Below are 48,081 nucleotides of genomic sequence, written 5' to 3'. Positions count from 1 at the left end.
GAAATAGTTGATAAAGTTATTTCTGTTGCTCTCGATTTGATGAATCCTCAACATTTAAAAAATTGGTTCACTAATTGTTGTTACTGTACCTCATAACACCGGGAAGTGCTGTAATTGTTTATTTATTTTCAAATAAAAGGCGGGTAAATTCCGCCTATATAAATCTATTTGATTCTTTTTTCAATTGGTGTATTATTGATTTTGAACTTGTCAAAATATCAATAACTACCAGCCCAAGTTACCCATTTATGAGATAAACCTATATGCAGAATTTCTCCTGTTATCTCCAATTCTGTCATAATTGTTGTTGTTAAATCAACTCCCATAAATTCTGCTTCATTGATATTACTATCAATTAAATTTGTGTTATGGAGATTTGCGCCACTAAAGTCAGCACCACTGATTTCCGCTTGACTCAGGTTTGCATTTACTAAGTTTGCTAAGGTTAAATTTGCAGTTCGTAAATCAGCAGCACTCAGGTTAGTTTTCTCGAGGTTGGCTTTAACTAAATCAGCACCAATTAAGTTAACTTCGCTTAAGTTCGCACTTTGCAAATTTGCTCTACTTAAATCAGCATTAGTTAAATTCGCTCTACTGAGGTTACAACCACTCAAATTTGTTTGACTAAGATCCGCACCACTTAAATCCGCCGCTTCTAAATTTATTCCCCTCAAATCAACATGACTTAACTTAGCTTGGTGCAGATTTATCCCCGGGAAATTCCTCTCTCCTGATTTATATGACTTCAGGAGTTTTTTAGTATCCATTATTCCACCTCATTGCGTCTCTAGGTGAGTTATTACACTTCCCAAACCACAGACAATTATTTGAGTTTCCAGTTACTAGAATTTTAGCTAAAATCCTGTATTCATTGTACTCTGATCAAGAAGATAATTCAATAAACGTTACAATTTAGTTACTTTATGAAAAAATATAGCAATACTTACATCAACAATACTTGTATGACAACTAATTTAATATCTAACTCCACCTCTGATTTCATGAATACCTTATCCCGTGCCGCTGCTGCTTATCGAGAAGGAAATCAAGTTCCCCCAGCTGAAATAGTCGTAAATGCGCTGCTAGAAGCGGAAAAAACCGCCAAGGTGCAAAAGTTAAATTATCCCTTTGAATCTCTCAACGGTAAATGGCGACTTTGTTTTGCTACTGGTACTAAAAAAGTCAGAAACCGAGGCGGAATTATTTTAGGTAAGGGCTGGTATATGCCGAAATTTATAAAAATTCTGCTGTGCTTTAATCCTAGCAAAGATGGGGCTTTAGGAACAGGGGAAATTACTAATCAAATACAATTGGGAGCGATTTTATTGAAATTAACAGGACTAACAAAATACTTAGGAAAAAAGAACTTATTGGCTTTTGATTTTATCCAACTACAAATTAGTTCATTTAATTGGATATTTATCAATAAACAAATTCGTTTTGGTCAGGTTGAACGTGAAGATTTTTATGATCAACCTATAGCTAAATTACCCTTTTTTGCTTTCTTTTTAGTGACTGAAGATATAATCGCTGCCCGTGGACGTGGAGGTGGTTTAGCACTTTGGATTAGAGAAAATTAATCTAAAAAAATATAATATTTAATTCTGCGATAATCGGCCTTTCTAAAAAGTCGGTTATCTATCCCCTTTATGAACTTTTTTACTTGGCTTTGACAAAATAACTCAGATGCTAACGAGTTTTGATCTCATGTCATGGGAACTGATAAAGCCAATTTCTCGTCTCAGAGCAGTTATCACCATTATCAGTCGCTATTTTAGTTCTCAGCTTGGTTGAGGGTTTCACTCTTACTCCTTTTCCCTGTTCTTTTTTCACTGTTGTCAACCTCAAGGAAAATATAAGAAGAATTTAACATCATTGGCCAACAGAAAGACTAAAATCATAACGGACAGACTAGCCATACAGTCAAGGAGGCTTAAAAACAATGTCCGATTTAAATCGCGGAATCATGAAATTTGAAGGTGCAGATTCACCTAAACTGATTACAATCTCCACCGTGGTACTTTTAGGATCAATTGCTGGACTGATCCTTTGGGCGCTTAATTTCGCTTATGCAATAGGTTAGATTCTTTGCATAACATTTAGGAGACAAGAGGGCAAAACTTCTATTTGCTCTTTTGTTTCCTATATCATATAAATATTCATTTTTGTTAATAACAAACTTGGAGTGTGTCATCAAATTTTAAATTTTAAATCAGAAAATAATGATTAATTTTTTGGGGATCTTAATTATTTTAATTGTTTGTCCACTGTTAGGGGCAATACCGCTAATTCCTTGGATTACTTATGCCGTGAGTAGAAAGTGGTTAGCTAATGTCGGTACAGGAAATATTAGCGTTGCAGCCGCCTTTTATCATGGTGGAAAATTAGCGGGAATTTTGTCCGTAATTTCAGAAGCAACTAAGGGCATTGCTGTTGTCACAATTGCCCAATACTTTTTTCCTTCACAACCAGTCTGGGAAATTATTGCTTTAATCGGCTTAGTTGTCGGTAGATACGTCACAACTAAAGGCGCGGGAATCACAAACGTCTCCTGGGGATTAGTGGTACATGATCCGTTAGTAACTGCATTGGTCGGCTTACTTGCAGCTATTGGTTTTTTGATCACTCGTTCTCAAGAAACAATTAAACTAGGGGTATTGGTAATGTTTCCCCTAGTTGTGGGTATCCTCCATTCAGAGGATTTATCCAGAATCATTGCCGCCTTTGCCTTATCGGGGTTAATCTACTGGATTTATAGCCAAATTCCCGACGATCTTCACCTCCCCGTCGAGGGAGCATCTCCACAATCTCTGGGAATGATGCAATATTTAAGCAATAATGAGGATAGGATTATCACCCTAGAGGAAGAATTAGATGGGGAAGTGGTGGGAGCTAAATCCGCTACATTATCGCAAATTAAACGTTGGGGTTATTCAGTTCCTAAAGGTTGGGTATTAGCTCCTGATGATGATCCTACCCAGTTAATTGAATTTCTGCAACCGTCCCCACTTTCACCCTTGGTAGTCCGTTCTTCCGCTATTGGCGAAGACTCCCAACAAGCCTCCGCTGCGGGACAGTATGAAACTATCTTAAACGTTACCAACAAAGCAGAACTTCGACAAGCCATAGCCCAAGTCCAAGCTTCTTATAATCACCCCAGTGCCGTCGAATACCGTCGTCATCGTAATTTAAAAGAAGCCGCCATGGGGGTACTCATTCAACAACAAGTTCAAAGCGTATTTTCTGGCGTGGCCTTCAGTCGAGATCCTATTTCTCAACAAGGTGAAGCCGTAGTTATCGAAGCTGTATCGGGTAGTCCTACTCAAATTGTATCAGGAAAAATCACACCAGAACAATATCAAGTAGTAATTGCTAGTGATGAAAAGTTATCTTTTCTAGAATTTCACGGCCATGGTAAAATACCCCAAGCATTAATTAAACAAGTTGCATATTTAGCCCGTCGTTTAGAAAGACGTTATTTAGGTATTCCCCAAGATATAGAATGGAGTTATGATGGTCAAAACCTGTGGGTATTACAGTCAAGACCTATCACTACACTCTTACCAATTTGGACTAGAAAAATTGCCGCAGAAGTGATTCCTGGAGTTATTCATCCTTTAACCTGGTCTATTAATTACCCTTTAACCTGTGGTGTGTGGGGAGAAATTTTTACTATCGTTTTAGGTGAACGTGCTAAAAACTTAGATTTCGCTAAAACAGCCACACTACACTACTCTAGAGCTTATTTTAATGCTTCTTTGTTAGGAGAAATCTTTTTAGCCATGGGATTACCCCCAGAAAGTCTGGACTTTTTAACTAGAGGTGCAACCATGACTAAACCTCCTCTAAATTCTACTTTGGCTAATTTACCTGGACTAACAAGGTTGCTGAAACGAGAAATTGACTTAGAAAAAGACTTTAAATCGGATTATCGTCAAGTTTTTATTCCGGCATTAACAGAATTATCCAACATTGTCATTGCCGAATTGTCAATAGATCAGTTATTAACTAGAATAGACTTAATTCTTGATTTACTCCGCCAAGGTACTTACTACAGTATTTTAGCCCCTTTGAGTGCAGCTATCCGTCAATCGCTTTTGGGCATCAAATCCGAAAAAATTGATAACAGTGTCACCCCAGAGGTAGCATCATTAAGAGCCATGAGTTTTCTAGCCGCCGATGCTAAACAAATCTTAGATGATGATCATATTGACTACAATTGTGAACCAGAAAAAATATTTGAGCAATTAGCAAAAACGACGGCTGGAGAAAGGATTTTATCTGAATTTGACGAATTAATTCAGGATTATGGTTATTTAAGCGAAGTAGGTACAGATATTTCCGTTCCCACTTGGCTAGAAAATCCCCAACCAGTTAGACAATTGTTTGTGCAATTAATCAAAGCAGGGGAAATCCCAAATTTAGATGATTCTCGTCGCCAACAGAAAAATTTAAATTTAGCCCAAAAACGAGTGAATCTTAAAGGTAGGGTGACGGAAGTTTATTCCCGCTTGTTGGCTGAATTACGTTGGACATTTTTGGGCTTAGAACAGATTTGGCTTCAGTCTGGGCTGTTATTACAGCCAGGAGACATCTTCTTTTTGGAGTTAGATGAAATTCGCCATTTAGTGATCTATTCAGATGAAGCGATCAGAAATCGCCTATTGGAATTAATAGCACACAGGCGATCGCAATTTCTCCAAGATAGTCAAATTCCCCAAATTCCCCCCGTTGTTTACGGTTATAACCCGCCTCAACCTATCACTCCTGTCATTAATCCCGCTGATAATATATTGTTAGGTATTCCAGCAAGTATTGGACAAATTCAAGGACAGGTAAAAGTGTTACGAACTTTACAAACAGTCCATGATATTGATAAAAACACTATCCTTGTTGTCCCTTATACAGATTCCGGTTGGGTCCCTGTTCTAGTTCAAGCTGGGGGGTTAATTGCCGAAGCAGGTGGTAAACTTTCCCACGGGGCAATTATCGCCCGTGAATACGGTATTCCTGCTGTCATGGACGTACATAATGCTACATATATACTCCAGGATGGTCAACAAGTCCGAATTGATGGATACAAGGGTACTGTAGAGATATTAAAAGGGTAACAGTTTTAACTTAACACGCCTGATGTATCGGTGCGTTACGGCTAATAATTAATCTCTCAAACTCCCCAATATTGTCTAGCCGTAACACATCCTACTTAATATATAGGAAATATAAGAATAATATTTGATTTTTCCACATTGAGAGGTTCAGATCCCCGACTTATCTAAGAAGTCAGGGATATTGATATTATTATCATAGAGAATAATCTATATATTAGAGTCATTTCGTAGGTTTCAGGTTAATAGATAAGTTTTTACTTATGTATCCAATTAAATATTTGTTTAATAATTCCAGTTGAGAAATGATCACTTTGATCACGAACACTGTAAACTAGTTTTTACTAGCCAAGTGATACTTGATCACCCCAGGCTCAGAAATTAAACCACGTTTATTACTAAGTATATAAACTAACCCCTTTTACTCTCAAAAGGGTCTATTTTTAATACCTAGATATAACTGGAAATTTGAATAATAAAGCAAAGAAATGATTTATTTTCTTTGTCCATATTTTCATGGTTAGAAAAATAAATTGTGATGTAAGGAGATATAATGACAGAATTTTTTAACCAAGTTTCTCGGCGTAAATTTATTGTCACTGCTGGAATTTCAGCCAGTGCAGTTTTACTCAAAGGCTGTTTAGGAAATCCACCAGAAACAGGCAATACTGGTACAAAATCCTCCACTCAAACAGTAGCTAATATTAAACCAGAACAAAAACCAGAAACTACAAAAGCCAAACTGGGATATATTCCCATAGTTGAATCAGCACCATTAATTATTGCCCAAGAAAAAGGCTTTTTTGCTAAATATGGGATGACAGAAGTAGAACTTTCTAAACAAGCTTCTTGGGGTTCAGCCAGGGATAACCTCGAAATTGGTTCTCAAGGGGGTGGTATTGATGGTGGTCAATGGCAAATGCCCATGCCGCACTTGATTACAGAAGGTTTAATTACTAAAGGAAATAAACCTATACCCATGTATGTTTTAGCGCAGTTAATTACTCATGGTAACGGAATTGCGATCGCTAACAAACATCTAGGGAAAGGAATTAGCTTAAAACTGGATACTGCTAAACCCCTATTATCCCAACTCAAATCAGCCAACACACCCTTTACAGCAGCCTTTACCTTCCCTCATGTTAACCAAGACCTATGGCTTCGGTACTGGTTAGCAGCCAGTGGAATTGACCCAGACACAGATGTCAAATTATTAACAGTACCTGCGGCGCAAACCGTCGCCAACATGAAAACCGGGACAATGGATGCTTTTAGCACTGGTGATCCTTGGCCATTCCGCTTAGTTAATGACAAAATCGGTTTTATGGCCGCATTAACCGCCGAAATTTGGAAAAATCACCCCGAAGAATATTTTGCCATGAGAGGTGATTGGGTTGATCAAAATCCCAAAGCCACAAAAGCCTTATTAAAAGGAATAATGGAAGCCCAGCAATGGCTAGATAAATTTGAAAATCGCCAAGAAGCAGCGCAAATTCTCGCCGCCAAAAAATACTTTGGTTTATCTTCACCAGCAGTTTTAGCTAATCCCTACCAAGGTAAATATGACATGGGGGATGGTCGAAAAATTGATGATAAATCAATGGCTGCTTATTACTGGAAAGACGAAAAAGGTAGTGTTTCCTATCCTTACCAAAGTCACGATTTATGGTTTATCACAGAAAATGTACGTTGGGGATTTTTGCCCAAAGATTACATTACTAATGGTGCAGCCAAAGCCAAAGAATTAATCAAAAAAGTCAACCGGGAAGATATTTGGCAAGAGGCAGCCAAAGAATTAGGAATAGCTGCGGCCGATATTCCCAGTAGTACATCTCGTGGAGTAGAAACATTTTTTGATGGGATTAAATTTGATCCTGAAAACCCCGAAGAATATCTCAAGAGTTTGAAAATCAAAAAAGCTGGTATTTAGTCATTAGTCATTAGTCATTAGTAAATTCGAGGAAAAATTCATGACATTAGCCCAAAAACGCGCCAACAGTTCTAAATTTGAAAATAGCTTTTTATCAAGTTTGCAAAAACAATTTCCCGAACTTGCACCTCCTGCTATTGCAATTGCTATATTTCTGACTATTTGGCAAATATTTTCTTGGACACCAGGGGCAACATTACCAGGACCAATTCAAGTTATTCAAGATACTTGGATTTTGATTTTGTACCCATTTTATGATAAAGGTGGAACAGACAAAGGGCTATTTTGGCAAATCTTTGCTAGTCTGCAACGGGTGGCTATTAGCTATACATTAGCAGCAATTGTTGGCATTGGCATAGGAGTTTTAATTGGTGTCAATAAAACCATATCTAAAGCATTAGATCCTCTATTTCAGTTATTAAGAACAGTACCGCCCTTAGCTTGGGTGCCTATTTCCTTAGCAGCTTTAAGACAAAACGAACCAGCGGCATTATTCGTAATTTTCATCACCGCAATTTGGCCGATTTTAATTAACACTGCGGTGGGTGTAACTCAAATTCCCCAAGATTACAACAACGTCGCTAAAGTTCTGCAACTTTCTAAAAAAGAGTATTTCTTTAACATCTTAATTCCTTCAGCACTACCATACATTTTCACAGGTTTAAGAATTGCCATTGGTTTAGCTTGGTTAGCAATTATTGCCGCAGAAATCGTTATGTCTGGTATTGTGGGAATTGGCTTTTTTATCTGGGATGCTTATCAAAATAACAACGTGAGTGAAGTCATTTTAGCACTAGTTTATATCGGTGTTGTTGGCTTAATTCTAGATAAACTCATGGCTTGGTTACAAAACTGGATTTTACCAGAACAAAAATAGTCATTAGTTATTGGTCGTTAGTAAATAAATTACCCATTACCCATTACCCATTACCCATTACCCATTACCCATTACCAATCATTAAAACTATGTCAGTATTTGTTGCCGTTGATCAAATTAATAAAGTCTTTGAATTAACTGGTGGTGGACAATATATCGCCCTTAAAGGTATTGATTTGCAAATTAAAAAAGGCGAATTTATTTCCCTAATTGGTCACTCCGGTTGTGGTAAATCAACCCTTTTAAATATGATTGCCGGGTTAGATTTACCCACAGAAGGTTTAGTAACCTTAGAAGGACAAAGGATTAAAAAACCAGGTCCTGATAGAATGGTAGTATTTCAAAACTATTCCCTTTTACCTTGGCGCACAGTCAGAGAAAATATTGCCTTAGCAGTAGATTCAGTATTAAATGGAATGCCAGAAGCAGAACGTAAAGCCATTATCGAAAAACATATAGATATGGTAGGTTTGCGTCCCCATGCTGATAAACAACCAGGAATGTTATCAGGGGGACAAAAACAACGGGTAGCTATAGCCCGCGCTTTGGCAATTCGGCCTAAACTATTATTATTAGACGAACCATTCGGGGCATTAGACGCATTAACTCGCGGTAATTTGCAAGAACAATTAATGCAAATTTGTGAAGAAAATCAAGTTACCGCCGTTATGGTGACCCATGATGTAGATGAAGCCGTTTTGTTATCCGATAGAATTGTCATGTTAACTAACGGACCCGAATCGAAAATTGGGGATATTTTAGAAGTTGATATTCCCCGACCTCGTAAACGAATGGAAGTCGTAGAACATCCTAGTTACTACAGTTTGCGAAGTGAAATGATTTACTTCCTTAACCAACAAAAACGTGTTAAGAAAATCCGCGCCAGAAAAACCGCAGCAGTTGTCCGTCATGGCTTAGAAAAAGTTAATTTAGAAATTGGTTTTCTACCCCTTACCGCTTGCGCCCCCCTGGCTATAGCCAAAGAAAAAGGCTTCTTTATTAAACATGGTTTAGACGAAGTTAATTTAGTCAGAGAAAGCAGTTGGCGGGGAATTGTGGATGGGATGACTGGTGGTTATTTAGATGCAGCCCAAATGCCCTCTGGAATGCCAATGTGGTTATCTTTAGGCGGGCATAAAAACGAACCTTTGCCAGTTGTTACCTCCTTAACAATGACTCGCAATGGTAACGCCATTACCTTAGCAAAAAGATTTTATGATGCCGGAGTCCACAGTTTATCAGACTTCAAAAACTACCTACTAAAAACCCGTGACCAACAACATAGAATGGGTGTAGTTCATCCCGCATCAATGCACAATTTACTTCTCCGTTATTGGTTAGCAGCAGGAGGAATTGATCCCGACATTGACGTAGATATGAAAAATATTCCTCCTGCCCAAATGGTAGTAGATTTAAAAGGTGCAACCATTGACGGTTATTGTGTAGGTGAACCATGGAATTATCGGGCTGCGGTAGAAGGTTCAGGCTTTACCATTGCTACAGATTTAGAAGTTTGGTTAGGACACCCTGGCAAAGTTTTAGGAGTAAGAGAAGACTGGGCAGAAACTTATCCTAACACCCATATTGCTTTAACCAAAGCCTTGTTAGAAGCCTGCCAATATTGTGCAAATCCTGATAACGCCCAAGAAGTGCGGCAAATTTTAGCAAGTCGGGAATATGTCAGTACAGACATTGATTATATCCAAATTGAAGATCCAAATAACGCTACCTGTGACTTAGATCATCCCATGCGAGAATATGCCCATCATCAATTTTATTCCGACTCTGCTATTAATCGCCCTAGTCGCACCGAACAAATTTGGATTATGACTCAATTAGCGCGGTGGGGTGATACTCCCTTCCCTAGAAATTGGGTAGAAATAGTTGAAAGAGTGTGTCGAGTGCGTGTTTTTAGTACAGCAGCCAGAGAACTAGGTTTAGATATCAGTTATACCCGTCAACCCATTCAACTATTTGATCATAAACCCTTTAACGCCGATGATCCCATTAGCTATCTTAACGACCTAGAAATTAAACGGGATTTCTCCATAGCTGAAGTCGTTTTAGAAGCCCCCAGAAAAACCGCAGCTTAAATCACAATAAATCTTGTGGGGTGGACATCCTGTCCGCCCAAAAATCCAGGAAAATCAAAATCTTGTGGGGTGGACATCCTGTCCGCCCAAAAATCCAGGCAAATCAAAATCTTGTGGGGTGGACATCCTGTCCGCCCAAAAATCCAGGCAAATCAAAATCTTGTGGGGTGGACATCCTGTCCGCCCAAAAATCCAGGCAAATCAAAATCTTGTGGGGTGGACATCCTGTCCGCCCAAAAATCCAGGCAAATCAAAATCTTGTGGGGTGGACATCCTGTCCGCCCAAAAATCCAGGCAAATCAAAATCTTGTGGGGTGGACATCCTGTCCGCCCAAAAATCCAGGAAAATCAAAATCTTGTGGGGTGGACATCCTGTCCGCCCAAAAATCCAGGAAAATCAAAATCTTGTGGGGTGGACATCCTGTCCGCCCAAAAATCCAGGAAAATCAAAATCTTGTGGGGTGGACAGGACGGGCAAGATGCCCATCCCACAAAACTAACAAAATCATCTTTTCTCGCCCATCCCACAAAACTAACAAAATCATCTTTTCTCGTTCCCATATTCTGTATGGAAATTAATTACGGAAGGATCTGCCTTCGATTATACTTCAATTACACCAGAGGCAGAGCCTCTTGACAGCATTCCCAGCCTGAGACTGGGAACGAGATATCCCACAAAACTCATAAAATCATCTTTTTTCGTTTGCACGAAACCTTCTACCAATTACTAAACAATGCAAAACCTCAAAACCACCAAGACAATTAACCGTCAACCCTTCCTACAAATTAAAGAAGTTTGTAAAGTTTATCCCACTAAAAAAGGACCATTTACCGTTCTTGATGGTGTTAATCTCAACGTTGAACAAGGTGAATTTATTTGCGTTATTGGCCATTCTGGTTGCGGTAAATCAACGTTATTAAACATGGTTTCTGGTTTTAATTTTCCCACCACTGGACAAGTTTTATTAGAAGGACAACCAATTACTAAACCAGGTCCAGATAGAATGGTGGTATTTCAAAACTATGCGTTATTACCTTGGAGAACAGCTTTTGAAAATATTTATTTAGCTGTAAATGCAGTTTATCCTACTAAGCCAGAAGCTGAAAAAAGGGCTATTGTCAGAGAACATTTAGCTATGGTGGGTTTAGGGGACGCAATGGAAAAAAAACCCATGCAAATGTCTGGAGGAATGAGACAAAGGGTATCTATTGCCAGGGCTTTAGCTATTCGTCCCAAAGTCCTAATTTTAGATGAACCTTTTGGGGCGTTAGATGCAATTACCAAGGAAGAATTACAAGAGGAATTGTTGAAAATTTGGGGTGATAATCGTTGTACAGTTTTGATGATTACCCATGATATTGATGAAGCTTTATTTTTGGCGGATAAGTTAGTCATGATGACCAATGGACCCCATGCAAAAATTGGGGAAGTGATGGAAATTCCTTTTTCTCGGCCTAGAGATAGAGCCAGAATTATGGAAGATCCGCAATATTATCAATTGCGAAATTATGCCTTAGATTTCTTGTTTAACCGTTTCGCTCATGATGATGTCGGTTAGTTACGTAGTCATGTAGGTTGGTTTGAGAAAACCCAACCTACGGAAATAAAGTATATAGGGTGCGTTAACATCGCTAAAAAATGATAAAATGGGGCTATTAAATTAAATACGCGATATAACGCACCAAGTTTATGAGAAATAATCCCATAGATTCAGGAGCGTTTTTATTGTAACCTGATGAATTGTGATTAAAGGAAATTACTAATGAGTACCCGCGCCCTATTGTTAGTAAATCGTAATTCTCGTCAAGGACAAGAACGGTACCAAGAAGTAATAAATTGTTTAAATCGCCTGGGTTTAACAATAATTGCAGAATCTACCGAAGATGCTACACAATTAGGTAAATTTATTCGCCACTATCAAGAGGAAATAGATTTAGTAATTATCGGTGGTGGTGATGGTACACTTAATGCTGCCATAGAGGCAATAATTGAGACTCAATTACCTTTGGGAATTTTACCTTTAGGAACTGCTAACGATTTAGCAAGAACTTTGGCTATTCCCAATTCTCTACCGGAAGCTTGTAAAATTATCGCAGCCGGAAAGTTACGACGAATTGATTTAGGTTGGGTGAATAATAAGTATTTCTTTAATGTTGCTAGTTTAGGGTTGAGTGTGAATATTACTCAACAATTGACTAAAGAAATTAAACGCCGTTGGGGTATATTTGCCTATGCTGTTATTGCGTTGCAAGTAATTTGGAAATCTCGTCCTTTTAGTGCAGAAATTCGCATCAATGACCAATCATTTTTAGTGAAAACTGTACAGATTGCTGTGGGTAATGGCCGTTATTATGGTGGTGGTATGGCTGTAGTTCATGATGCTGCTATAGATGACCAAAGACTGGATCTTTATAGTTTGGAAATGGATCATTGGTGGCAAATTCTCCCCCTACTTCCAGCCATGCGTCGAGGGCGACATATTCAATGGCCAAATGTCCGCGCCCTTTATGGTCAGGAAATTACAGTATATACCCGCAAACCCCATTCTATTAATACTGATGGAGAAATCACAACCTATACTCCCGCTATTTTTCGGGTGATTCCTCAAGCGATCGCTATTTTCGTTCCTGATGTATAATCTTGACTATGATTTATCTGATTGACATGATTTACTTGATCATATTTTAACAGGCAGTTAGGGATTTTCACTCCTGAATTTTGCTGGATATTGATAACATTACAATCATCATCACAAAAATTATCTCAATCATAGTTATGATTTATTCGATGATACCTGAAATCATCATCACAAAAATCATCTCAACCTTGAATCATAGCTATGAATCTACGGTTTTCTCAAGAAATTAAATCTCTACTGCAACGCTTAAGCGAACAACCTCTGACTTTAGGTGATATTCTCTTAGAAACGTCAGAACGGGGTTTTAGCTTAGTGATCGCATTATTGGTATTACCCTTTTTGTTTCCCATGCCACCAGGATTAAGCGGTCCTTTCGGGGGTGCTTGCTTGTTATTATCCCTGCAAATGGTTTTAGGCAGAAGAACACCTTGGCTACCGAAAAAAATCGCTAACTATCAATTTCCTAACGCTTTCGCCCAAATTATTTTACAAAATTTGCGCCGGGTTACTAGAATTTTGGAAAAAATTGCCCGTCCCCGATTCCAGAAATTGGCTAATCATCCTTGGATTTGGCGATTTAACGGGCTGTGTATCTCTTGGTTGACAATATTGTTGATTTCTCCCGTTCCCTTCACTAATCCTATCCCAACCGTGGGGATTTTACTTCTGGCAGTTGCTACCATTGAATCGGATGGGTTACTAATGTGTATTAGCTATGTTGTCACTCTTTTAATTACGCTACTGTTTGGTTTTATTGGTTATGCTGCATGGTTAGCGCCCAATTTGTTGCCTTCTATTTTCAAATGAAATATTTGATCTTTCTGGTGAAAAGTTGTTAAAATAACCACCAAAAATTAAAAAAATCCCCTCAACTAACTAAAAGCTGAGGGTCATGGTTTAATTAAGGTGCATCTACTGTTACAGTATCCACTAGTTCTTCTCATCTACCCGGATAATTATAGTGGGAATTTTATCTAATTTTATCTAATTTTATCTGATATAGTTTGATAAGCTGTTACGCACCTAAATTGTATAATCCTAAAATGGTTAAATCTTGTAGAGTGGGTATACTTTGACCCTTCAACTAGCTCAGGGCATTGCCAGATCAGTACAACTCTTGCCCGCCAAATTTATACAAATTAAATACACAACAGCTGAGTCGGGAATATTCCCTATTCTCTATTTCCTGAAATAATATAAAATTATAAAATATACTATTATAATAATATGGCGATCGCTATTGATTTTGGGACAAGTAATACAGTCATCACTCGTTGGAACCCAGTCACCCAACAACCAGAAACCCTCAAGTTACCTGGTTTGTCAACAAAACAGCATCTTAACCCCCCATTAATTCCCAGTTTAGTGTACATAGAAAATGCCAGCTTAGGTAAAATTATAGCAGGTCAGCAGGTACGCGATCGCGGTTTGGACATGAAAACTGATACCAGATTTTTCCGAAACTTTAAACGGGGAATTGGTGCAGATATCCAAGGGTTTTTACCCGAACTTGATGATGAAAATATTACTTTTGAACTAGTGGGAAAATGGTTTTTAACTCAAGTAATTACCGAATTAGCCATCATCGAAGGAAGTATAGATTCCTTGGTTTTGACCGCACCAGTAGACAGTTTTGAAGCTTATCGTCACTGGTTAGGCAAAGTTTGTCAATCACTACCAGTAGAACAGATACGGATGTTAGATGAACCCACCGCAGCGGCTTTAGGGTACGGTTTAACAGATAAAGGAACTTTATTAGTTGTTGACTTTGGTGGTGGAACATTAGACTTGTCTTTAGTCAGCTTAGATAAAGGAACACCAGCCAAAAACAAACCCCTGGGATTTCTGCTCAAATGGGGTGAAAGAAATTTGAGTGAAGATTCTAAACAAAAAACGAAAACAGCCCGCGTTTTGGCGAAAGCAGGGCAAAATCTGGGGGGAACTGATATTGATAACTGGATAGTAGATTATTTTGCGAAAAGCCAAGGACTACCAGTGAGTTCATTGACCGCGCGGTTAGCAGAAAAGGTAAAAATTCAGCTATCAACTCAAGATCAAGTTACTGAAGTTTATTTTGATGATCAGACTTTTACAAGTTATGAAATGAACCTGAATCGTGATACGCTAGAAAATATTTTACGGGAAAACGGATTTTTTGCTCAACTGGATAGTGTGATGATGACGCTATTACAACAAGGACAAAATTACGGTATAGAAATTGATGATATTAATACAGTATTATTAGTTGGTGGAACGGTGCAATTACCAATAATACAGACATGGATACAACAATATTTTAACCCAGAAAAAATCCGTCGTCAATTGCCTTTTGAAGCTATTGCTCACGGAGCATTACAAATAACTCAAGGAATAGAAATTAAAGACTATCTTTATCATAGTTATGGTGTGCGTTATTGGGATCGTCGTCATCAACGTCATCATTGGCATCCTATCATTAAAACCGGACAAACTTACCCCATGACTCAACCAGTAGAATTAACTTTGGGCGCTTCTGTAGAAAATCAACCGAGTATTGAATTAATTATTGGAGAACTAGGAATACAAAGCGGTGCAACAGAGGTATATTTTGATGGAGATAGATTGATTACTCGTCAGCTTGATAGTCCAGCAACCATCGTCAAACCATTGAATGATAACACAGAAGCCAGTAAAATTGCTAAACTTACACCACCTGGTTTCCCTGGCAGTGATCGTATTAAAATCTACTTTCAGGTTGATGAACAAAGGTTTTTAAGAATGACTATTGAAGACTTATTAACAAATAGTATTTTAGTAGAAAATCAACTTGTAGCACAATTAAGTTAAGTTAAAATTTTCACTTAATTTCAACTTAAAATTTACCACGATGATAAATAAATCATCAGATGGGTTATTTTTTAGTTTCTACATTTATTGATTTTACTAGCATAATTTTAAACATAGCTTAAACTTTTCTTTACCTATATTTAATATATCCTTAACCATAGGCAATCACCCTTAGTTCAAGATGTAATTGGCTTTAGCCAGGTATCTCTAAAAATTAAGAGGCAGTATGACTTTTTTAGCCAGTGTTTTGATGAATCGTGTTATTACTACTTCGCTATTAACAGGGGCTGTTGCGTTAAGTCCAGTCTTGAGTAAAATAGCATCAGCTCAGACTTTGAACGGTGCAGGAGCAACATTTCCCGCTCCTCTTTACGAAAAGTATGCCCGTGAAGTTAGGAAAAAATATCCTGATTTGAAAGTTAATTACCAAGCCATTGGTAGTGGTGGTGGTATTCGTCAAACCATTGCGGGAACTGTAGACTTTGGTGCTAGTGATGCAGCCATGAAAGATGATGAGATTGGTAAAGTTAAAAATGGTGTCATCTTAGTACCTACTGCTGGTGGTGCTGTTTCCGTTGTTTATAATGTACCTGGTGTCAACAACCTCAGATTATCTCGGACTACATTACCAGATATTTTCTCTGGAAAAATTACTAACTGGAGTGACGCGAAAATTAAAGCGGATAACCCTGGTGTAAATCTACCAAATCAACCAATTAAATTTGTGGTTCGCGCTGATGGTAGTGGTACAACATTCATTTTTACTAACCATTTAAGTTCTATTAGCGGTTATTTCAAAGGTAGAATTGGTGCTAATACTGCTCCCAGATGGACTTTACCAAACGCCCTCAAAGGTAAAGGAAATCCAGGGGTAGCTGCATTGGTGAAAAGCAATCCCGGATCTATTGGTTATGTTGAATATGACTATGCTACCAAAAACAATCTAAAATCGGCAGAAGTGCAAAACAAGAAAAGACAATTTGTCGCTCCTTCCTTAGCATCTGCTAACTCAGCTTTATCAAATGTAACTTTTCCCGACAACTACCGCGTTTTTATTGGAGACCCAGAACAAGGTTATCCTATTGTTGGTTTAACTTGGATGATGGTTTACAAACAGTATTCTAATCCTACTAAAGCTGATGCAATTAAAAAATGGATTAACTGGGTTCTCAAAGACGGTCAACAATATAATGATGACCTCAACTACACTAAAATTCCCAGTGATGTTGTCAATCGTGTATTAAAGACTGTAAATAGCACTGTCAAGTAATTTTTTACACACAGTTATAAGTAGCACACCCCACCCTTTCCTTGTCAAGGGGAGGGAATAATCTCTTCCTAAAGCATTGGGGAGACTGGGGGGAGTAATATCACTAACTGAAACTTTGCAAATACCCTGTTTTAAATACCCTATAAAATGTATATTCCTTTTATTTCCTCCACCTGTTATTAATTATGACTAATTTCTTTGAAGAACGGGATAAGAATTCACTGAGTTTAAATAATGGAAATATTGATTTAATATCGATCAGTGGTATTAACTTCTGGTTCGATAGAGGATTTACCTGGCTGGTGTATATTTTTGCTGGTATTACTGTAGCCATTCTATTTGTGATGACTTGGGTAATTTTTCAGCAAGCACAACCGGCTATTGGTCAATTCGGACTGGGCTTTTTATGGAGTCAAGATTGGGATACAGGTAATCAAATTTTCGGCGCGTTGCCCTATATTTATGGAACACTGGTGAGTAGTACGATCGCCATCTTACTAGCTGTACCCGTGGGTATATCCATAGCTTTAGTAACTAGTGAGGACTTCTTACCCATTCCGGTTAAAAGTACCCTCGCTTTTGTGGTAGAACTAATTGCAGCTATCCCCAGTGTAATTATTGGTTTATGGGGAATTTTTGTATTTATTCCTGTCATAAAACCTTTGGAAAAATGGTTAGGTGGCACTTTTGCATTCATACCACTATTTAATACCGAAGATCCAGCGGGAAATAATATGTTGACAGCGGGAATTATTCTCTCCATTATGATTTTACCCACAATGGCAGCTATTTCTCGTGATGTAATGTTGGTCATTCCTAAGGATTTACGTAGTTCATCTATGGCCTTGGGGGGAACTCGTTGGGAAACAATTTTTCGGGTGTTATTACCAGCAGGATTTTCCGGGTTAGTAAGTGCGGCTATGTTGTCTCTTGGTAGGGCTTTAGGGGAAACAATGGCAGTAACCATGGTAATTGGTAATTACGCTCAAATAAAACTATCTTTACTTGATCCAGCATACACAATCCCCGCCGTTTTAGCTAATGAATTTGCCGAAGCTGAACCAGGATTACATATTGGTTCGTTAAGCTATTTAGGCTTAATTTTATTTGCGTTAACTCTAGCTGTCAATATTGGGGCTGTTTTATTAGTTAAATGGGTTGGTAAAAAGAATAGATGAAAGGAGTCAAGAAGAAGAAAGAATGAAAATTTCTGTCTAAAATCTAAAATCTCCAAAATCCAAAATCCAAAATCCAAAATCTAAAGTTAATTATGAGTGATTCTTTCAATTCCCGAATAAATCAAATAGATCAATCCATAGCATCGGAATTATGCAAGCCCTTACCTACCAGTAGACAAGTATTTACATACTTAATGAACGGACTGGCCTTTGGTTTAACTGCATTAGCACTTCTACCATTATTGTCCATATTGTGGGAAATTTTGCACAGGGGACTTTCTGGCTTTAGGTTGGAGATGTTATTTAGTCCATTAATTGAAAATGGCTTTGCCAATGCTATTCTTGGTACTATACTCATGGTCAGCATTGGTGCATTATTCAGTATTCCTGTGGGGGTAATGACGGGAATTTTCTTAGCGGAATTTAGTCAAACCAACCCAGTCGCTCAATATGTTAGATTTATTACTAGCATTATCACGGGTGTACCTTCAATTGTGGTGGGGATGTTCGCTTATGGTGTGATTGTTTTAATAACTAAGCAATTTAGCGCCATTGCTGGGGGTTTTGCTTTAGCTGTGATCATGCTACCAGTGATAGTATTGACAACAGAAGAGGCTTTAAAGTTAATTCCTATACCTCAGCGTCTCGCATCCGCCGCTTTAGGGGGGACTCGCTTCCAAACTACTTTTCGCGTGATTATTAGTGCTGCTATTCCCGGAATTACTACGGGTATTTCCTTAGCCATAGCTCGGGCTGCTGGTGAAACCGCACCACTAATTTTTACCGCTTTATTTAGTCAAAATTGGTCAGATAGTTTATTCAGTCCTACTGCTTCGTTACCAGTATTGATTTTTAATCTTTATAATAATCCTGACCCAGCAGTAAACCAATTAGTTTGGACTACTTCTATCATTCTTCTGACCATAGTGCTATTTTTTAGCTTGATATCTCGCTTAATCTCTCAGAAAAGTAAAGCCAATTAAAAACGTTTCTTGCATTAAATTATGAGTAATCTAACCACAGCGATCAAAGTCAAAAATCTTAGCTTTTACTACGGCAACTATAAAGCTATTCAAGGGATATCATTGGATATCTATAAAAACCAAGTTACCGCACTAATTGGTCCTAGTGGTTGTGGTAAATCTACATTCATCAAAACTATTAATCGCATTAGTGAATTAGAAGGAAAAGTCAAAGTTGAAGGTAGTATCGAATTTTTTGGTCAAAACATCTATGACCCTCGCATTAATATCAATCGTCTGCGTCGGGAAATTGGCATGGTATTCCAAAAACCAAACCCTTTTCCCATGAGTATTTATGAAAATATTGCTTACGGCGTAAAAATTGCCGGCCGATGTCCGAAAGTAGAATTAGATGAAATTGTGGAATCCGCGCTTAAAGGTGCCGCCCTCTGGGATGAGGTCAAAGATAAACTAAAACAATCTGCTTTTGGGCTTTCTGGTGGACAACAGCAGCGTCTTTGTATCGCTAGAGCTTTAGCAGTCAAACCCAAAGTGTTACTCATGGATGAACCTTGTTCAGCCCTCGATCCCATTGCTACCATGAAAGTGGAAGACTTAATTCACAAATTGCGAACAGAATTTACGATTGTCATTGTCACCCATAATATGCAGCAAGCAACCCGTGTTTCTGATTTCACGGGATTTTTTAGTACCGATGAAAGTCGCATCGGTCAAATGGTAGAATTTGGTGCTACCAGTCAAATCTTTGGTAGTCCCTTAGATGCTCGTACCCGTGACTATGTTTCTGGACGTTTTGGTTAAATACGGATAAATAAACTCAATACAAGATGTAGCTTGAGCCTCATCAGGATTTAAAATCATAAGCATTCCTCATGCAAAATCCCAAATTAGTATGACTCATTCTACAGATATTACCACCTTAGCACGGTGGATGGCGGCCGATTTTAGCAATCAAGCCCAAGTTTTCGAGAATCCGGCTTTTTTTGCCCATATTCGTGTATGTATGCGTCCCCTGAATTGGGAGGTATTATCAGGGGTGAGTTTGTTTGTAGAACAAGCTTACGACTATATGCTGAATAAACCCTACCGCGTGCGGGTGTTACATCTGACAACAGTAGGGGATAAAATCCACATTGAAAACTATACAGTCAAAGCAGAAAAAGACTTTTACGGTGCTTCTCGTGATTTACCCCGGTTACAAACTTTAACAAGCGATCGCCTAGAAAAGCTTTCTGGTTGTAACATGATTGTAGAATGGACTGGCAGCCAATTCAAAGGCACAGTCGAACCAGGAAAAGGCTGCATTGTCATCCGTGACGGGCAAAGAACCTATTTGGATAGTGATTTTGAAATTGATGGTGAAAGGTTCATCAGCCGCGACAGAGGGCGAAATCCTGAAACAGATGAGCATATTTGGGGTTCGGTCGCTGGTCCTTTTTACTTCCTGCGGTGGGGGAATTTTGCCCAAGAAGTCAAATTAAATCCTTAAAATCCAATACAGGACAGGCTTTCAGTCTGTCCAGTCTGTGAAAAAAATTCATAATCAAAAGCATAATTAAAAAAATTTCTCCCAAATAGTGCAAATTGAGAAAAATGGTGCTATCATAAGTAATCGTAGGCGCGGCGACATAGCCAAGTGGTAAGGCAAGGGTCTGCAAAACCTTCACCCCCGGTTCAAATCCGGGTGTCGCCTTTGGAAAAAAATAAGAAAATAATTAATATCCGGTATATATAGTGTTATAGTGTTTTTGCAGGCATTATTTAAGTTTAGAAGTTTTATGCGAAGTGTAATTCGAGAAACTCGTCTTTCTAATGGGATGAAAATATTGTGTTTACAAAAAGATGAAGCACAATTAATGTATCAGGAAGTTCAGAATTATTTAAAATATGGTATTGGGTTAAATCAAGGAGATACAGTTTTTGATGTTGGTGCAAATATTGGATTATTTGCACTTTATTTATCACATAAATTTAATCAGAAAATAAATATTTATGCTTTTGAACCTATCCCTGATATTTTTGAAGTTCTCAATAAAAACATTCAACGTTTTAGCTTAAAAAATGTTAAAGAATTTGCTTGTGGACTTTCTCAAAAAGCTGGAAATGTAAAATTTACTTATTATCCAAATATGACCTTAGGTTCTACAGCCTATCCCATTACACAACAAGCGGAAATAGATAAACTTCAATCAATATCTATAGCTAATTTTAAACATTTTCCTGCTCCTCTTTCCTGGTTACGATATTTACCAGAGTCTTTATTTTCACGTCTTATCAATTGGAAATTAACCGCTGCTTTTCAAGGAAAAGAAGTTAACTGTCAATTGAAAACAATATCACAAATTATTCGTGAGCAGCAAATTGAGCAAATTGATTTACTGAAAATTGATGTAGAGAAAAGTGAAATGGATGTGCTATTAGGTATTGAAATAGAAGATTGGTCAAAAATAAAGCAAGTTTTTGTAGAAGTACATGATATAGATTTCCGTTTAGAAAAAATTGAACATTGTTTAAAAGACAAAGGATTTAAAAACATTAAAATTGAACAAGAACCTATCCTCAATGGTTCTGATATTTTTAGTGTGTATGCTTGGTAAAAAAAGCGGTTAAAAGCCAAATTTACTAAAATAGCGATAGAAAAGTATTTCTTTTCTCCAACTCTTACAAATTAGGGCGGAGAAACCCCGCCCTATAGACAATTTTGCTGAAATAAACAGCAAGAATTAAAGTGAAACCTTAACTAAAAGTATCTTACTTCTTAGCCTCAGCAATGGGAACCCATTCAGTGTGGAAAGTTCCTTCCTTGTCAGTCCGTTTGTAAGTATGAGCGCCGAAATAGTCCCGTTGTGCTTGAGTTAAGTTTTGTGGCAAGCGATCGCGGCGGTAACTATCGAAGTAATCTAGAGAAGCACTGAAAGCTGGAACAGGAATACCCAACTTAGCCGCAGTCACAATTACTTCCCGCCAAGCCGCTTGTCTATCCAGAATTGTTTGCTTAAATTCAGGCGCTAACAACAAGTTAGGTAAAGCTGGATTTTCGTCAAAAGCCTTCTTAATCTTATTCAAGAAACCAGCCCGAATAATACAACCACCCTTCCAAATTCGAGCCATTTCGCCCAAATTCAATTCCCAATTGTAAGTTTTAGAAGCTGTAGACAACAGCGCCATACCTTGAGCATAGGAGCAGATTTTAGAACAATAGAGAGCATCCCGCACCATGTTTACAAAAGCGGCAATATCGCCACCATACTTAGCATTAGGTCCGGTGATAATCTTAGAAGCAGCAATGCGTTCATCTCTAATAGAAGACAGAATCCGCGCATTTACTGCTGCTGTAATTGTTGGAATCGCTACACCCAATTCTAAAGCAGTTTGTACAGTCCAACGACCAGTACCCTTTTGACCCGCAGCGTCAACAATTAAATCAACGAGGGGAATCTTGGTTTCTGGGTCAACATAGGGGAAAATATTCGCTGTAATCTCAATCAAAAATGAATTGAGTTCGTCAGTTGTATTCCATTGAGAAAATACCTCATGGAGTTGTGCTGCATTTAAACCAGCCACATTTTTCAGTAAATCGTACGCTTCTGCAATTAACTGCATATCACCGTACTCAATACCATTGTGAACCATTTTCACATAATGTCCAGAACCACCAGGACCAATGTAAGTGACACAAGGACCATCATCAACTTGAGCCGCGATTTTATTGAAAATCGGGGATAGATACTCATAAGAGCTTTTTGTTCCACCGGGCATGAGAGAAGGACCATTTAAAGCTCCTTCTTCACCACCACTCACACCCATACCAATATAACGTAAACCAGTGGGTTCTAATTCTTGAGTGCGTCTTTCTGTATCTTCAAACCAAGAATTACCACCGTCAATAATAATATCACCCTCTTGTAGTAAAGGCTTAAGCTGTTGAATTACCGCATCAACAGGCTTACCAGCTTGTACCATCACCAAAATTTTCCGAGGACGTTCCAATGAGGCGACAAATTGTTCTAAGCTAAAAGCAGCCCTAACGTTCCGTCCTTGGGCGCGGTACGCCATAAAGGCATCGGTTTTTTCACGAGAGCGGTTGTAAACTGCAATTGGAAAGCCATTTCTTTCAACGTTAAGAGCGATATTTTCGCCCATAACAGCTAATCCAATCACACCAAAGCTTTGTAGTGTCATAGTTTGTGTTCAAATCTTTTGTTTGGGTTTGGCTCTTTCTCTTGCAGATCCTTTCTCTTTAAGGGTAGTCCGAGATTTTCGCTTCACTCCTAAAGAAGATATTAAGAGTTTCTCAAGAATTTCCCAAAATTACGACCAATATCAATAATTATTTTCATTTTGTATTTAAGTCAACAAATTAGTGACAAATTAGTGACAAAATTTGCAAAATTAAAATACATAGTGCAAGGAAAGGCAAGAGGCAAGAGGCAATAAAAATTAAATATCCTTATTCTATCCCCTATTTTCTTTATTATCTCTTCCCTCTCCCCCGTCCCCCGTCCCCTCTCCCCCGTCCCCCGTCCCCTCTCCCCCGTCCCCTCTCCCCCGTCCCCCGTCCCCCGTCCCCTCTTCCCTGTCACCTGTCACCTGTCCCCTGTCACCTGTCCCCTGTCCCCTCTCACCTCTTCCCTCTCCCCTCTTCCCTGTTCCCTTTCTTTCATGAAATAGTAAGGAGTATTAAAAAATGCTGGCCTATTTTATAGCGTTGGTAGTCGCTTTTGGTAGTTTAGCCATTTACCTATCAGCCTTCTTTTTTCCAGAAATCCATCGCCAGAATGATTTTATCTGGAGTGGAGTTGGGTTATTCTACGCCTTGGTACTATGGATTTTTGCACCTGGAATTAGTGGAGGGCTGTTACTGGGTCATATAGCCAGTGTGGCACTGTTAGTATGGTTTGTGTCACAAACTCTCTCATTACGGCGACAGTTGGCCCCCGAAGAACAGCAAACTCCTTTACCCAGTCCTGAGCTAATTAAAATTAGTTTCCAAGAACAAATGTCAAAGTTTTCTGTGAAAGAGAAATTTCGACAATTATCCGCATTCATTGGTAGTGTGTTTAGTGGTGCAAAAGGAAAGCCGTCACAGACTGTAAATCAACAGCCAGTTATCAAAACTACTCAAGAGATTTTACAGCCAGGTACAACTCAAGCAACTCAACCCTCAAAATTACCAGATGAGTCGCTAAATGTCACCCCAGCAATTGTAACTCAAGCTTTATCAGAGGAGACTTTTTCTCCATCACCTGTTTTAGAAACAGTAGAACTAGCACCAACAGCACCAGTTATTCAGCCGCAAGAAGAACAGGTAATTCCGACAACAGAAAGACCTGCGACAGCCGAAACTCAAAATCTATCAGAAATAACTCAAATTGAAGTATTTGTTTCAGAATCACTGATAGCAGCAGAAACTGAAACTCTGGTAGAGATAGTTCAGACTGAGGTACTTGTTTTAGAAGCAGAAACTAAGGATGCTGCCACTGAACTAAAAGTAAGTTCCCCAAATCCAGTGACATCGGAGTTATTAACCACAGAAGCAACTCAAAACCCTGCCATGAACGTTGAGGAAGTTCAACCAGACGGGGAAGCATTACCAGAAAAAATCCCATTCAATAAACCAGAGGAGGAGTAATTGAGGGGATTTACGCTGCTGATTCCCATAAATCAAGGGAAACTGGGCAATTTATGATAGTAGGGGCAACTACAGGGGGTTTGTCCCTGCTGGATTAAATCCCAATTGGGATAATAAACGATCAATATCAAAATGCTCAGACATAAGAGAGCGAATACACTCTATTTTAATTGGTTCATGGACGCGAACCTGACCAAAGCTGCGGTCAATGATTTCTACTGTGGTCAGAGTATCCAGATCCACGGATAAAATCGGGATTTCTAGCTCTTCGGCCCGGTTAAGGATAAATGCAGGAGGTGGTAGTTGTCCAGTCAGAATCAGACATTGAGTAGATGTTTCTAAGGCTGCTTGTTGAATTTCCACCCGGTCCCCCCCAGTCACTACCGCCATATTCTGACGTTTGCGGAAGTATTTCACAGCAGAGTTGACATTCATTGCCCCAATGGCTAGACTTTGGACTAATAAATCTAGGCGATCGCTTCGACAGAGAACTTCAGCGTTTAACTGCTTAACTAATTCGCCCACACTCACACTGCGAAGGATATCGCTTTTGGGTAATGTTGCTAGTACAGCAATATCCTGTTTTTCCAAGAATGGACGCAACAGGGTTTGTACTAACTCTGATTTTTCTTCGGGTACTTCATTAATTACGACACCCATTAACCGTTTACCCAATCGCTGTTTAGCAGACAACAACCCTTCAATAGAAGTTAGTGATTGATAACGGCTAATTAAGAGTACAGGAGCATCTAATTTTTCTGCTAGTTCCAGTAAGGATAATCCAAATAAATTTCCTTCTGATAAGTTTGCAGGTCCTTCTAATAAGACCAAATTGCTCTTTGGTATTTGTGAATACTTCTCTACTAGTAACTGTTGATAGTTGGTTGTGTCTTCTCCCTGTAAGCGTTTCTGGACGGTAATTTCATCTAAAGACAATAAGGTGGGAGCAATACGGTTGTCTGGAAGGTTCAGGTTATGAGTAATAAACTGGACATCTTCCTCAACTACTGTTCCTGTTGGTGTCTTGACAAAATTACCCAAAGGCTTACCATAAGCGATATCCAACCCATGAAGTTTTAGCTGATGAGACAAACCTAAAACCGTTGCAGATTTGCCACTGTAAGCTTCAACTGATCCAACCAGCAAGTATTTAGCAAGTGTTGGCACGTATGCACTCCTAATTTCAAAAGTTTGTACAACTCAGCTAGGTGTCTATCAATTTTAGTGCTTTCTGGTGGCAGGTAAATAGCTTGATTCAATCTTAATTGCCCCAATCTTAAAAATTAAATGGGAATAAATCTAGCTGTGGTAGCTATTGTAGCGATTTTGATCAAGATAAAAATATCTGTTTAAATAAATAATTTATGCTTTTTGGCATACAACAGCGATTATATGGAAGCTTTGATTTCTTCTGATGTCATTATGATCTGAATTTGCTTCGTAATCAGTAATCCGAGGCTTGATAGATACTGTACAATAAATTATGTAGCTGGCTAATAAAATATGCAAGATACCCTGACTATTACCATTAATCCAGAACTAAAAGCAGCACTTTTAGAAATTACTCAAGCTGAAGGTATATCTCCTGATAGTTTCATTGGTAAAGCTATTGAGGATTATATTTTTACCCACACATTCCGCGCTTTGCGTTCTTATTTGATGGCAAAGAATCAAACAGGTTATACCGATGAGGAAATTTTTGAGATAATTTTATGAAGCTAGTTCTAGATACTAATGTTCTGATTCAGAAAATATTAGACAGAGTTTTCTAAATACATAGTTATTCAGCGAGTATTTCATAAAATAATCTTGGAGGAGTAGTTATGTCCACAAAATATTTTAATCCTTATACAGATTTCGGTTTTAAGAAACTATTCGGAGAAGAAGGCAGTAAAGATCTACTCATGGATTTTCTCAACCAACTTCTACCAATACATCATCAAATTCAACAATTAACCTTTAAAAATCCGGAAAATCTAGCTGATACCATAGCAGAACGTAAAGCCATATTTGATATTTACTGCGAAAGTAAAACTGGTGATAAGTTTATTGTGGAAATGCAAAAAGCAAAAATCAAGAATTTCAAAGATAGAGCTTTATTCTATTCCACATTCCCCATTCGTGAACAATCAGAAAAAGGCGATTGGAATTTCTTTTTACTACCCGTCTATTTTATCGCCATTTTAGATTTCGAGTATGACGAAAATATAACATCTAAATTTAGGCGCGATGTGTGTCTAAAGGATCAAGATGGTGATATTTTCTTTGATAAGTTAAACTTTAAATTTTTACAAATGCCATTATTTAATAAACAAGAAAATGAATTAATAACGCATTTTGATAAATGGCTGTATTTTTTGAAGAACTTAGAAAGTTTTAATCATATACCCGTGATATTAAATGAACCAATATTTCAGAAAGGGTTTGAAATAGCGGAAATATCTCACTTAAATGTGGAGCAGTATGAACAATATAAGAAGAGTTTAGTGCAGTATTTAGAAGTGAAAAATGTATTTGATACAGCCTTTGAAGAAGGTGAGAAGTCCGGTATTGAGAAAGTTGCTAAAGCTTTGAAAGAGCAAAATATAGCCATAGAAATTATTGCAGAATCAACTGGCTTATCTTATGAAACTATTAAAAGAATTTGAGCGAATAATGCCAATTGATAGACTTGGCGATCGCATTACTGACTTTAACCCCACGGAAGGCGATCGCTCTCAGCTTTGAGTTAATTTCAGGGAGCGATCGCATTCTGTTGGTATATGATTCTCTATGAAGTTAGGCTAAATAGCTATATTCCGTGACTTGTGGGAAGTCCTAATAGTTCATCAACAAATTAAGCTAAAATAAAATAAATAGCAAAATCCTCACCAGTATATGGTTACATCAACACAAACCACAACTCAAACCTTATACGACCAAGACTATTACCTGTGGATAAGAACAACCATTAACCAACTTCGCACAGGACAATTTTCTGCTGTTGATTTAGAGAATTTATTAGAAGAATTAGAAACTATAAGTAGAAGTGAGAAGCGAGCAATTGAAAGTTTATTAACTAAGTTGCTTGTACATCTACTAAAACTCAAATGTTGGGATAGTGAAAGAGAACGTAATCAAGGACATTGGCTAGGAGAAATTAGGACATTTCGCAACCAGATTAAGAAATCTCTTAAAGATAGTCCAAGTTTAAAACCTTACATTTTAGAAATATTTGACCAATGTTATCAAGATGCTAGATTAGAAGCATCAGATCGCTCTCAACTTCCCCTTGATATCTTCCCTCTTATCCCCATTGCTTCACTAGCACAAATTTTAGATGATTGGTTGCCAATCGAAAAAAATCAAGGCTGAAATTTTTTTCCTCTTTCCCTGACTTGAGATTTGAGAGCCAAACTAAAATCAAAGCTAAAATCAAAACGACATTGTACTAAAAAGCTTTAATGCTGACCGCTGACCGCTGAAAGCTGCTGTACGTAATTTATATCCTGGATAGAAACGTCATTATAGTACATAAGTTCTACATTTTCCCATTAACTCCCACTTGAAAATTCATCCCTAAGATTCTTTGCTTTTATCTTTATCAGTTGCTACATAGAGTCCTAAACTGTAGATGAGAATTGAAAAGCAGTCGGGAGAAATTTTGTGAAAAAAGTTTTAGCAATCATTCTTGGTGGGGGTGCGGGTACTCGGCTTTATCCGTTAACCAAGCTTCGCGCCAAACCAGCAGTACCAGTAGCCGGGAAGTATCGCTTAATAGATATTCCCGTTAGCAACTGCATCAATTCGGAAATATTCAAAATCTATGTCCTCACTCAATTTAACTCAGCCTCCCTGAATCGTCACATTGCTCGTGCTTACAACTTTAGTGGGTTTAGCGATGGATTTGTAGAAGTGTTAGCCGCACAACAAACCCCAGAAAACCCCAACTGGTTTCAAGGTACGGCTGATGCTGTGCGTCAGTATATCTGGATGTTACAGGATTGGGATGTAGAGGAATTTCTGATTCTCTCCGGTGATCATCTTTACCGTATGGATTACCGTCAGTTTATCAAGCGTCATAGAGATACAAATGCGGATATTACACTTTCCGTAATTCCCATGGATGATCGTCGGGCTTCGGATTTTGGCTTAATGAAAATTAATCAAGCCGGGAGAGTAATTGACTTTAGCGAAAAACCCAAAGGGGAAGCCTTAGCGCAAATGCGTGTTGATACTACCATATTAGGATTAACGCCAGAACAAGCTCAATTACAGCCATATATCGCCTCCATGGGGATTTATGTCTTTAAAAAAGATGTTTTGATTAAATTGCTAAAAGAATCTTTAGAACGGACTGACTTTGGTAAAGAAATTATTCCCGACGCAGCTAAGGATCATAACGTTCAAGCCTTCTTATTTGATGATTATTGGGAAGATATTGGGACAATTGAATCTTTTTATGAAGCCAATTTAGCTCTAACTAAGCAACCCCTCCCTCCCTTTAGCTTCTACGATGAAGCAGCACCAATTTATACCCGCGCTCGTTATCTACCACCCTCTAAACTATTGAATTGCCAAATCACAGAATCTATGATTGGTGAAGGTTGTATCTTGAAAGATTGCCGGATTCAACATTCAGTTTTAGGAGTGCGATCGCGCATAGAATCAGGAACTACAATTGAAGAAACCCTGATCATGGGTGCTGACTATTATCAGCCATTTGTAGAGAGACAATGCAGCCTAGAAGAAAATGATATTCCCGTCGGTATTGGTACAGACACCATTATTCGTCGGGCCATCATTGATAAAAATGCCCGCATTGGTCACGATGTGAAAATCATCAATAAAGACAACATCCAAGAAGCAGAACGGGAAAAACAAGGCTTTTACATTCGTAGTGGCATTGTCGTCGTTCTCAAAAACGCTGTCATTCCCCATGGAACAATCATCTAGTTAGTCAGTTGTTCGTTATTTGACTAATGACTAATGACTAATGACTAATGACTAATGACTAATGACTAAATTAATTTTGCTGATTGGTCTTCCTGGTAGCGGTAAATCAACCTTAGCAAAACAACTATTAACAGAATGCTCCCAGATGCAGCTAATTTCCACAGATGCCATCCGGGGGCAAATTTTTGGTTCTGAAGCAATTCAAGGGGCTTGGCCGCTAATTTGGCGGGAAATAGAACGACAATTTCAACAAGCCATAACCTTGGATCAAGGAGTGATTTTCGATGCTACCAACGCCCAAAGGAAAAATCGTCGAGCAGTGATTACCCTAGCCCGTGATTTTGGCTTGACTCATATTACCGGAATTTGGCTTAGAACCCCAATCTGGCTATGTTTAGCCCGAAATCAAAGACGAATTCGTCAAGTTCCCGAAGACATCATTTTCCGAATGCACCGCCAAATCCGGGATGCCCCCCCCAGCTTAGAAGAAGGAATAGATGAGTTGATTTCTTGTTCACAATGGCAAGAGTGCGGGAATTGCCCTGGTACATTCGGCAAAAACCACACTTAACTTTGGGAACTTTTTGTTAATTTAATATTTAGACTCTTTTCGGCATTAGACCAAGAAAACAGTAGATCTCATATTTTAGAAAAAACATAACCTAAATTTCCACAGGAGGCTAGTAAATGGCTGCAACGGACTTTAAAGACTATTATGCAATTTTAGGAATTACTAAAACCGCCACATCGGAAGAAATTAAACAGGCTTTTCGCAAATTAGCCCGTAAATATCATCCTGATGTTAACCCCAACAACAAACAGGCCGAAGCAAAATTCAAAGAAGTGAATGAAGCCTACGAAGTCTTATCAGACCCAGATAAACGCAAAAAATACGACCAATTTGGTCAATATTGGAAACAAGCCGGTCAAGGTTTCCCCTCCGGTGGTCCTGGTGCCGATATGGGCGGCTTTGACTTCGGACAATACGGCAGTTTTAATGACTTCTTAAATGAATTATTTGGTGGCGCTGGTCCTCGCAGTGGACGACAAACCGCCACAGATTCTACCTCCACTGGGAGAACAGGTGGTAGATATGGGGGTTTTAACGATTTTTCTTTTCAAGACGCTGCTAGAACACAAGACACAGAAGCAGTAATTACTTTAACTTTAGGCGAAGCATTTGCCGGTGTCGAGAAACGATTTAGTTTAGGAACTGAAACTATTGATGTGCGTATCCCCGCTGGTGCTAAAGCTGGTACTCGCTTACGGATTAAGGGAAAAGGCCAAATTAACCATCAAACGCAACAACGGGGGGATTTATACTTGAAAGTAGAATTACAACCCCATTCCTTTTTCCAAATGGAAGGTGATCATCTGGTCTGCGAAGTCTTCATTACCCCTGATGAAGCTACATTAGGAGCAGCTATTGATGTTCCCACCCCCGACGGTCATGTTAATGTCAAATTACCAGCAGGAGTTCGTTCTGGTCAATCTCTACGCCTACGTGGTAAAGGTTGGCCGCTAACTAAGGGTGGACGTGGTGATCAATTGGTCAAAGTAGCGATCGCTCCGCCAAAAGACCTCAATCCCCAAGAACGGGAATACTATGAGAAAATCAGGGCTATCCGTACCTATAACCCCCGCAGCCATTTAGCACAAGTTAAATTGTAAAGATTGTTTACAATATTCCCCATAAAAATGAGCTAAAATCGTCATTTTGTCTCCCCTGTTAATAATTCAGAGTCGTGAAAACTCTCGAAAATGCTTCACTTCCTACCTTATGGGATCTAGCCACAGCATAACAGGGCATTTTATTTCTGAGAACACCCCTATTCAAAAATATATACTTACTTTCTCATGATCTATCTTTTTTTAAAGTTAGGTTCATGGTATAATGGCGGGCAATTGATGATCGCATTTATTTGCGTACTGACATCAATTGTTGTCTTTTTTATCGATATTGCAGTTTACCGATTCCGAGTCACACTGGGGAAAATAGCTTCAGGGCATTTGCCCAGAAAACTATTAACTCTATATAGATTTTCGGCGTTGCTGAAACCAAGTATGAATTTATGTGTAGAGCCGAAAATACCTAGCCAGGTCACGTCTCCACTACAAAGGGTTGAATATCATTAAAAATAATGTTCATACATCAAATCAGCAACGCCAGATTTTCGCCACCGCATAACAAACATCTTGTGAGGAGTGATATTTTGAGCAGTAAAAAACATTCTGTTAGACCAGGGAATCATTGGAAGCAGTTGATCTACTTGGGTTTATGGCTAACCCTACCAACCTTGTTCCTGACCACAGCCATTTCAGTTAATTCCGCATCTGCCGCAGATGACATAATAACTGAAAACCAGAACAGTGAATTAAGCACCGATAAAACTGCAAAAGCTAATTCTGTAACCGATACCAAACAGGTAGTCGCGGCCGCAGAATTAGAAAAAACAGTGGCATCTGTTCCTGAGCAAAACCAACCACAGCTAATTGCACAAACTGGAGACGGTAATCCGGACGATGTTGATAAAATCCGCCAGGATTTACTAATTGAACCCCTGATTAAGATCAAAGTAGCACTAGATCCTAAGCCAACCTACCCACCTGGACTCAGTTTTGCTGGAGCGAGTGCCTTCGGAGCTAACATGAGTGACGCATTTGTAGGATTATCAGCGGCAACCGCTGGTAATAGGGGTAACTCTATAAATGACATAGACGCGAGTACCAGCCTCGGTTTTGGTTTAGGTAATTCCGAAAAACTAGTTGGTCTGGAATTATCGTTCAACAATGGTAGTGTCAAAAACTTTGGTTCTAATGGAACCTTTGACCTCAAAGCTCACCGCATTGTCTACGCTAAAGGAACCAATCAAATTGCTGTAGCTGCTGGCTGGAAAGCCTTTGCTCAGTATCAGACCAAGAACAGTAGTGAAGAAATCAGACCTTCCAGCCTCTATGGTGTGGTAACAAGTTACTCCCTTTTAAAACCTAATGATCCTGTGAATAAAATGCCCGTCTCATTCTCCCTGGGCGTTGGAGGTGGGGACTTTAGGCAAGGTAACGCCAGTACTGGTGTATTTGCTGGAGCGGGTGTGCAAGTTCACCCCCAAGTCGGTGTGGGCTTAGGTTGGAGTGGAGTTGGCTTAAACCTTGGTGCTTCCTTCGTACCTGTGCCTACTTTACCCTTAACAATTACAGTCCAAGGTGCGGATCTTACTGATAACAGCGTAGGTGGCACAACATTTGCGTTAAGCATAGGTTATGGTTTCAATTTCTTGCCTAAATAAATAGAGCTTGCTGATAGGGTAGCATGGCTAACGCCATATAATATAACCTAAAAACCTTAGATATAAGGATTTTAAGAGATATTAAAGTCAAAAAAAGTGCAGGGAATCAGGGACGATAGCATCAATTGTCAAACAGTTGTATATTTTAGATAATCATCATGTTAAAAACCAGAAATCTCATTTTTACCCTCAGCTTGAGTCCTCTACTGTCATTTGCTTGGCAGTTACCAAACCAAGCCCAGAGTTCCAGTCCCAGTAAAGGTACAGCTGGTGTTGATGCTGGCGCTGCTACTGGTGCTTCACAAACTAGTGGTTTTTCCACACCAACAGAAACAACACAAGGAACAACACAAGGAACAACACAAGCAACAACACAAGCAACAACAACGGAGGGAACTCCTGTAACCATTCCTATAATACCTGGTGTTAAAATCACCATTTTAACTGGTGTTTCCACGGATGGCAAGCTGTCGGTGGCTACAACTACAGGTGGTGACACAACTGCAACAGTTGCACCTACAGCAGCGACCGTAGAATCAACTTCATCTAGCCTCACTGTCATAGATGGTGAAACGGGAAAGACTGTTGTGCTCATCCTTGCCGCACAAAACCAGGTTGAAATCAATCAGTTGGGTGCCGTTATTATTCAGAATGTTAACAGTATAACAGGTGGTACAACAGGTGGTACAACAGGTGGTACAACAGGTGGTACAACAGGTGGTACAACAGGTGGTACAACAGGTGGTACAACAGGAAGTGTTGATGCTGCTGACATTACTACGCTATTGACAGGTGGTGCTGATGCACAACAGGCTGCGACTAACGTAACAAACGGCTTCATTGCTGGGGGTATTACCCTGGAACGAGCAACAGCACTAGTCACAGCCCTAACTGGTTTGTTTGCTTCTTCTAAAGGTTCCTTGCCAAATCAGCCCGTAGCCCTAGCAACATCAGGACAGCTAGTAGCCAGCACCAAACCTTTTAAACCGGTTACTATCATTGCTCAAGGCAGCGCTGGCATAAGTGTCAATATCAATAAGCTAAACGACGCTATTGTTGCCTACAACTCGATTATCCTGCAAAGTCAACCGCAAGCTGTTAAAAATCTCTCTCGCAATGGCGGTTTCGTCGGCATTGGTGGCATACTCAAACAATTGAGAACTGTGATCAAATAACCTTTAATTACGCAGACGCAACTCCAAACAATACCTGGGAGTTGCTGAATTGTAGTAGGTGACGGAGCTTGCGAAGCTACATTAGGAGCAGCTATTGATGTTCCCAACCCCAATGGTCATGTTAATGTCAAATTACCAGCAGGAGTTCGTTCTGGTCAATCTCAGCGCCTACGTGGTAAAGGTTGGCCGCTAACTAAGGGTGGACGTGGTGATCAATTGGTCAAAGTAGCGATCGCGCTCCGCCAAAAGACCTCAATCCCCAAGAACGGGAATACTATGAGAAAATCAGGGCTATCCGTACCTATAACCCCCGCAGCCATTTAGCACAAGTTAAATTGTAAAGATTGTTTACAATATTCCCCATAAAAATGAGCTAAAATTGTCATTTTTTCTCCCCTGTTAATAATTCAGAGTCGTGAAAACTCTCGAAAATGCTTCACTTCCTACCTTATGGGATCTAGCCACAGCATAACAGGGCATTTTATTTCTGAGAACACCCCTATTCAAAAATATATACTTTCTTTCTCATGATCTATCTTGCTTTTAAAGTTAGGTTCATGGTATAATGGCGGGCAATTGATGATCGCATTTATTTGCGTACTAGATCAATTGTTATCTTTTATGTACGTATTACAGTTTACCGGTTCCGAGTCACACCGGGAAAAATAGCTTCAGGGCATTTGCCCAGAAAACTATTAAAGGCGCTTTGGGGATTTTCCTCAAAGCATTGCGTTAGCGTGGCGGCGCGTTAGCGCGATATGCCGAGTTAAGAACTTTGGTTTTTAAGACTCTATGTCCGTGTATATCATCAGATGTCCTAGATTAAAGTTTCTGTATATAAACTTTCGCCACCGCATAACAAACATCTTGTGAGGAGTGATATTTTGATCAGTAAAAAGCATTCTGTTATACTAAGGAATCATTGGAAGCAGTTGATCTACTTGGGTTTGTCGCTAACCCTACCCACTTTGTTCCTGACCACAGCCATTTCAGTTAATTCCGCATCTGCCGCAGATGACATAATAACTGAAAACCAGAACAGTGAATTAAGCACCGATAAAACTGCAAAAGCTAATTCTGTAACCGATACCAAACAGGTAGTCGCCGCCGCAGAATTAGAAAAAACAGTGGCATCTGTTCCTGAGCAAAACCAACCACAGCTAATTGCACAAACTGGAGAAGGTAATCCAGATGATGTTGATAAAATCCGCCAGGATTTACTAATTGAACCCCTGATTAAGATCAAAGTAGCACCAGCTCCTAAGCCCACCTACCCACCTGGACTCAGTTTTGCTGGGCCGAGTGCCTTCGGGGCTAACATGAGTGACGCATTTGTAGGATTATCAGGAACGACCGCTGGTAAAACGAGAAATGTGATCGACGGTAGTACTAGTCTCGGTTTTGGTTTAGGAGATTCCCAGAAACTAGTTGGTCTGGAATTCGCTTACAGCAACAATAGTATCAGAAAATTTGGAGTTAATGGCAGCTTTGACCTCAAAGCTCACCGCATTGTCTATGCTAAAGGAACCAATCAAGTTGGTGTAGCTGCTGGCTGGAATACCTTTGCCAATTATGGTACTGACCCTACCGGACCTTCCAGTGCCTATGGTGTGGTGACAAGTTACTCCCTTTTGAAGCCTAATGACTCTGTGAATAAAATGCCCATCTCCTTCTCGGCTGGGGTTGGGGGTGGCAGTTTCCGCCAAGGTAATGCCAGTACTGGTGTATTTGGTGGAGTCGGTGTGCAAGTTCATCCCCAAGTCGGTGTGGGTCTAGGTTGGAGTGGAGTTGGTTTAAACCTTGGAGCTTCCCTAGTTCCTGTACCAACCATACCTTTAACCATTACACTCCAAGGTGTGGATCTCACAGATAATAGCACGGGCGGCACGATATTTGCCTTTAGCATTGGTTATGGTTTCAATTTCTTGCCTAAATAAACACTTCCATATCTAGAATATTTAGAATTTAAAGAATCATCATGTTGAAAATCAGAAATCTCATTTTTGCTCTCGGTCTGAGTCCATTAACATTAGCCGTCTGGCAATTACCCAGCCAAGCTGGAGGTAATGCACCTGGCTCTGGGAGTGGCAATAATATGCAAGGTTCAACAATTACCCCTTTCTCAGTGCCGCCAGCAGCACTGCCAACAGGAGGAGGAGCAGCTGCAGGAGGAGGAACACCAGCAACAGAAGCAGCAGCAGCAGGAGCACCAGGAGCAGCAACGACAACAACAACAACAACGATAGGAGGAGAGACAGTAACAACAACAGCCGTAACAACACAAGCAACAACAACGGCGGGAACTCCTGTCACCATTCCTATAATACCTGGTGTTAAAATTACCATTACAGCTGGTATTTCCACGGACGGAAAGCTGTCCTTGGCTACAACTACAGGTGGTGACACAACTGCAACAGTTGCACCTACAGCAGCGACCGTAGAATCAACTTCATCTAGCCTCACTGTCACAGATGGTGAAACGGGAAAGACTGTTGTGCTCATCCTTGCCGCACAAAACCAGGTTGAAATCAATCAGTTGGGTGCCGCTATTATTCAGAATTTTAACAGTATAACAGGTGGTACAACAGGTGGTATAACAGGTGGTACAACAGGTGGTACAACTGTAAGTGTTGATGCTGCTGACATTGCTACGCTATTGACAGGTGGTGCTGGTGCACAACAGGCTGCGGCTAACGTAACAAACAGCTTCACTGCTGGGGGTATTACCCTGGAACGAGCAACAGCACTAGTCACAGCCCTAACTGGTTTGTTTGCTTCTTCTAAAGGTTCCTTGCCAAATCAGCCCCTAGCCCTAGCAACATCAGGACAGCTAGTAGCCAGCACCAAACCTTTTAAACCGGTTACTATCATTGCTCAAGGCAGCGCTGGCATAAGTGTCAATATCAATAAGCTAAACGACGCTATTGTTGCCTACAACTCGATTATCCTGCAAAGTCAACCGCAAGCTGTTAAGAATCTCTCTCGCAATGGCGGTTTCGTCGGCATTGGTGGCATACTCAAACAATTGAAAACTGTGATCAAATAACCTTTAATTACGCAGACGCAACTCCGAACAATACCTGGGAGTTGCTGAATTGTGGTAGGTGACAAAGCTGGCTATGCCGACCTAAAAAACCTAAAAAATGCTAACAAAGTCCAGGTTTTTATAGTCCGTACTCTGTAGGACGGTAAATCTGAACGGTTCTTGACTCAGGTATGACTTATGCAAGTGGCACAAAAAAATATAATTTTTTTGAATTTTTTGGTTTTTAGTCAGGGCTAAAGCCCTGATAATCACCTCTTGTACCCGTAATCTTTTGTATCTGCCTCTGGCACTGATGAACTCCTTCCCAGATGGAGTCTGGGAAGGAGAATTTGCGGCAAAGCCGCAAATACAGTAAACACAGTAGAAGTTCCCGCTGCTATTCCCTGGCTCTTTTGGGAAACGAGGGAAAAGAGGCGAAAAGAGGGGAAAAATTTATATAAAATTTATATGTTAACTTTGATAAAATTTTAGTATTTATAGTGTATTATGTAATAAATAAAAGATGTATTCCTCAAGTCAGGGAGTAATTAATGAGAAACAAGTTTGGATTAGGAAACTCTTTTTTAGTGACAACCTTAGCTATATCTAGTTTACTGGGTGTCACCTTTGCAGCACAAGCCCAATTACCGCCAGTTTCATCAATAATTTATGTTGACCCTGTTAATGGTTTAGATCCTGATCAAGCTGGAATATCAGCAAAGCCGTATAAAACCATTACTTATGCTATGAGTCGGGCTGAAACGGGTACAGTTATTCAATTAGCTCCCGGTAATTATAGCAGCGAATCATTCCCGATCAAACTCAAACGAGGGGTAACATTACGGGGTGATGAATCCAGCAAAGGTGAGAGGGTAGTTATTTCTGGTGGTGGTGATTATATCAGTAGCATTTTTGCTAAACAGAATATTACTATCCTGGCAGATCAAGATACCACAATTGAAGGTTTAACCGTCACCAACACCAATGAAAGGGGTACAGGTGTATGGGTAGAATCAACTAACCCAACTATCAAAAACAGTACCTTTATTAACAATGCTAGAGAAGGAGTTTTTGTTACAGGTACAGGAAATCCTAAAATTGAAAATAACCGATTTGTGCGAAATAGTGCCAACGGGATTTCCCTAACCAAATCAAGCCAGGGGGAAATTCGTAATAATTTATTTCAGAATAACGGCTTTGGTTTAGCCATTGGTAATGATTCCACAACCACCCTAACAGAAAATCAAATTATTCAAAACAAGGACGGTATAGTGATTTCTGAATCTGCTAAACCTTTAGTGCGTAAAAACACAATTCAGAATAACAAACGTGATGGTATTGTTCTCATTCATGATGCTTTACCTGATTTGGGGACTAGTAATAACCCAGGTGGCAATGTCATTGCTAATAATGGTCGTTATAACTTCCACAATGCTACGAAAAACAACACCATGTTTGATGTCACAACGACAGAAACACCTGATTCTTCACAAACCGCTGATTTATCCGCCGGTGATCCTAACATAGCACTGCTAAAAAAATGGGAACTAACACCTATGGACTGTAACTCTGGTAGTGAAGTAGTCACCATCATCATGAGTCGCAGACGATACTGCATTACGCCCCATCCTGACTTAACAGCTAAACGTTACCAATATAATCAGGCTACTGGTAACCTTAAAGCTTTAGCAGATTCTCCTACATCTACTTCGTCTCGTCCAGGAGAGGGTTTATAGGTTTCTGTATCAAAGTGACATTTAATAGTTACAGAAAAGCAAAGTCTTAGATTATCTCTTCCAATTTTTTTAATATTTACGAGGTCTTATGAAACATCAATTGAAAACAGCGATCATAGTAGCAACTTTAGCCTTATCCAGTATTTTCGCTTTGGGGTCTACAGTTCAAGCTTTCCCAAAAGTAGATAATACTATAGATGATAGTGCTGATTCAGATCTAGATCCCTCTGAGGAAGCTTATACAGGAACTAAATTCACCTGTGTATCTGATGAAAATGGTAACGTGGCCACCATTGGTCAGCGACCTGGTGGAGAACCCATTCCCGTAATTATTTGGACTTCAGACAGTTCCAAATATTTTGGTCAGAAAGTTAGTCCTCAAAGCCGTTGCCAAATCGTGACAGAAAGATTTAATCAGGCTGTAATTAATAGTGGTGGTAGCCTCAAAGATGTTGTCTTGACCAGCGGTACGGTAGGAAATAAAACCGTCATTTGCGTACTTTCCATCAACGATACTGGTTGTGATGGTGGCAATACTCTGTTTACTTTAAACCCGAAAAATGCCAAGAGACCAGACCAAGTTCTTACCCAAATAGCTCGAATCAGTCGTCAAGGTTCTAGTGCTGGCGTAATTCGGGAAACCGGGGGTCGTGTCCAGGTCAAATTGACTGCTTTGCTAAAAGGGAAAAGTGCTGCTCGAATTAAACCAGCTACTGGTGGTTTATAATAAGTAAGAGGATGTTTGGAAAGTATTAAGTTTAATTGCTTCAAAACAATAAAACAATTAGCTCCTGCAAAGCTAATTCTCCGACTGTAGTTTCCCCCATCGCCCTAACCTTATTTGACGAAGAAAGGGAAAAGGAAAAACCTTGGTTTTGGGAATGGGGGTTTCAAAACCTCTCCCCCCATAGAAAAGGTTTCCCGGAGGCCTTATGCAGTCAACTTGATGGGTGAACTTGACAACTTTCAAAATATTCTCTCACATCCTTAACTGGAAACCCTAAAAGTCTCATTTCTTCTTCTTTTTAACATTTAGAGGTCTTATGAAATATCAATTGAAAACAGCGATTGTAGTTGCTACTTTAGCCTTGTCTAGCATTGTTGGTTTGGGTTCTACAGTTCAAGCTTTACCACCTGTAGATAATAAAGTGGATACTAGTAGTAATAATTCAAATGTAGACCCATCGGAGGAAGCCAACACAGGAACTAAATTTAGCTGTGTATCCCAGGGTAAGGGTAACGTGGCTACCGTTGGTCAGCGCCCCGGTGGACAGCCTATTCCCGTCATTATCTGGACTTCTCAAACTTCAAAATACTTTGGTGATAAATTTAATCCTCAAAAGCGTTGCCAAATCGTCACCAAGAAATTAGGTGAGGCTGTAGCTAACAGTGGTGGTAGCCTCAAAGATGTTGTGTTGATGACCGGTCGAGTCAACAAAAGCAGTGTGATTTGTGTAATTTCCGCAAATGACACTGGTTGTGATGGTCGCAATACTCTGTTTACTCTCAAACCAGAAAACGCCAAAAAAGCAGACCAAGTTCTTGCCCAAATCATGCAAATTAGTCGTGAAGGTAGTAGCGCCGGTGTAGTTCGGGAAACAGAAGGTCGTGTGCAGATCAAATTGGAAGATGTGCTAAAAAGTAACCGTGGTCTGTCTATTGGCCAAGGCGCGAAAAAACCTGCTGTTAGAGATGATTCACGTGGCTTGTAATTATTAACTCAAGTTGCTAGTTATCTGAGTTAATCCAGGAAAAAAGTCATTTGTAATTAGTAGTTAAGGAAGAGATGAAGTTTTGATCTCTTCCCTAATTGCTAACATATAATTTCTTATAATTTGTAGGCATGATTTAATCCCCATTTTTTGTTTAATAATCATGTTTTCTCCCATAGCTCGCAGATTCTTTTTACTATTTATTACAACGTTTTCTGTGATTCAGTTGTATGCCCATTCCCACCCGGTAGTTTTGGGTGCTACGTCTTCTATAAATTTTGATATTACCGCCGCCGAAATTGCCAATCAAGTAACTGTCAGAATTTTCACTAAATTTGGTTCTGGCTCAGGGGTAGTTATTAAACATGAAGGGCAAACTTATACAGTATTAACAAATAATCATGTAGTTACTGATAGTCCTGAAGATGGTTATGAAATTTTGACTGCTGATGGTAACATTTATCCAGCAGAGCAAGTTAATTGTGTTAATACAAAAAAATTGGACTTAGCACTGGTGAAATTTACTAGTCCAGAGGATTATCAAGTGGTAACATTGCCAAAGTCAAAAGCTATTTCTGAGGGTGAAACAGTATACGCCTCTGGTTTTCCCGCTTGGCATTTTGTCTTCAAGGGTAAGAAGATCACTAAAATGGAAGAAACCCGCCATTGGGGAGTTAAAGCCTTTCAACTCAAAACTGGAACTATTAAAATGCAGCTGGACAAAACTCTCCCTGGTGGTTATCAATTAGGCAGCACTAATGATGTTTTTCAAGGCATGAGTGGAGGACCTGCCTTAAATCAGCAGGGTGAACTAATTGGGATTAATGGGCTATTAAAGTATCCTTTTCAAGGTATTGATGCTTTTACCTTTACCGATGGTACCATACCAAAAAAAGAAGATTATTTGCAAATGGAATCTCTTAGTTGGGCTATTCCTATTGACAATGTTCTTGATTTTCTCAAAGAACAAGAAATGGTTAACCAAGATCAAACATAATTACCAAGATATACAAAAAAACTCAGGATATGAATTTATATTTCACCAGGGTAAATTATACCATCTTGACTACGGCAGTAATCGCAACTATTGTAATTTCTCTACCAACATCTGCTGCTGATACTGTTAGTACCCAAAAGATTGCTCAAATTGCTAAAAATACCTCAGTCCAAATTAATGCAGAGGGTGATCTTACTCCTGGAGGTTCAGGTGTAATTATTGCTAAACAAGGTAATATTTACACTGTCCTCACGGCTAATCATGTGGTATGTGATGATTTAGGACGGGCAGGAAAAATTACCTGCGCTACAGATATTACCTATTCTGTACGCACAAACACGGGCAAAGATTACCCTGTTAAAGATGTTAAAGTTTTACAAAAAACTAAAAATGACGCGGATTTAGCTATAGCTACTTTTGTCGCTACAGAAGATTATCCCATTGCTACCTTAGGAAACTCTGACCAAATGGTAGAGGGCGCTGATGTCTTTGTGGGTGGGTTTCCAGCGGTGTTTGGTAAAGTTGGATCTGCCAGAGACTTTGCTTTTACTACCGGAATGGTTGTTTCTCGCGCTAGTAAAGCTATTAATGGCTATGGTTTGATTTATGATGCCAAAACTATAACTGGTAATAGTGGCGGTCCGGTGTTTGATATTGCTGGTAGGGTTGTGGCAATTCACGGGTTAGCTGATACTTCAGCTAAGAATAAAACGGAAACCGGAGCAGTGGTGACACAAAAAACGGGATTTAATGCCGGGATTCCTATTAATACTTTTTTAGCTACAAATGAGCCAATTATTCAAAACACCCCCATGAAGAAGGATGATAGTCCTACGAATAAACCTGCTAATAATTTAAATAATCCTCAGTCAGCAAGAGACTTTTATGGTAGGGGTATTACTAAACTAGATCAATATAATTATCGGGAAGCTGCGGAAGATTTTACTCAAGCAATTAAGCTAGACCCTAAATATATAGAAGCATACTTCAAAAGAGGATATTCATATACCTGGGTCAGCAAACATCAAGAAGCCCTGACGGATTTTAACCAAGCTATTGTTCTTGATCCTAACTACTTAGATGCCTACCTCAACCGGGGTTGGAGTCAGCTATTCTTACAAAATGATCAAGCAGCCCTTGAGGATTTTAACCGCGCAATTCGTCTCAACCCTAACTATGCCGATGCCTATGCCCATCAAGGTATGGCTTATATTAAAATGGGAAAATATCAAGCGGCTTTGGAATCTTCTAAACAGGCTATTCGTCTCGAACCTCGCAACAGTTATGGGTACACTATTCAGGCAGATGTGCTTAATAACTTAAAAGACTATCCAGGAGCTATAAAAGTGTCAACTCTAGCTATTCTGATTGATCCTGATGATTTTAATGCTTACATTAATCGCGCCATAGCTTACACTTTAACTAGTGATTTTCAAAATGCACTTTCAGATTACCAAAAGGCCTCGGAAATATTTGCAAGACGTTATATTAAAAATCCTGTTTCTCTACCAGAACCACAGCCAAAACCAAGTTCTAATTCTCCAGCAGAACCACAGCCAAAACCAAGTTCTAATTCTTCTAGTGACCCAAATGTGGATATAATTAAAAGTTGGCAAGTAATTAATGTCCCCTGTAACTCTGGGGGAAAAGTAGTATCAATCGTGATTGATGGTAAAAAATACTGTGTACTTCCTCATCCCAGTTTAATGTCTAAAGGTTATCAATATAATCGGGCTACAGGTAAGTTAGAACCTGTTGATGCCAATTTAGAGCTAATTAAAAGTTGGGAATTAACTGATGTCTCCTGTAACTCTGGGGAAAAAGTAGTATCAATTGTGATTGATGGTAAAAAATATTGTGTACTTCCTCATCCCAGTTTCATGTCTAAAAGTTATCGTTATAATCGACGTACGGGTAAGTTAGAACCTGTTAGTCCCGATTGAGAGCTAATTAACAAGATAGCCGTTGCGAATCCAAACTATTGCCTACCGCTATATTTTTCTAGAAGTGTCTCTACACTGGCATTATGATTTAAGAAGGAAAATAAATGCCTGTAGAGCAGTTTTCCATCTTTATCTAACACAAACTGCGCTGGTAAAGGCGCTCCTAATGCTTGTCCAGTCTTATAAGTACGAAATGTGTGGCAACTAGGATCACTCAATAATGGCATTTTTAAACCCAAATCTTTGACGATGATTTGACTTTGCTTTTTGTCAGTGCTAGTAATTAATAGAATTTCAATTCCCCGATTTTGGAAATGTTCATAATTTTCATTTATGGCTTGAATATGGGGATAACAAAAGGGGCAATATTGCTTTTCTGTGAAAATTCTGGTAAATGCCAGTATTACAGGTTGTTTACCTCGGAAATCAGAGAGTTTGATGACAGTGTTGTTAGTAATATCTGATAATTTAAAATCAGGTGTTCCTACACCCAATCTAAAATTATCTAAGGCTGGTATAGGTAAAAAGTTATGGAAAAATCTCTCATTAAATAAGCCAGTAAAATCAGTTGCAGTCAGCATAAAGAGTAATTTGTAAGTAATTTCTAAGTAATTTCTAAGTAATTTCTAAGTAATTTCTAAGTAATTTGTAAGCACTAATTCCTAATCCCCAGTTATCTAACCAGTTATCTAAATAGTAGAGAAGTAGATTTTAGACTTGACGGGATCAGGATTCATCGTTTTATCTCCTGGTTGCCAATCAATAGGACAAACTTCATCTGGGTGAGATTGCACGTGCTGAATTGCCTGTAAGATTCTCAAAGTTTCGTCTATACTGCGACCAAAAGCCATGTTGTTGATGGTAGCGTGTTGAAGTATACCATCTTTGTCAATGATGAACAAACCACGTAAAGCAACACCGGAGGAGGGGTCGAGAACGTTGTAAGCGGCGCTAATTTCTTTTTTAATGTCAGAAACCAGGGGATAATTTAAGTCACCAACACCACCGGATTTACGATCTGTTTGCATCCAAGCGAGGTGAGAAAATTCACTATCAACGGAAATACCGAAAACTTTCGTATTCAGGTTGCTAAATTCCGCATAGCGATCGCTAAAAGCAGTAACTTCAGTAGGACAAACAAAGGTAAAATCCAGGGGGTAGAAAAACAGAACAACATATTTACCGCGATAATCAGATAATTTAATTGGTTTAAACTCTTGATCTACTACAGCTGTTGCTGTAAAATCGGGAGCTAGTTGACCAACGCGGAGGCATCCCTCTATTCCGTAGGTGAACATCATTAACCTAACTCTCCTTCTTGGTACTTATATCTATTTTGCAGCCTGGGCATATTAGTTAAATGAAAATTACTTATCTACACAGTTATCATCTAATTATATATTATTTTGTTATTATGAGATAATAGATCATAGTCCCAACGCTGACGGCAAACATAATAACATAATTAAGTAAGCGCAAAAGAAGTAAATATTAACACTAGTAATACTGAAAAATAGCCGAGATTCCTCAACTTTAGAAAACAGGGAACCGGTAAAACAGAAACGAAAACAGAAACTTAGAATATCATGATTTTTCCTGTTGAAATTAGCCGCAGTGGAAATTATTAATTAGGAATTAGGATAGATACAGGCAATGACAAAATAGTCTAAAATATAAAAAAATAATTCACAAGACACAAATTCGGGAATTAATCAATTTGGGCATGAGGGGCATTATGTCCATTAACCTCACTATTGATACTTCACTGATACTTCACACTTGATCATGAAGATAAGTCCTAAATTCTCTGTTGATAAAACTTCTATTCAACCTTAACCAATCTCAATAAACGATAACATTATGTCTTACGTATCCGTCCTCAAAAACATACCGGAAATATTGAGCCAACCCACTGGAATAGCGGCTATAGCTTCCCTTGGTATCCATGGTGCCATTGCCTTAATTGTGCCATTAATGCCAGTTAACTCTAGTAATTCTGCGAAGATTGACCCATCGAAAGCAGTTCCGCTCATGGAATTGAGCGCAGCTGATCAAAAGCGATTACCGCAACCTCCCAAAATATCCCAGCTTCCATTACAGCAACCCCAACTACCACTACAGCAGCAACTACCGGGCGCTAGTTTGGGGAACTTAACAACTATCTATCCCCCTTTGCAACCAGAATCCTTTAATCCACCATTATCAGTTATTCCTAGCTCACCTATTCCTAGCTCACCAACCAACTATAACATCTCTTCTCTGCCTAGTAGACAAGCTATCTTGGGACTGATTCGCAGCAATTCACAGCGAGAAATACCTAGATTAGAAGCCAGATATACTCCCTCAGCGTCTCCTGATGTCAATAATCTCAGCGAGAGAATCCCAGAAACCGAACCCTTAGCAATTAATAGGCTACCAGAACTCAAGCAGAATAATGAAATACCTGGAGAACCACTGAATAATCCATCTCCTGCACAGTATGATATTGGCAGTAGAACGTCAACAGAAATTTCACCAACACAAACAGTGAAATCAGAAAATAATGTGATTAAAATTCCTCAAGAACAGGAAAAAATAGCTTTAACAGACAATTCTCTAAGTAAATCACCAGAAATACTCACAACCGAGTCTGAATTTAAAAGTAAGGGAACTGAGCAATTGGTGGCTAAACTGCAATCTTATCGCGCTTTCAGACAAAACATTCAACAGGAATATCCGAATGTCAAAGAAAAAGGTGTAATTCGTGAAACCATCCCTAGTGATACAGCAGAGATGGAAAGTACAGTTTCGGGAGCAGCATTCATAGGTTCAGATGGCAAGGTTTTAGATATTAAATTCCAAGAGACCAGTATATCGCCTCAGTTACAATCTAAAGTAAGAGCATATTTCAAGGATAATCCACCTCAAGCCGATAAGCAACTGATTAGCTCTTATCCTTTCCAATTCAAGTTCCAAAATAATCTCAATGCTTCTGGAGTAAGTTCTAAGATTCAACCTTCTGCAACTCCCAATCCAGAAAAAGTATCTACAACTCAAACACAACCCGTACTAACTCCCAATCCAGAAAAAGTATCTACAACTCAAACACAACCCGTACTAACTCCCAATCCAGAAAAAGTATCTACAACTCAAACACAACCCGTACTAACTCCCAATCCAGAAAAAGTATCTACAACTCAAACACAACCCGTACTAACTCCCAATCCAGAAAAAGTATCTACAACTCAAACACAACCCGTACTAACTCCCAATCCAGAAAAAGTATCTACAACTCAAACACAACCCGTACTAACTCCCAATCCAGAAAAAGTATCTACACCCCCGGATACTAAGAAGACCCTTGAAACTGCCACCGTAAATACTCTTAATTCTGTAACTTTACCGACACATAAAGATAATTCCCTTGCGGGCAATACTGAGTCTCATAAAAAACTAATCCAAAAGTTACGCCAAATCAAAGAAGAAAGAAAAAATCCTCAATAATCATTTGTCAAAGGGTAAGAGGGAGGAAAACCTGAGCAATTACCAGCCCCGACAGATATGATATAAGTTAATGAAAAATGGACTGGATTACTCTACTGCGATCGCTACAGTCTGACTTTCTCAACAGGTTAAAATCTGGTTGTCTACTTCATTGCGAAGTTGAAGGTCAACATAGTGAATTAACTATTATTTCTGGTGATAGATTAAAGACATTACGGGAATTTTGTTGGTTAATGACGGAAAAATATAAACGCACCTCCCCAGTCCGTGATGTTTTTATTAAAAACCTGAAAGGTAAATTAGGAGAAGAAGTTGTTAAAGAAAGATTAGCCATACTCTCTAATCTCGAAATAACGTAGTATACTGGGGTTAATCGTATTTAACCGAAAGATGAAATACCTAACCCCAGAACAAGTTTACAAACAATTTGGCTACCTCCCTAAGACGACGGCAGAATGGGCTGACTTAGGGAAAATAGAATGTATTTCCCTGGGGGACACCGGAGATATCCAGAGTCAGCCTTTATCAAAACAGTTCCAACGGATAAAGAACGGGTTCTTTACGCCCGTGTCAGCACAAAAACCCAGTTGTTAGACCTTGACACACAAATAGAATTTTTAGGTAAAACTTACCCAGGATGTCGAGTCGTCAAGGATGTTGCTAGTGGCATGAACTGGAAGCGGAAAAACTTTCTTAAATTAATGACTCAAGTTGCGGAAAATCAAATCTCTGAAATTGTGGTGGGACACAAGGACAGGTTATGCAGGTTTGGTTTTGACTTCGTTGAGTGGTTTTGCAACCTTCACGGCTGCAAAATTGTTGTGGTGAACAATGCCAAGCTATCATCCCACGAAGAGTTAATGCAGGATTTTATTATCATGCACTGCTTTTCCTCCAAACTTTACTTTCTTCGGGCTTACAAGAAAAAAATAGCCGAAGAGCAAAATATTCATGAAACAAATAGTAGCGAATACGAGTCAATAGGAATATAATAGTAAAAGACGTAGCAAACCAAGTTCATGAAACTCAAAGTTAAAAATCAGTTAACCGTTACGAGAACCGCCATTTTAGGGACTAAAAAACTAAATACGTGGAAATCTAACGAACTTGATTTAATTGCTTTGCGTTTAGGACAACTGCGCTCTGACTTGTGGAATGAGTTCGGCTCTTTAAAGGCTTGGGGCATTTCTAAATTTGAAATTGACAAACAGCTACGCACATCTAAAGACAAGTACCAATTACCTGCTAAGTT

The 48,081-nt window shown here is 39.2% G+C and carries 40 protein-coding genes, 1 tRNA gene and 3 pseudogenes; 37 read left to right on the top strand and 7 right to left on the bottom strand.

What is annotated here, in order from left to right:
• Positions 1-218: 218 nt before the first annotated feature.
• Positions 219-767: a pentapeptide repeat-containing protein gene (locus tag H6F39_RS14065; protein ID WP_137907805.1), complete on the bottom strand. Its 549-nt coding sequence runs from the start codon at positions 765-767 to the stop codon at positions 219-221.
• A 195-nt stretch (positions 768-962) separates the two neighbouring features.
• On the opposite strand from H6F39_RS14065, the gene H6F39_RS14060 reads away from it, so the two are divergent.
• The 5 genes from H6F39_RS14060 (at position 963) to H6F39_RS14040 (ending at position 10,008) form a co-directional block, all read left to right on the top strand.
• A complete protein-coding gene (locus tag H6F39_RS14060; RefSeq protein WP_190372087.1) occupies positions 963-1,580 on the top strand; it encodes a hypothetical protein in 618 nt (205 codons plus the stop codon).
• A 642-nt stretch (positions 1,581-2,222) separates the two neighbouring features.
• Entirely contained in the window at positions 2,223-5,111 is a 2,889-nt protein-coding gene (locus H6F39_RS14055) for a glycerol-3-phosphate acyltransferase (RefSeq protein WP_190372088.1), read from the top strand.
• A gap of 550 nt (positions 5,112-5,661) precedes the next feature.
• Positions 5,662-7,038, top strand: coding sequence for a CmpA/NrtA family ABC transporter substrate-binding protein (locus H6F39_RS14050; protein WP_190396891.1), 1,377 nt, complete (start codon positions 5,662-5,664; stop codon positions 7,036-7,038).
• 40 nt (positions 7,039-7,078) lie between these two features.
• Positions 7,079-7,915 (top strand): nitrate ABC transporter permease, encoded by an 837-nt coding sequence (gene ntrB, locus H6F39_RS14045; protein ID WP_137907801.1) that lies wholly within the window; start codon positions 7,079-7,081, stop codon positions 7,913-7,915.
• An 89-nt stretch (positions 7,916-8,004) separates the two neighbouring features.
• Entirely contained in the window at positions 8,005-10,008 is a 2,004-nt protein-coding gene (locus H6F39_RS14040; RefSeq protein WP_137907800.1) for a nitrate ABC transporter ATP-binding protein, read from the top strand.
• A 348-nt stretch (positions 10,009-10,356) separates the two neighbouring features.
• Here the strand turns inward: H6F39_RS14040 and H6F39_RS14035 are convergent, their stop codons facing one another.
• Complete coding sequence (locus H6F39_RS14035) at positions 10,357-10,569, bottom strand: hypothetical protein (protein WP_190372090.1); 213 nt, start codon at positions 10,567-10,569, stop codon at positions 10,357-10,359.
• Positions 10,570-10,742: 173 nt separating this feature from the next.
• On the opposite strand from H6F39_RS14035, the gene H6F39_RS14030 reads away from it, so the two are divergent.
• From H6F39_RS14030 to H6F39_RS13980, 11 genes are all read left to right on the top strand, one after another.
• A complete protein-coding gene (locus H6F39_RS14030) occupies positions 10,743-11,567 on the top strand; it encodes a nitrate ABC transporter ATP-binding protein (protein WP_137909311.1) in 825 nt (274 codons plus the stop codon).
• 204 nt (positions 11,568-11,771) lie between these two features.
• Positions 11,772-12,647: a lipid kinase gene (locus H6F39_RS14025; protein WP_137909310.1), complete on the top strand. Its 876-nt coding sequence runs from the start codon at positions 11,772-11,774 to the stop codon at positions 12,645-12,647.
• Between the two features lie 201 nt (positions 12,648-12,848).
• Positions 12,849-13,454 carry an exopolysaccharide biosynthesis protein gene (locus H6F39_RS14020; protein WP_190396890.1) on the top strand — a complete coding sequence of 202 codons (606 nt, stop codon included), beginning with the start codon at positions 12,849-12,851 and terminating at the stop codon, positions 13,452-13,454.
• Positions 13,455-13,874: 420 nt separating this feature from the next.
• Positions 13,875-15,473 (top strand): Hsp70 family protein, encoded by a 1,599-nt coding sequence (locus H6F39_RS14015; protein WP_137909308.1) that lies wholly within the window; start codon positions 13,875-13,877, stop codon positions 15,471-15,473.
• Positions 15,474-15,699: 226 nt separating this feature from the next.
• The gene (pstS, locus tag H6F39_RS14010) at positions 15,700-16,743 is read left to right on the top strand and encodes a phosphate ABC transporter substrate-binding protein PstS (RefSeq protein ID WP_190396889.1); all 1,044 of its coding nucleotides are present in this window, start codon (positions 15,700-15,702) and stop codon (positions 16,741-16,743) included.
• Between the two features lie 185 nt (positions 16,744-16,928).
• Positions 16,929-17,921, top strand: coding sequence for a phosphate ABC transporter permease subunit PstC (pstC, locus tag H6F39_RS14005; protein ID WP_137909306.1), 993 nt, complete (start codon positions 16,929-16,931; stop codon positions 17,919-17,921).
• A gap of 92 nt (positions 17,922-18,013) precedes the next feature.
• On the top strand, positions 18,014-18,904 hold the full coding sequence (gene pstA, locus H6F39_RS14000; protein WP_137909305.1) for a phosphate ABC transporter permease PstA: 891 nt from the start codon (positions 18,014-18,016) through the stop codon (positions 18,902-18,904).
• Positions 18,905-18,925: 21 nt separating this feature from the next.
• Positions 18,926-19,705 (top strand): phosphate ABC transporter ATP-binding protein PstB, encoded by a 780-nt coding sequence (gene pstB, locus H6F39_RS13995; RefSeq protein WP_137909304.1) that lies wholly within the window; start codon positions 18,926-18,928, stop codon positions 19,703-19,705.
• Between the two features lie 91 nt (positions 19,706-19,796).
• Positions 19,797-20,393 carry a chromophore lyase CpcT/CpeT gene (locus H6F39_RS13990; protein WP_137909303.1) on the top strand — a complete coding sequence of 199 codons (597 nt, stop codon included), beginning with the start codon at positions 19,797-19,799 and terminating at the stop codon, positions 20,391-20,393.
• 133 nt (positions 20,394-20,526) lie between these two features.
• A tRNA-Cys gene (locus H6F39_RS13985) sits at positions 20,527-20,597 on the top strand.
• Positions 20,598-20,682: 85 nt separating this feature from the next.
• Complete coding sequence (locus H6F39_RS13980; protein WP_190396888.1) at positions 20,683-21,501, top strand: FkbM family methyltransferase; 819 nt, start codon at positions 20,683-20,685, stop codon at positions 21,499-21,501.
• 154 nt (positions 21,502-21,655) lie between these two features.
• Here the strand turns inward: H6F39_RS13980 and gndA are convergent, their stop codons facing one another.
• Together gndA and H6F39_RS21000 are read right to left on the bottom strand one after the other, a co-directional pair.
• Positions 21,656-23,086, bottom strand: a complete 1,431-nt coding sequence (gndA, locus tag H6F39_RS13975) for an NADP-dependent phosphogluconate dehydrogenase (RefSeq protein WP_137909302.1) — start codon at positions 23,084-23,086, stop codon at positions 21,656-21,658.
• A gap of 273 nt (positions 23,087-23,359) precedes the next feature.
• Positions 23,360-23,494 carry a hypothetical protein gene (locus tag H6F39_RS21000; RefSeq protein WP_255501575.1) on the bottom strand — a complete coding sequence of 45 codons (135 nt, stop codon included), beginning with the start codon at positions 23,492-23,494 and terminating at the stop codon, positions 23,360-23,362.
• Positions 23,495-23,591: 97 nt separating this feature from the next.
• Here H6F39_RS21000 and H6F39_RS21185 point away from each other — a divergent pair, with 97 nt between their 5' ends.
• The gene (locus H6F39_RS21185) at positions 23,592-24,536 is read left to right on the top strand and encodes a Ycf66 family protein (RefSeq protein ID WP_190396887.1); all 945 of its coding nucleotides are present in this window, start codon (positions 23,592-23,594) and stop codon (positions 24,534-24,536) included.
• Between the two features lie 69 nt (positions 24,537-24,605).
• Here H6F39_RS21185 and H6F39_RS13965 read toward each other — a convergent pair whose 3' ends face one another.
• A complete protein-coding gene (locus tag H6F39_RS13965; protein WP_190396886.1) occupies positions 24,606-25,703 on the bottom strand; it encodes a DRTGG domain-containing protein in 1,098 nt (365 codons plus the stop codon).
• A gap of 336 nt (positions 25,704-26,039) precedes the next feature.
• On the opposite strand from H6F39_RS13965, the gene H6F39_RS13960 reads away from it, so the two are divergent.
• From H6F39_RS13960 to H6F39_RS13885, 16 genes and pseudogenes are all read left to right on the top strand, one after another.
• Positions 26,040-26,252 carry a hypothetical protein gene (locus H6F39_RS13960; RefSeq protein WP_137909299.1) on the top strand — a complete coding sequence of 71 codons (213 nt, stop codon included), beginning with the start codon at positions 26,040-26,042 and terminating at the stop codon, positions 26,250-26,252.
• A gap of 107 nt (positions 26,253-26,359) precedes the next feature.
• The gene (locus H6F39_RS13955; protein WP_137909298.1) at positions 26,360-27,184 is read left to right on the top strand and encodes an Rpn family recombination-promoting nuclease/putative transposase; all 825 of its coding nucleotides are present in this window, start codon (positions 26,360-26,362) and stop codon (positions 27,182-27,184) included.
• A 229-nt stretch (positions 27,185-27,413) separates the two neighbouring features.
• On the top strand, positions 27,414-27,890 hold the full coding sequence (locus tag H6F39_RS13950) for a DUF29 domain-containing protein (protein ID WP_137909297.1): 477 nt from the start codon (positions 27,414-27,416) through the stop codon (positions 27,888-27,890).
• A gap of 291 nt (positions 27,891-28,181) precedes the next feature.
• A complete protein-coding gene (locus H6F39_RS13945) occupies positions 28,182-29,471 on the top strand; it encodes a glucose-1-phosphate adenylyltransferase (protein WP_190396885.1) in 1,290 nt (429 codons plus the stop codon).
• A gap of 61 nt (positions 29,472-29,532) precedes the next feature.
• Positions 29,533-30,042 (top strand): AAA family ATPase, encoded by a 510-nt coding sequence (locus H6F39_RS13940; RefSeq protein ID WP_137909295.1) that lies wholly within the window; start codon positions 29,533-29,535, stop codon positions 30,040-30,042.
• A gap of 116 nt (positions 30,043-30,158) precedes the next feature.
• Entirely contained in the window at positions 30,159-31,142 is a 984-nt protein-coding gene (locus H6F39_RS13935; RefSeq protein WP_137909294.1) for a DnaJ C-terminal domain-containing protein, read from the top strand.
• Between the two features lie 542 nt (positions 31,143-31,684).
• The gene (locus tag H6F39_RS13930) at positions 31,685-32,758 is read left to right on the top strand and encodes a hypothetical protein (RefSeq protein ID WP_190396884.1); all 1,074 of its coding nucleotides are present in this window, start codon (positions 31,685-31,687) and stop codon (positions 32,756-32,758) included.
• Positions 32,759-32,916: 158 nt separating this feature from the next.
• Positions 32,917-33,933, top strand: a complete 1,017-nt coding sequence (locus H6F39_RS13925) for a hypothetical protein (protein ID WP_190396883.1) — start codon at positions 32,917-32,919, stop codon at positions 33,931-33,933.
• A gap of 72 nt (positions 33,934-34,005) precedes the next feature.
• Positions 34,006-34,274, top strand: a pseudogene (locus tag H6F39_RS13920) (DnaJ C-terminal domain-containing protein); the annotation flags it as partial.
• Positions 34,275-34,880: 606 nt separating this feature from the next.
• On the top strand, positions 34,881-35,870 hold the full coding sequence (locus H6F39_RS13915) for a hypothetical protein (RefSeq protein ID WP_370539393.1): 990 nt from the start codon (positions 34,881-34,883) through the stop codon (positions 35,868-35,870).
• 41 nt (positions 35,871-35,911) lie between these two features.
• Complete coding sequence (locus tag H6F39_RS13910) at positions 35,912-36,979, top strand: hypothetical protein (protein ID WP_190396881.1); 1,068 nt, start codon at positions 35,912-35,914, stop codon at positions 36,977-36,979.
• Between the two features lie 530 nt (positions 36,980-37,509).
• Positions 37,510-38,694 (top strand): DUF1565 domain-containing protein, encoded by a 1,185-nt coding sequence (locus tag H6F39_RS13905; protein WP_190396880.1) that lies wholly within the window; start codon positions 37,510-37,512, stop codon positions 38,692-38,694.
• Between the two features lie 88 nt (positions 38,695-38,782).
• Complete coding sequence (locus tag H6F39_RS13900) at positions 38,783-39,421, top strand: COP23 domain-containing protein (protein WP_190372105.1); 639 nt, start codon at positions 38,783-38,785, stop codon at positions 39,419-39,421.
• Positions 39,422-39,737: 316 nt separating this feature from the next.
• Positions 39,738-40,406, top strand: a complete 669-nt coding sequence (locus H6F39_RS13895; protein ID WP_137909589.1) for a COP23 domain-containing protein — start codon at positions 39,738-39,740, stop codon at positions 40,404-40,406.
• Between the two features lie 163 nt (positions 40,407-40,569).
• On the top strand, positions 40,570-41,403 hold the full coding sequence (locus tag H6F39_RS13890) for a serine protease (RefSeq protein ID WP_137909590.1): 834 nt from the start codon (positions 40,570-40,572) through the stop codon (positions 41,401-41,403).
• A 29-nt stretch (positions 41,404-41,432) separates the two neighbouring features.
• Positions 41,433-43,346: a tetratricopeptide repeat-containing serine protease family protein gene (locus H6F39_RS13885; protein ID WP_190396879.1), complete on the top strand. Its 1,914-nt coding sequence runs from the start codon at positions 41,433-41,435 to the stop codon at positions 43,344-43,346.
• A 35-nt stretch (positions 43,347-43,381) separates the two neighbouring features.
• Here H6F39_RS13885 and H6F39_RS13880 read toward each other — a convergent pair whose 3' ends face one another.
• Both H6F39_RS13880 and H6F39_RS13875 read right to left on the bottom strand, forming a co-directional pair.
• Positions 43,382-43,927, bottom strand: a complete 546-nt coding sequence (locus tag H6F39_RS13880; protein WP_137909592.1) for a peroxiredoxin — start codon at positions 43,925-43,927, stop codon at positions 43,382-43,384.
• A 108-nt stretch (positions 43,928-44,035) separates the two neighbouring features.
• Complete coding sequence (locus H6F39_RS13875) at positions 44,036-44,647, bottom strand: peroxiredoxin (RefSeq protein WP_190372108.1); 612 nt, start codon at positions 44,645-44,647, stop codon at positions 44,036-44,038.
• A gap of 559 nt (positions 44,648-45,206) precedes the next feature.
• Between H6F39_RS13875 and H6F39_RS13870 the strand changes: the two genes are divergently transcribed.
• From H6F39_RS13870 to H6F39_RS13855, 4 genes and pseudogenes are all read left to right on the top strand, one after another.
• Entirely contained in the window at positions 45,207-46,829 is a 1,623-nt protein-coding gene (locus H6F39_RS13870; RefSeq protein WP_190396878.1) for a hypothetical protein, read from the top strand.
• A 77-nt stretch (positions 46,830-46,906) separates the two neighbouring features.
• Positions 46,907-47,161: pseudogene (locus H6F39_RS13865) on the top strand (hypothetical protein); the annotation flags it as partial.
• A gap of 147 nt (positions 47,162-47,308) precedes the next feature.
• Positions 47,309-47,821, top strand: a complete 513-nt coding sequence (locus H6F39_RS13860) for an IS607 family transposase (RefSeq protein ID WP_242028648.1) — start codon at positions 47,309-47,311, stop codon at positions 47,819-47,821.
• Between the two features lie 27 nt (positions 47,822-47,848).
• A pseudogene (locus H6F39_RS13855) lies at positions 47,849-48,081 on the top strand (addiction module component); the annotation flags it as partial.

The organism is Dolichospermum sp. FACHB-1250, assembly GCF_014696335.1.
Lineage (GTDB): Bacteria > Cyanobacteriota > Cyanobacteriia > Cyanobacteriales > Nostocaceae > Dolichospermum > Dolichospermum planctonicum.
This window is presented reverse-complemented; position numbering and strand designations above follow the sequence as displayed.

Excerpts from the sequence above, each read along its gene's own strand:
- H6F39_RS14035 (WP_190372090.1), bottom strand. The coding sequence starts at position 10,569 with ATGGGAACGAGAAAAGATGATTTTGTTAGTTTTGTGGGATGGGCGAGA.
- H6F39_RS14060 (WP_190372087.1), top strand. The coding sequence starts at position 963 with ATGACAACTAATTTAATATCTAACTCCACCTCTGATTTCATGAATACC.
- H6F39_RS13955 (WP_137909298.1), top strand. The coding sequence starts at position 26,360 with ATGTCCACAAAATATTTTAATCCTTATACAGATTTCGGTTTTAAGAAA.
- ntrB (WP_137907801.1), top strand. The coding sequence starts at position 7,079 with ATGACATTAGCCCAAAAACGCGCCAACAGTTCTAAATTTGAAAATAGC.
- H6F39_RS13925 (WP_190396883.1), top strand. The coding sequence starts at position 32,917 with ATGTTAAAAACCAGAAATCTCATTTTTACCCTCAGCTTGAGTCCTCTA.
- pstB (WP_137909304.1), top strand. The coding sequence starts at position 18,926 with ATGAGTAATCTAACCACAGCGATCAAAGTCAAAAATCTTAGCTTTTAC.
- H6F39_RS13960 (WP_137909299.1), top strand. The coding sequence starts at position 26,040 with ATGCAAGATACCCTGACTATTACCATTAATCCAGAACTAAAAGCAGCA.
- H6F39_RS13870 (WP_190396878.1), top strand. The coding sequence starts at position 45,207 with ATGTCTTACGTATCCGTCCTCAAAAACATACCGGAAATATTGAGCCAA.
- H6F39_RS13980 (WP_190396888.1), top strand. The coding sequence starts at position 20,683 with ATGCGAAGTGTAATTCGAGAAACTCGTCTTTCTAATGGGATGAAAATA.
- H6F39_RS14055 (WP_190372088.1), top strand. The coding sequence starts at position 2,223 with ATGATTAATTTTTTGGGGATCTTAATTATTTTAATTGTTTGTCCACTG.
- H6F39_RS14040 (WP_137907800.1), top strand. The coding sequence starts at position 8,005 with ATGTCAGTATTTGTTGCCGTTGATCAAATTAATAAAGTCTTTGAATTA.
- H6F39_RS13990 (WP_137909303.1), top strand. The coding sequence starts at position 19,797 with ATGACTCATTCTACAGATATTACCACCTTAGCACGGTGGATGGCGGCC.
- H6F39_RS21185 (WP_190396887.1), top strand. The coding sequence starts at position 23,592 with ATGCTGGCCTATTTTATAGCGTTGGTAGTCGCTTTTGGTAGTTTAGCC.
- H6F39_RS13885 (WP_190396879.1), top strand. The coding sequence starts at position 41,433 with ATGAATTTATATTTCACCAGGGTAAATTATACCATCTTGACTACGGCA.
- H6F39_RS13900 (WP_190372105.1), top strand. The coding sequence starts at position 38,783 with ATGAAACATCAATTGAAAACAGCGATCATAGTAGCAACTTTAGCCTTA.
- pstA (WP_137909305.1), top strand. The coding sequence starts at position 18,014 with ATGAGTGATTCTTTCAATTCCCGAATAAATCAAATAGATCAATCCATA.
- H6F39_RS13890 (WP_137909590.1), top strand. The coding sequence starts at position 40,570 with ATGTTTTCTCCCATAGCTCGCAGATTCTTTTTACTATTTATTACAACG.
- H6F39_RS13940 (WP_137909295.1), top strand. The coding sequence starts at position 29,533 with ATGACTAAATTAATTTTGCTGATTGGTCTTCCTGGTAGCGGTAAATCA.
- pstS (WP_190396889.1), top strand. The coding sequence starts at position 15,700 with ATGACTTTTTTAGCCAGTGTTTTGATGAATCGTGTTATTACTACTTCG.
- H6F39_RS13880 (WP_137909592.1), bottom strand. The coding sequence starts at position 43,927 with ATGCTGACTGCAACTGATTTTACTGGCTTATTTAATGAGAGATTTTTC.
- H6F39_RS13875 (WP_190372108.1), bottom strand. The coding sequence starts at position 44,647 with ATGATGTTCACCTACGGAATAGAGGGATGCCTCCGCGTTGGTCAACTA.
- H6F39_RS13860 (WP_242028648.1), top strand. The coding sequence starts at position 47,309 with ATGTATTTCCCTGGGGGACACCGGAGATATCCAGAGTCAGCCTTTATC.
- gndA (WP_137909302.1), bottom strand. The coding sequence starts at position 23,086 with ATGACACTACAAAGCTTTGGTGTGATTGGATTAGCTGTTATGGGCGAA.
- H6F39_RS14015 (WP_137909308.1), top strand. The coding sequence starts at position 13,875 with ATGGCGATCGCTATTGATTTTGGGACAAGTAATACAGTCATCACTCGT.
- H6F39_RS14025 (WP_137909310.1), top strand. The coding sequence starts at position 11,772 with ATGAGTACCCGCGCCCTATTGTTAGTAAATCGTAATTCTCGTCAAGGA.
- pstC (WP_137909306.1), top strand. The coding sequence starts at position 16,929 with ATGACTAATTTCTTTGAAGAACGGGATAAGAATTCACTGAGTTTAAAT.
- H6F39_RS14030 (WP_137909311.1), top strand. The coding sequence starts at position 10,743 with ATGCAAAACCTCAAAACCACCAAGACAATTAACCGTCAACCCTTCCTA.
- H6F39_RS14065 (WP_137907805.1), bottom strand. The coding sequence starts at position 767 with ATGGATACTAAAAAACTCCTGAAGTCATATAAATCAGGAGAGAGGAAT.
- H6F39_RS13935 (WP_137909294.1), top strand. The coding sequence starts at position 30,159 with ATGGCTGCAACGGACTTTAAAGACTATTATGCAATTTTAGGAATTACT.
- H6F39_RS13905 (WP_190396880.1), top strand. The coding sequence starts at position 37,510 with ATGAGAAACAAGTTTGGATTAGGAAACTCTTTTTTAGTGACAACCTTA.
- H6F39_RS13950 (WP_137909297.1), top strand. The coding sequence starts at position 27,414 with ATGGTTACATCAACACAAACCACAACTCAAACCTTATACGACCAAGAC.
- H6F39_RS13910 (WP_190396881.1), top strand. The coding sequence starts at position 35,912 with ATGTTGAAAATCAGAAATCTCATTTTTGCTCTCGGTCTGAGTCCATTA.
- H6F39_RS14050 (WP_190396891.1), top strand. The coding sequence starts at position 5,662 with ATGACAGAATTTTTTAACCAAGTTTCTCGGCGTAAATTTATTGTCACT.
- H6F39_RS13895 (WP_137909589.1), top strand. The coding sequence starts at position 39,738 with ATGAAATATCAATTGAAAACAGCGATTGTAGTTGCTACTTTAGCCTTG.
- H6F39_RS14020 (WP_190396890.1), top strand. The coding sequence starts at position 12,849 with ATGAATCTACGGTTTTCTCAAGAAATTAAATCTCTACTGCAACGCTTA.